Raw genomic sequence first — 57671 nt, 5'->3', positions numbered from 1 at the left:
GTCGCTGTCTTCATCACTGAGCCAGACCGCGCCGGATTCGGCGACGGCATTGAGCAGTTCGCGTGCCGGGTGCTGGTCACGCAGGAAGAACTCCTGATCGCTGATGGCGGCGCGGGCCAGCGGTACCTGCAGGCGTCGCAGCAGATCGGCGGCTGGGCCTTCGCTGCGTACCTCGCGCTGCAGCTCGGTGTAGAGCATGCCCAGCAGGTCCATGGTGTCGCCGTCCTGCACCGACAGCGTCGCGGCAGGGCCGTGCTCGGCTTTGACCTGCGCCATCATCGCGTTGCGGATGTCGGCCATGCTGTGGCGGCTACCGGAAGACGAAGCGGCTGTCTGCAGCTTGCCCAGTACGTCCATCGCAGTCTGGGTGGAGACGGGCTGGGCAGGAACGCCTGCACTGTTGGCGTTGGCGGCAGTGAATGCAGTTGTGCCGGCAGCTGCTGTTGAACCTGTGGCGCCGTGCTGTGCCTGTGCTTGCAGTGCGGCAAAGTCGGGCATGCCACCAGTACCGGCGGATGCGCCTACGGCACGGCCGGCAGCTGTATCGCCAGTATTGCCTCCGCCTGCACCTGCACCTGCACTCAACGTAAGTGCGTGGCGGGCGGCATCAAGCAGGCTGTGCAGGCTTTCCATCGGCGGCATTGCGCCGCTACTGGCGGGCATCTGCATCGGTGCGGCGCTGGCCTGGGGAGGCGCTACTGCTGGGCTGCTCAGCAGTTCATTGGAAATATTGGCCCACGATGCAGCCGGAGCCTGGCCTTGCCAGCTGGTCAGCGGGGTTGGGCCGCTGCTGCGAGGCCCGCTGCCGCCAGCATCGACCTGCCCGCCGGCAGCACCCGCGCCGCGTGGTGCAGAGGGGCGGGGGAGATGCGGGCGATACACCAGCCCTGGAAGCACGCCTTCGCGTTCCAGCAGGATGTTCAGGCGATCGACCAGTTCGGCATGACGCGTCATTGCCATGCGTTCGAATACCTGGAACAGCACCAGTTGGGTATCAAGGTTGAGCTGCATCTGCTCGCCGGCGTCGCGCACGGCCCGGCATTGCGCGTAGGGGCCGACCGGCAGGCGCTCGGGATCAAATGCTGGTTGTGCGGCCAGTACTGCAAAGCGCTGCCCCAGCAACAATAGTGGGCTGGGAGCGCGGAATGCCTCGCGTCGTGCCATTTCGTGCAGCACGATATCGCGGTCGATGTCGGTGTCCTCGACCAGCGTCATCGACTTGAATGTCGCCGCGTGTGCTTCCTGGTCTGGTCTGGGCGGATCCTTGAAGCTCGCCACTTGCGAGGCAAGTGCATCAAGAAACAGATCAGGGAACTGTTCCATGTGCTCGCGCAGTACCCGCAGCTGGGCATAGATGTCGGACTGAATCTGGCTGTTGTGGGCCAACTCCGCGCGTTTGAACATGGCGCGTTCCAGCTCGATGGCGGTCAGCTGCAGCGGCGTGCGCAGGACTTCATCGGTGGCCAGGAAGATACTTTCCAATAAGTGACGTACGCGGGCAGATACCGGCGCAGTGGCGATCCTTGCCATGGATTGGCTGGATGAGCGTGGTGCGGTGCCTGACATCCTGTGTTCCTTCCCCCTGAATGGGCGTTTTCTATCATTTATGTGATGTAACGGCCACTTTTTGCGGGTCTTACGTCAGGAACAACTCCACCACATCGTTGGTGAAGCGGCGACCAAGCTCAGTCGGGGTCCAGTATTCCCCGTCATGGGTGAGCCAGCCACGCTCCACCGCCATTGTCAGAGAGGGTAGAAGCACGCTTCGTGCCAAACCGGTGCGCGACTCGAAATCGCGCAGGCTGAAGCCCTCGTGCAGGCGCAGCAGGTTGAGCATGTACTCGAACGGCAGCCGTTCCGGGCTGATCACGTCATCGCCGCCGATGCTGGCCAGACTGCCGGCAGTGTCCATGAAGGTCTGCGGGTGCTTGTGCTTCCAGCGCCGCAGCACGTGCTGCTCGGCGCCGGAGCTGATCTTGCCGTGGGCGCCAGCGCCAATGCCCAGGTAATCACCAAAGCGCCAATAGTTGAGGTTGTGCTGGCATTGCCAGCCGTCGCGGGCGTAGGCACTGACCTCGTACTGGCCATAGCCGCGTTCGGCCAGCAGGGCCTGGCAGTGTTCCTGGATGTCCCAGGCGCTGTCTTCGTCAGGAATGCCTTGCGGCGGCCGGGCGAAGAACACCGTATTCGGCTCCAGCGTCAGCTGGTAGTGCGAGATATGGGTGGGATCGAGGGCGAAGGCGCGCTCGAGGTCGTACTCGGCCTGGGCCAGGGTCTGCTGCGGCAGCGCATACATCAGGTCGATGTTGAAATTCTTGTAGCCGGCGTCCTGCGCCAGTTTGACCGCGCGCTCGGCTTCGTTGCTGTCGTGGATGCGGCCCAGGCGCTTTAGCGCTTCGTCGTTGAAGGTCTGGATGCCGAAGCTGATGCGGTTCACGCCGGCGGCGCGGTAGCGATCGAAGCGGCCGTGTTCGGCTGTGCCCGGGTTGGTCTCCAGGGTGACCTCCAGATTCGGCGCAAAGCGCAGCCGCGCGCTGGCTGCCTGCAGGAAGCGGTCGATCGCCTCCGGTGGGAACAGGCTGGGCGTGCCGCCACCGAAAAACACGCTGCTGACCACGCGCCCCCACACCAGCGGCAGGTCCTGGTCCAGGTCGCGGATCAAGGCATCGATATAGGCATCGAACGGCAACTCGCCCTTGCCGGCATGCGAGTTGAAATCGCAGTACGGGCATTTGCGCACACACCACGGCAGGTGTACGTACAGCGCCAGCGGCGGTGGCACCAGCTGCACACCTGTCGGTACATCGCAGCCGCAGGCGTCATCGTGGGTGTGGAGGTGGGAGTGCGTGTTCATCAGCGAGGTATCTCAGCGTGCCAGTTGCGCGGACAACTGCTGGACCAACAACTGCAGTGCCTTGGCGCGATGACTGCGGCCGTTCTTCTGCGCCGGTTCCATCTGCGCGGCGGTCAGGCCGAGTTCCTCATCCAGGAACACCGGGTTGTAGCCGAAGCCATTGCTGCCGCGCAGTTCGTCGATGATGCGGCCTTCCCAGCTGCCTTCGCAGATCAGCGGCTGCGGATCATTGGCATGGCGCAGCAGCACGATCACTGCGTAGAAGCGCGCCGTGCGGCGTTCGGCCGGCACATCGCGCAGCGCATCAAGCAGTTTGGCGTTGTTGGCAGCATCGTCGGTAGGGCTGCCGGCATAGCGCGCGCTGTACAGGCCGGGCGCACCGTCCAGTGCATCGACGATCAGGCCGGAGTCATCGGCCAGCGCCGGCAAGCCGGTCACCGTGCAGGCGTGGCGGGCCTTGATCAGCGCGTTCTCGACGAAGGTCAGGCCGGTTTCCGGCACATCGTCCACGCCCAGTTCGCGCTGCGGCACGATCTGCAGCGGCAGGTCGGCCAGAATGGCCTGCAGTTCTTTCAGCTTGCCGGCGTTGCCGCTGGCCAGTACCAGTTTCATTGCTTGGGCTCCAACAAGTCCCAGGTGTTGCCGTACAGGTCGCGGAACACCGCGACCGTGGCATAGGGTTCATCGCGCGGGGCTTCGAGGAATTCCACGCCCTGCGCGAGCATTGCCGCGTGGTCGCGATGGAAGTCGTCGGTGTGCAGGAAGAAGCCAACGCGGCCACCGGTCTGGTTGCCGATGCGGCTGCGCTGCTCCTCGTCGCTGGCACGCGCCAACAGCAGCGCGGCGGCGCTGCCATCGGTGGGGCCGACGACCACCCAGCGCTTGCGGCCCTGGTCCAGGTCCTCGAGCAGCTGGAAGCCGAGCTTGCCGGTGTACCAGGCGATGGCTTCGTCGTAGTCGGCGACGACGAGGGTGACCAGGGCAAGGCGCCGGTTCATGCCTGCGCCAATGCCGCCTGCTGGGCGTCGAACAGCTCGCGGATGCCCTTTTCGGCGAGCACCAGCAGCGCGTCCAGTTCATCGCGGCGGAAGGCGTGGCCTTCGGCCGTGCCCTGCAGCTCGATGAAGCCGCCGCCGTCATTCATGACGATGTTCATGTCGGTATCGCAGTCGCTGTCTTCGGGGTAGTCCAGGTCCAGCACCGGCTGGCCCTTGTAGACGCCGACCGAGACGGCGGCCACGGCACCGAACAGCGGGTTGCGCTTGATCTCGCCGCGCTTCATCAGTAGGTTCACCGCGTCCACCAAGGCAACATAAGCGCCGGTGATGGCGGCGGTGCGGGTGCCACCGTCGGCCTGCAGCACGTCGCAGTCCAGGGTGATGGTGCGTTCGCCCAGCGCGTTGCGGTCGATGCATGCGCGCAGGGTGCGGCCGATCAGGCGCTGGATTTCCAGGGTGCGACCGCCTTGCTTGCCGCGCGCGGCTTCACGGTCGGAGCGAGTGTGGGTGGAGCGCGGCAACATGCCGTATTCGGCCGTGACCCAGCCTTCGCCCTTGCCACGCAGGAAGCCGGGGACCCGGTTCTCGACGCTGGCGGTGCACAGCACGCGGGTGTCGCCAAAGCTCACCAGCACCGAGCCTTCGGCATGGCGGGTGAAGGAACGCTCGATGGTGACGGTGCGCATCTGGTCGGCCTGGCGGCCGCTGGGACGGGAAAAGGTCATGGGGGATCCGGTTAGTACGAGGTGAACTGGCGGGCGTCTGGGTGGTTGAGGCACCAGCGTCCAGAGGTGGCTAGGGTACCATTCGCCCTTTGAAACACATCGGAAAGCACATGATTCGGAGCATGACCGCCTATGCCGGCGGCGAACGCATCACCGCGTGGGGCACCCTGGGCTGCGAACTGCGCTCGGTGAACCACCGGTTCCTGGAAGTTGGCGTGCGTCTGCCCGAGGACCTGCGTGCGCTGGAACCGCAGCTGCGCGAGCGTATTGCCGGCCGGGTCAGCCGCGGCAAGCTCGACCTGGTGATGCGCCTGCGCGCACCGGAAACCGCCACTTCGCTGGCAGTCAATGAAGTATTGGTCGATCAGCTGGCTGAATTGGCACAGCGCCTGCACAGCCGTTTCCCCGGGATGCAGGTGGGTTTCACCGATCTGCTGCAGCACCCCGGTGTGCTGCGTGCCGAGGCGACCGACAGTGCTGCGCTGCATGCCGAAGCATTGGCTCTGCTGGAAGAGACCGTAACCAGCTTCGTGCAGGCGCGTGAGCGTGAAGGCGACAAGCTGGCCACCGCCATCAGCGAACGTGTCGATTCGGTCGAGCGCATTGCCGGCGAAGTGCGCGAGCTGATCCCGACCATCCGCGAAGGGCAGCGGGTCAAGCTGGCCGCGCGTCTGGCTGACCTGCCGCACCCGGTTGACCCGGGCCGCGCAGAGCAGGAGCTGGTGATGTGGCTGCAGAAGCTCGACGTGGATGAAGAGCTGGACCGCCTGGACAGCCATATTTCGGAAATCCGCCGCGTGCTGCGCCAGCGCGAGCCGGTGGGCCGCCGCCTGGACTTCTTGCTGCAGGAGTTCAACCGCGAAGCCAACACCCTGGGCTCCAAGTCGGTGGATGCACGCACCTCCAACGCCGCTGTCGAGCTGAAAGTGCTGATCGACCAGATCCGCGAGCAGGTCCAGAACATCGAGTAAAGGGTAGTGCCGAGCCATGCTCGGCAAGGATCAAACGTAGTGCCGAGCCATGCTCGGCAAAGCCATCCCAGGTACCAGGCATGCTCGGCAGAGGCCTTATCGGTAATGCCCTGCCGAGCATGGCTCGGCTCTACAGGTGGTGCTCCAGCCGAGCATGGCTCGGCACTACAGGTGGAGCTCCAGCCGAGCATGGCTCGGCTCTACAGGTGTAGCCGCTCCCCGTGGCAAACGGGGGCCATCAACCCCCGATCCTGCACAGACCGGCCCACGCCGGTACAATGCCGGGCCATTCCGACGTTGGCCCACCGCATGCGTGGCACCCTCTATATCGTCGCTGCCCCATCCGGGGCCGGCAAAAGCAGCATCGTCAACGCCACTTTGGCGCGTGACCCGCACATTTCGCTGTCGATCTCCTTCACCTCGCGGGCGATGCGCCCGGGCGAAGAGAACGGCAAGCACTACCACTTCGTCTCCGCCGCCGAGTTCGAGCAGATGATCGCCGCCGGTGATTTCTTCGAACACGCGCTGGTGCATGGCGACTGGAAGGGTACAGCCCGGCAGTCGGTGGAGCCGCAGCTGGCTTCCGGCAAGGACGTGTTGCTGGAAATCGACTGGCAGGGCGCACGTCAGGTACGTGAGAAGGTGCCGGGTGCGGTCAGTGTGTTCATTCTGCCGCCGTCGCGACAGGCGCTGGACGAGCGCATGCGCAAGCGTGGCCAGGACAGCGAGGCGGTAATGGCCCAGCGCCTGGCTGCCGCGCGCGAGGAAATGCTGCACTACGACGAGTTCGACTACGTCATCATCAACGAGGATTTCGACACCGCCGTCGGCGAAATGTGCTCGATCTTCGCCGCCAGCCGGCTGCGCTGCGAACCCCAGCAGCGACGCCACGGCGAGCTGATCGCCTCGCTGCTGGCCCCTGAAAACTGAGCAAGTGGTTGATCCGCAAGGGGCTGTTCAGGCCTTGACTTGATTCCAGGGCCGGTCTGCCCCTACAATCCGTCCCCTTTCCCTCATTCGATCGAGCGGCCGTTGCAGGTCGCCGGGAGCCCGCATGGCCCGCATTACCGTAGAAGATTGCCTGGAAGTCGTTAACAACCGTTTTGAGCTGGTCATGATGGCGTCCAAGCGCGCCCGTCAGCTGGCCAATGGTGTCCAGGCGACGATCGACAACAGCGAGAGCGAGGACAAGCCGACCGTGTTGGCGCTGCGCGAAATCGCTGCCCGTCGCATCGACAACGAGCTGATCGAGGAAGTCGAGAAGTCCGAGCGCGAGCGCATCGAGCGTGAAGCACTGGAATGGGCAGCCGCTGAAGTGGTCGCCGATGAAGACATGTCCAAGAACGACGATTGATTGTTGCTTCGGCATTGATTGATGTTGTCTGCAAACAGCCCGCCAAAAGCGGGCTGTTTGCGTTGTAGGAATTGCCGTGGAACGTCCGCTGGCATAGTCTGCTGACATGAACCCAGGCCCTTCCGCCCAGGTAGCCACGCCCGCGGGCGGGGTGGTACCTGATTACGTACTGCAACTCGAACGCGCAGCCAGCTATCTCCCTGCCGAGCAGCTGCCGCTGTTGCGTCGTGCCTGGGAAGTCGGGGCGGCCGCGCATGCCGGCCAGACCCGTAAATCTGGCGAGCCCTACATCACCCATCCGGTGGCGGTGGCGCGCATCCTGGCTGAGCTCGGCCTGGATGTTGAAACGCTGATCGCGGCGATCCTGCACGACACCATCGAGGACACCCCGCTCACCGGCGAGGAACTGGCCGCCGAATTCGGCCAGGCCGTGGCCGATCTGGTCGAGGGCGTCACCAAGCTGGACAAGCTCAAGTTCCGCGACCGCCAGGAAGCGGCGGCGGAGAGCTTCCGTAAGATGCTGCTGGCGATGTCGCGCGACCTGCGCGTGATCATGATCAAGCTGGCCGACCGCCTGCACAACATGCGCACGCTGGGCGCGCAGAGTGCTGAAGCACGGCGCCGCATCGCCACCGAAACACTGGATATCTACGCGCCCATTGCCCAGCGCCTGGGCATGAACCTGATCAAGTCCGAGCTGCAGAACCTCGGCTTCCGCGCGTTGTATCCGTGGCGCCACGCTATCATCGAAAAACATATCCGCAGCCAGCCGGTGGTGCGTCGTGAGTCGATGGCGCAGGTGGAAGTACAGCTGTCGCAGCGGCTGGCGCGCGAAGGGCTGGAACACCGCCTGATCAGCCGCATCAAGACGCCCTGGAGCATCTACACCAAGATGCGCGAGGAGAACAAAAGCTTCGACCAGGTGATGGATGTGTTCGGCTTCCGCCTGGTGATGCGCAACGTGCCCAACTGTTACCACGCACTGGGCGGCGTGCATGCCGCGTTCAAACCGCTGGACGGGCGCTTCCGCGATTTCATCGCCATCCCCAAGGCCAACGGTTACCAGTCGCTGCACACGGTGCTGTTCGGGCCGTACGGCTCGCCGATCGAGGTACAGATACGCACCGAGGAAATGGACCTGATCGCCGAACGCGGTGTGGCCGCGCACTGGACCTACAAGTTCGGTGGCGACGGCCCCAACAGCGCGCAGAGCAGGGCGCATGCGTGGATCGTGGAGCTGATCGATTCGCAGCGCACCGCAGGTTCGTCGCTGGAGTTCCTGGACAACGTCAAGGTCGACCTGTTCCCGGACGAGGTCTACCTGTTCACCCCCAAAGGCAAGATCCTGGCGCTGCCGCGCAATTCCACCGCGCTGGATTTCGCCTATGCCGTGCACACCGACGTGGGCAACCGCGCGGTGGCCTCGCGCGTGGACAAGAAGCTGGTGCCGCTGCGCACGCGTCTTGTCAGTGGGCAGACGGTGGAGATCATCACCGCGCGCTCGGCCTCGCCCAAGCCGCAGTGGCTGGAATTCGTGGTCAGCAGCAAGGCGCGTACCGCGATCCGCCACCAGCTCAAGCAGCTGGAGCACGAGGACGCCGTGCAGCTCGGCCACAGCATGCTCGACCGCGCGCTGGAAGCGATGGACAGCTCGATCGAGCGCTTGCCGAAGGGGCGTTTGGACGCCTTCCTCAACGAACACCGCTACCCGCGCCTGGAGGCCTTCCTGGCTGATGTGGCGTTGGGCAACTGGATGCCGACCCAGGCTGCACAAGCACTGATGTCGTATGCCGAACTGCGTGCCAGCGGCGTCACTCATCGTGCCCAGGAAAAGATCCTGATCAACGGCAGCGAGCGCGGCGTGGTCAGCTTCGCCAACTGTTGTCAGCCGATTCCGGGCGACGACATCATGGGTTACCACACCGCCGGCAAGGGCATCGTCGTGCATCGACTGGACTGCCCGAACCTGGCCGAGCTGCGCAAGACGCCGGATCGCTGGGTGCCGATTGGCTGGGATACCAGCGTGGTCGGTGACTACGACACCGCACTGGTGGTCGAGGTGGAAAATGGCACCGGCGTACTGGCGCAGCTGGCCGCCGCCATCGCCCACAGCCATTCCAACATCGAGCGGGTGGATTACCTGGACCGCGATTTCAACGCAGCGGTGCTGTGCTTCAACATCCAGGTCCGCGACCGTAAGCATCTGGCCGAAGTAATGCGTCGCCTGCGCCGCCTGCAGGTAGTGCAGTCCGTCCGCCGCCAATAGGTAGTGCCGAGCCATGCTCGGCAAGGGGCCTTACCAACACAGCAGGGGCACCTGTGGGAGCGGCGTAAGCCGCGAAGCTTGCACCGCTTGAATTACGGCGCTGTCCGCAATCTGCTGGATCATCAGCTTCGCGGCTTATGCCGCTCCCACAAGACGATGTCGGGTTTACCGGTAACACCCCAGCCGAGCATGGCTCGGCTCTACCTGTATTCAGCTATCCACAAAGACTGTGTCCTGCTGCATACACAAGCTGTGGATAAGGCCGCGAAGCCCTTGTGCCACGGCCATCTGCAAAACATGGTGATATTTTGTCCACGAGCTGTGGGCAACCCGCTGTAGTGCCGAGCCATGCTCGGCAGGGGCATTACCGGCAATCTTCAGGTTTTGTAGGAGCGGCGTAAGCCGCGAAGCTGGCAGCACTGAAGCTACCGACATGCCCGCAATATGATTGATTTCTAGCTTCGCTGCTCACGCCGCTCCCATAAGCGGACAGGTCAGCGGTGAAGCCCCAGCCGAGCATGGCTCGGCTCTACCTATCCACACAGACTGTGTCCTGCTGCATACACAAGCTGTGGATAAGGCTTCGCAGCCCTTGCGCTGCGGGCCTCTGCAAAACATGGTGATATTTTGTCCATCACTTGTGGACAGGTAGGGGTGAGCCTGTAGCGCGTTCTGCGTACCATGGCCGGGATCTCAACAAGGCTGTACCCCCATGACGACGTTCCCGGAAGACATCTATACCGAACCCACCGCCGATACCAATACGCTGGCCAACCTCGGGCCGCTGGCGCCAATGGCCGGCATCTGGATCGGCGAGCGCGGCATGGACGTCAATCCCAAGGCCGATGGCCCCGAGCGGCAGGCCTATATCGAACACGTTGAACTGCAGCCGATCGACGCGCAGCCGAACGGGCCGCAGTTGTTCTATGGGCTGCGTTACCACACGCGCATCCACAAGCCCGGTGAAGTGGAGACCTTCCACGATCAGGTCGGCTACTGGCTGTGGGAGCCGGCGACCGGCACGGTGATCCAGACGCTGACCATTCCGCGCGGGCAGACCGCGATGGCGGTGGGGAAGGCGGCGCCCGATGCTAAGCGCTTCCGCCTGCGTGCCGAGCGCGGCTCGACGACCAATGGAATCAGCTCCAACCCATTCCTGGAGCACGCGTTCCGCACCGACAGCTACGAGATCGAGGTCACCATCAATGACGACGGCAGCTGGTCGTACGAGCAGGAAACGGTGCTGATCATTCCGGATCGGACCGAGCCCTTCGCGCATACGGATCGCAACACGCTGCGCCGGATCGGCGAGCCAACCCCCAATCCGACCGCACAGGCCGAAGCGGCCGCGTAGTGCCGAGCCATGCTCGGCAGGGGCTTTACCGACAAAGCAGGCCACTTGTGGGAGCGGCGTCAGCCGCGAAGCTGACATCGCCCGAATCATGGAGCCGCCTGCAATCTGCCGGATCATCTGCTTCGCGGCTGACGCCGCTCCTACAAGTGCAGCATGGAGCGCTATCCACACAGACTGTGTCCTGCTGCATACACAAGTTGTGGATAAGGCCGCGCAGCCCTTGCGCTGCGGACCTCTGCAAAACATGGTGATATTTTGTCCACGGGCTGTGGATGACGCGAATGTAGTGCCGAGCCATGCTCGGCAGGGGCTTTGCCGACAGAGCGCCGTAGGAGCGGCGTCAGCCGCGAAGCTGGCGTCGCTGGAATCACCGGCTTGCCCGCAGTCTGCGGGACCATCAGCTTCGCGGCTGACGCCGCTCCTACACAGCTGCGTTTTGTTTGCCGGCCACGCTATCCACACAGGCTGTGCCCTGTGGTGCCTACAAGCTGTGGATAAACCTCGGCAGGCCTTGTGCCGCAGTGCTTTCAATCTGGTGGTGATATTTTGACCAAGGCCCGGCCAGCCCGGTCAGCTGCCCGCCAAGCTGGCGACGCTACAATGGTCCACCTTTTCCAGACTGGAGCTGTCCATGTCCCGCCAGATCATCAACACCGCCAACGCCCCGGCCGCCATCGGCCCGTACTCGCAGGCCGTGCGCGCCGGCAACACCGTGTATTTCTCCGGCCAGATTCCGCTGGACCCGGCGACCGGTGAAATCGTCTCTGGCGACGTCACCGCGCAGGCCCGTCGCGCCTTCGACAACCTCAAGGCCGTGGCCGAGGAAGCCGGTGGTTCGCTGGACAAGATGGTGCGCCTTGGCCTGTACCTGACCGACCTGGGCGAGTTCGCCAAGGTCAATGCGGTCATGCAGGAGTACTTCCAGGCCCCGTTCCCGGCCCGTTCGACCATCGAAGTGTCGGGCCTGCCGAAGGGCGCCGCGTTCGAAGTCGACGCGATCATGATCATCGACTGATCTATCGCAGCGTATATGTGTGATTGCAGATGCCCGGCCAACGCCGGGCATCTGCGTTTCAGCCAGGATGCTGGCGGGTTTCGCTGGGGGTGTGGCCGGTCCAGCGCTTAAACGCGCGGCGGAACTCGCGCGCGTCGTTGAAACCCAGTTGGTTGCCGACCGCGGCAATGCTCAGCTCCGGGTTCTGCAGCAGCTCCAGTGCCAGTTCTGCGCGCAGCCGGTCATGCACCTCACTGAAACTGGTTTCCTCATCGGCCAGCTGCCGACGCAGGGTGCGCTCGCTGGAGTGCAGCGCTTGCGCCACATCGCTCATCTGCGGGTTGTCGCGCAGGCGGGTGCGCAGCAGGCGTTCCAGCACAGCGGTGGTCTCACCGCGCATCGCCTGCGTGGCCAGTTGCGCGCGGCATAGCGACAAGGCCTGTTGCGAGGTCACCGGGTTGTAGCTGGCAAAAGGCAGTTGCATCCAGCGCCGCTCGACCACGATGGCGTTGCGCGGCTGATTGAAGTTGGGTTCGCAGCGGAACACCGCGCGGTACGCATCCAGTTTGGCCGGGGCTGGGTAGCTCAGTTCCAGCCGCACCGGGCTGAAAGCATCGCCGGCCAGTTCACGCCCCAGCATCAGGATGCTGGAAAACATTTCCTCGCACAGGAAGGGCAGCAGGTCATGCGCCTGCTCCGGTGCGGTGGCGATGATGGACAGGGTCTCCGGCTTGCTGTCGTCCAGCACCAGGTCCATCAAGGGGCCGAGGTTGCGCTGGTAGTCCAGACCGATCTTCACTGCGTCGCCAAAGGTACGCGCGGTCTTCATCGCCAGCCCGAGCAGGCCGAAGTTGCCACCGTTCTGGGCGCCGCCCATGGCTAGCCCGGCGGCATCGATGGGGAGCGTAGGAAGGGCACGGCGGATCACCTCGTATGCCTGCCGATAGGAAATGCGGGTGCGCGGATCGTTGAGCTGCTCGCTGCTCAGGTGCAAGCCGGCCAGCCAGTTTTCAGTGTCCACGCCCAGTTCGCTACCCAGCAGCAGCAAGCCACTGAGCATGTTGGTTGGCACGTTGGCGATGGCCAAACGGTCGCTGCCCGGATTCCTGCGATGCATTCAAGCCCCTCCAGCTTGTCCGCTTTGCCCCCCCAAGTATGCCGTTCTTGCCCTTCGCGTGAACACTGCCTGAAGGCCAGACTGCGCCCAACATCTGCCACCGTATGGGAGCACGTCATGCAGCGCAGCATCACCTGGGCGGTCTCCGCCACCTTGGCCGTCATGGTCGTCGGCTGCCAGAAGCAGGCCGAACAGGCACCAAGCGTGGCTGCGGCCGACGGGGCATTCGCGGCCACGCTGCAGGAGCGCCTGCTCGATGCCAAGCCCGGCGATGTGATCGACATCCCGGCCGGTCGCCACCAGTTCGAGCGCAGCCTGAGCCTGCGCGCCGACGGCGTGACCATCCGCGGCGCCGGCATGGACCAGACTGTGCTCAGCTTCAAGGGCCAGAAGGCCGGTGCCGAAGGGCTGCTGGTCAACGGCGACAACTTCACCATCGAGAACCTCACCATCGAGGACTCCAAGGGCGACGGGCTGAAGATCAGCGAGTCGGAGAACATCACCATCCGTGGCGTAAAGGTGCAGTGGACCGGCGGTCCCAGCACCAAGAACGGCGCCTATGGCATCTACCCGGTACTGACCAAAAACGTACTGATCGAGAACACCATTTCCATCGGCGCGTCCGATGCTGGCATCTATGTTGGCCAGTCCGATGGGGTGATCGTGCGCAACAGCCGTGCCGAGCAGAACGTGGCCGGTATCGAAGTCGAGAACACCCGCAACGCCGACGTGTACGACAACGTCGCCACCGGCAACACCGGCGGCATCCTGGTGTTCAACATGCCGGGCCTGTCGCAGCAGGGCGGCAATATCCGTGTGTTCAACAACAAGGTCATCGCCAACAACCATGAGAATTTCGGTGCCAAGGGCACGCCGGTGGCCAGCGTGCCTGCCGGTTCGGGCATCGTCATCAACTCCAACGATGACATCGAGGTGTTCGACAACGAGGTGCGTGACAACGCCACCACCAACATCATCGTCTCCAGCGTGTACTCCACCGGCTACAAGGACAGCAGTGCCTCGCCCAATTTCGATCCGTATCCGGAACGCATCTACATCCACAACAACACCTTGTCCGGTGGTGGTGACTCGCCCGACGGTCTGGACCTGAAGGCGCTGAAATTAGCGATGTATGGTTTGACCGGCAACTTCCCCGACGTGCTGTGGGATGGCTATTACAACAAGGAGCGGATGGTGGACGGGGTCAAGGTCGGCCCGCAGATCTGCCTGCGCAACGTCAGTGGCGTGGTCAACGCCGATGGTCCTGGCGGTTACAAGAATCCGAGCAAGGATGCCAAGCCGTTCGAGTGCGATCTGCCGCGCTTGCCGGCCATCGATTTGAAGCGTGGTTGAGGCCTGGGCATGCGCAATCTGATGGTGAGGGTGATTGTGTTGGTCAGCACCTTGCTGATGCTGGTTGCCTGCGGCAAACCAGCGGCAGTGCATTTCTTCGAGCAAGGCCAGCCGGCGACGCTGGATGAGTGGCATGTGCTGCGCATCCGCGATGGCAAGCTGTCGCTCAATGATGGCGTGGTGCCGTATGACCTGAACACGCCGCTGTTCAGCGACTATGCGCACAAGCTGCGCACGGTGTGGATGCCGAAGGGGCAGGCGGCCGGCTACCAGCCCGAGCATGCCTTCGACTTCCCGGTCGGCACCATTCTCAGCAAGACCTTCTACTATCCGCTGCCGCCGACTGGTGCAGCCGATGGCAAGTCGGTGGCGCGTACGCCACCGTCGCAATCCTCATTGCACGAGGAGAGCCTGGACCTGTCCAAGGTGCGGCTGATCGAGACCCGGCTGCTGGTCCACCGCAAGGAGGGTTGGGTAGCCTTGCCCTATGTCTGGAACCCGCAGCAGACCGAGGCGACCTTGCAACGCACCGGCGCCAGCGTGGATCTGGAGCTGGTTGCGGCGGACGGCTCGCGTGAAGCACTTGCCTACCAGGTGCCGGACCAGAACCAGTGCGGTGGTTGCCATATCACCGACAACCGCTCGCGCAAGCTGCTGCCGATCGGCCCCAAGGCACGCAACCTCAATCGCGATTTCGACTACCTCAGCGGCCACGACAACCAGCTCGCGCATCTGGCCAAACTCGGCTATCTGAAAGACCTGCCTGCACCGACGCAGCTGCCGCGTGCAGCCGATGCCACTGATCCTGCCGCGCCGCTGGAGGCGCGGGCGCGCGCCTATCTGGACGTGAACTGTGGCCATTGCCATAGCCGCACCGGCCCGGCCATCACCTCCGGCCTGTGGCTGGACGCACCGACCCGGGATCACCTGAAACTGGGCATGTGCAAGCAGCCGATCGCAGCGGGCAAGGGCACTGGCAATCGCCGCTACGACATCCAACCGGGCGATGCGGATGCCTCGATCATCGCCTACCGCATGGACAGTGATGACCCGGCGGTGATGATGCCGGAGGTCGGGCGGGCGGTGGTGCACAGCGAAGGCGTGACCTTGATCCGGGAATGGATCAACGCGCTGGAAACAAACTGCGACACGGCTGGCGAAGGCCAGCCCGGCAACACGGGCCCGCCGGCGGTCTGACGCCGGCATACACCTCACTGCGTGGGAGAGAACGCGATGCGAGTGAAGCAACGGAATCTGGTAGTCGGACTGCAGCGGGCCTTGGCCGGGCTGATGGTAGTGGGGGCAGTTGCCCCGGCAATGGCACAGTCGGCGACGGAGGATGCTGCCACCACGCTTGATCGCATCACAGTCACCGCGCAGAGCCGGCAGCAGGAAATACAGGATGTGCCGATCGCATTGCAGGTAGTCGATCAGAACCTGCTCAACGACGTAGTCGCTGAGAATCTTGGCGACATCGATTCGCTGGTGCCGGGACTGGTGATCAGCGCGGTGCAGCCGACCCAGCCATCGTTCCGGCTGCGCGGCGTGGAGACCGACGACTTCGGTATCGGTACCGACCCTGCGGTGGGCATCTTTGTTGATGGCGTTTACGGCGGACGTGGCGGCGGCGTGTTGCTGCCCTTCGTGGATGTGGAACGTATCGAAGTGCTGAAGGGCCCGCAGGGCACCTTGTTCGGCCGCAATACCGCTGCCGGTGCGATCTCGCTGGTGACCCGGCGCCCGCAGGCGCAGACCGAGGCGCGCGCCACTGTGCGCGTCGGCAACTACGGCAAGAAGTACGCCGATGCGATGTGGAACATCCCGACCGGTGACAACTCGGCGCTGCGCTTCAATGCACTAATCAACACCAGTGATGGTTGGTTCCAGGACGGCGCCACCGGCAAGGACCTGGGCGGCGAGAACGTCTGGGCCACCCGCGCAGCCTGGCAGAGCCGCTTCGGCGACAACACCACCGCCTACATCACCTGGGACCACGAAAGCCTGGACCAGAACGGCCGTGTCACCACCGGCATCGTGGCCTTGCCGGCCTATCCGGCGCGGCCGCCAGTACCGGTGGACCCGGACGACTATCTGGACCCGCGCAAGATCAAGACCTACAGCGATGCCGATAATGCCGAATGGCGCACCTTCGACGGCGTCAGCCTGATCGTCGACCACGCGCTGTCCTGGGGCAATTTCACCTCCACAAGCTCCTGGCGCAAATACGACTCCACCAACCACACCGAGGAAGACGGCACCAACCGCTTCGACCTGTACGTGGATTCGAAGAACACCGAGAACAACGAAACCTTCTACCAGGAGTTCAAGTTCTCCGGCAGCAATGAACGCTTCGATTGGGTGGCCGGTGCCAGCTACTTCAATGAAGACGCGCGCCAGACCAGTGAGGTCAATACCAATACCGAGGCGGTGGACAACATCATCCGCAACATGGGCGTGGCCTATCAGCTGGGCATTCCCGATGGCAGCCTGTTCAACTTCACCTCGATGCTGGCGCAGATGAACGGGATTCCGATTTCGCTGGTGGGCGAGAAATGGAACGAGCGCTTCAGCAACACGCTGGGCACCACCTCGTACGCCGCTTTCGGTGATGTGATCTGGAAGGCCACCGATCGCCTCAACCTTACCTTCGGCCTGCGTTACACCCGCGACGAGAAGGACTTCACCTGGCTCAATACGCCGCGCAATGCGCCCGGTCTCGAAGCCAAGCTCGGCACGCTGGAGGCGCTGGGCTTCTTCCAGGCACTGGCGGGCATGGGCATTCCGATCACCCGTGAGCTGCTGACCTTCGACATGGCCTTCATCGACCCGCCGGCTATGGTCAACAAGGGCAAGCTGGTGCGCGACAAGAAGAGCTGGAGCGACTGGAGCCCGCGCTTCGTCGTCGACTACCACCTCAATGACGACACCATGGTGTTCGGCTCGCTGGCCAAGGGCTACAAGGCCGGTGGCTTCAACGCGCTGCAGATCGGTCCGGCGTTCGAGAACGAGGATGTGTGGAATCTGGAAGTCGGCCTGAAGCAGAGCTTCGACCGCTTCTCCTACAACGTCTCCGTCTTCCACTACCAGTACGACAACCGCCAGGCGATCCGTTTGATCGATCCGGACCCGAACAACCCGGTCGACATCCCGGTGTACGTGTTCGACACCAGCGACCTGCAGGCCACCGGTGTGGACTTCGACATGCGCTGGAAGGTCACCGACGGCCTGACCCTGGACGCGGCGGCCGAATGGATAGATTCCAAGTACAAGAACTACGTGACCCCGGAAGGCGTTGATCTGGATGGTGCCCCTACCGGTGAGCCGCGCTTCACCGCCTCGGCCGGCGCGGTTTACGTCGCCGACCTGGGCGGCAACGGTCAGCTGCGCTTCTCACTGCGGCATGCCTACCGCGGTGCGACCCGCTGCAATGAAGGCTCCAACCTGCAGGGCGACTGCGGCATCAGCAAGGTGCTCAACATCGGCGAATCACAGCAGCGCACCGATGTGCGTGTTGGCTGGACCTCACCGTTGAAGCATTGGAACTGGGCGGTGTACGCCAACAACGTATTCGACAAACAGTACGTCCGTGGCCTGAACACCTATGGACGCGACCCGCTGGGCGTAGTCGGCGCAACCATCACCGATCCACGCACATACGGCCTGGAAATGACCGTGAAGTTCTAACGCTTCAAGCCCCTCTCCCTGCGGGAGAGGGGTTGGGGGAGGGCAGTTCCGTAGAGCCGAGCCATGCTCGGCTGAGGCTCTAGCGGGAAAGCCCCTGCCGCGCATGGCTCGGGACTACGGGGTACATGAAGGCGCCAATAGACAAGCAGTAGCAAATCAGCACTTGGGGAGTAGGAAACCCCGGCGTCCAACCACGCCGGGGTTTCTGTTTGCGACGCATGGCGGCATCCTTATGCAATGTCTGCACGCCGTGACCTCGCCACCCTCGATCTTTCCACCGAACCACTGAGCCGTCTGGCCGGGGTCGGGCCACGGGTGGCAGCCAAGCTGGAAGCGCGCGGCCTGACCACCTTGCAGGACCTGTGGCTGCACCTGCCGCTGCGCTATGAGGACCGCACCACGCTATTGCCGATCCGCGCGTTGAAGGCCGGCATGGCTGCGCAGGTGGAGGGCAGGGTGGAAGCGGTGGAGCGTGGTTTCCGCTACCGGCCGGTGTTGCGGGTGGCGATCAGTGACGATTCCGGCGCCACCCTGGTGCTGCGCTTCTTCCATTTCCGCGCCGCGCAGGTGTCGCAGTTCGCGCTCGGTCGGCGTCTGCGCGCCTACGGCACGCCACGCGCGGGCCAGAACGGGCTGGAGATCGTGCATCCCAGTTATCACGTGCTTGGCGACGGCGAGGAGGCCGCGCTGGGCGCGGTATTGGACCCGGTGTACCCAGCGGTTGAGGGCATCGGCCCGGCCAGCCTGCGCAAGTTGATCGGGCAGGCACTGGATCGCCTGCCTGATGCGGCCGCATTGGAGTTGTTGCCGCCAGCCCTGCTTGCCGGCATGGGTCTGCCGTCATTGCGCGAAGCGATGCTGACCATGCACCGGCCGCCGGCCGATGCCGACATCGGCGCGCTGGGCGCGGGCACGCATCCGGCGCAGCGGCGCTTGGCGATGGAAGAGCTGCTTGCCCATCATCTCAGCCTGCGTCGCCAGCGCATCGCCCTGCAGCAGCACCGCGCGCCGTCATTGCGCGGCCAAGACGGCCTGGTCAAAGCCCTGCGCAACTCCTTGCCGTTCAAACTTACCGGCGCGCAGCAGCGCGTGTTCGACGAGATCCGCAAGGATCTGGCGCGCGCGCATCCGATGCTGCGGCTGGTGCAGGGTGACGTCGGTTCGGGCAAAACCGTGGTTGCCGCCTTGGCCGCGATGCTGGCGGTGGAGCGTGGCAAGCAAGTTGCGTTGGCCGCACCCACCGAGCTGCTGGCCGAGCAGCATCTGACCAATCTGCGCAGCTGGTTGGAACCGCTGGATGTGCGCGTGGCGTGGTTGGCCGGCAAGGTCACCGGCAAGGCCCGTGCCAAGGTGCTTGAGGACGTGGCCAGCGGCGATGCACAAGTGGTGGTCGGCACCCATGCGCTGATGCAGGACAGCGTGGTGTTCAACGACCTGGCCCTGGCCATCGTCGATGAACAGCATCGTTTTGGTGTGCACCAGCGGCTGGCCCTGCGCGACAAGGGCGCAACCGCCGGGGTGGTGCCGCATCAGCTGGTGATGACCGCCACGCCGATCCCGCGCACCTTGGCTATGGCGGCGTATTCCGACCTGGATGTCTCGGCCATCGACGAACTGCCCCCCGGGCGCACGCCGGTGCAGACCATCGCCATCAGCGCTGAGCGTCGACCGGAACTGGTCGAGCGCATCCGCATCGCCTGCCAGCAGGGCCGGCAGGTGTACTGGGTCTGCACGCTGATCGAGGAAAGTGAAGAGGATGCCGGCCCCGGCAACGCTCGCATGGACGCGCAGGCGGCACAGACCACCTTCGAGACGCTGTCGGCGCAGTTGCCTGAATTGCGCATCGGGCTGGTGCACGGGCGAATGAAAGCAGCGGAAAAGCAGGCGGCGATGCGCGCCTTCAAGCAGGCCGAAACCGATCTGCTGGTCGCCACCACCGTGATCGAAGTCGGCGTCGATGTGCCCAATGCCTCGTTGATGATCATCGAGAACGCCGAACGTCTAGGTCTGGCCCAGCTGCATCAGCTGCGCGGCCGCGTTGGTCGCGGTGCTACCGCGTCCAGCTGCGTGCTGATGTACCAGGCGCCGCTGTCGGCGATGGCGCGTGAGCGACTGGAAACCATGCGGCATACTGCCGATGGCTTCCTGATCGCCGAGAAGGATCTGGAGCTGCGTGGCCCCGGCGAACTGCTGGGTACCCGCCAGACCGGCCTGGCCGCGTTCCGTGTGGCCGATTTGGCCCGTGATGCGGGCCTGCTGCCGACTGTGCACGATCTGGCCGCACGCCTGCTCAGCGACGCGCCGGAGTTGGCTGATCGCATCGTCAACCGCTGGATTGGTGGCGCAGTGCGCTACGCATCGGCCTGATTGCGTGCTTCCACTGTCATGGAGGCCGTGACAGACTTCATGGCCAACCAGAAGTGAAGCAGAAGATGAGCAAGAAGATACCGTTGCTGATTGATACTGATCCGGGCGTGGACGATGCGCTGGCACTGCTGATGGCCTTTGCCGATGAACACCATGACGTGATCGGGTTGACGGTGGCAGCGGGCAATGTCGGCCTTGAATACACCGTGCGCAACGCGCTGAAGCTGTGCGAAGTGGCCGGCCGCGAAGACGTGCCGGTGTTCGCCGGAACTGCCGATCCGCTGGTGTACCCGGCTGAAGATGCCGCGCATGTGCATGGCCGCGACGGTTTTGGCGATGTCGACCTGCCGTTGACTGCACGCAAGGTGGAAGCCGAGCACGCAGCATTGGCGATCCTGCGTCTATCGCACCAATATGCAGGCGAACTGCTGCTGGTCGCGTTGGGTCCGTTGACCAATATCGCGTTGGCGCTGAAGCTGGACCCGACGCTGCCGCAGCGCGTGAAGCGCTTCGTGGTGATGGGGGGCGCAATCACCGGGCACGGCAATATCACCCCGGCAGCCGAGTTCAACATCGCCTTTGATCCGGAAGCGGCGCACATCGTATTTACCTCGTTCCCGTTCATCGAAGTCGCCGATTGGGAAGCCACCATCGCCCACGGCCTGATGCACCGCGATGTCGAGCAATGGCTGGCAGCCGATACCGACAAGGCGCGCTTCTACGAACTGATCTCGCGCCAGACCCGGCTGTGGTCGGAAGACAGCCGCGGTGAGCGCTGGTATGCCGCCGATGCACTGGCAATGGCATGGGCGCTGCAGCCGGAAGGCGGCACCGTGGTTGAACGGCGGCCGCTGTCGATCGAACTGACCGGCACTCGCAGCCGTGGCGCTACCATCGTGGATTGGAACCGCCAGACCGGTGCAGCTGACAATACGGCGTTGCTGGTCGGCTATGACCAAGCCCGATTCGAGGCCCAGGTGCGCGGCGCGCTGCTAGGCCAGTAACCGTCCGGGTAAGTGGTTCAGTATGCACGACTTGCCTGGCACGGCAGGTCGTGTCTATAATGGCGGTCTTGACCACCAGACAATACGGTGTGAGCCCCATGAAGGCCGATATCCATCCTGATTACCACAACGTCGTTTTCCACGACGTGACCTCTGATTTCAAGTTCCTGACCCGTTCGACCATGTCTTCGAAGGACACGGTCAAGTGGGAAGACGGCGAAGAATATCCGCTCGTCAAGGTTGAAATTTCCTCGGCTTCGCACCCGTTCTACACGGGCAAGCACAAGGTTATCGATACCAGCGGCCGCATCGACAAGTTCCAGAAGCGCTACGCGCGCTAATCGAACTGTTGTTGCTGCACAGACAACGGCCGCGCTCTGCGCGGCCGTTGTTTTGTCTTGCTTGCCGTACAGCTGAACCATTGCAGAATCTGGCCGTTGTGCCAGCGCGATGCTGTGTCGCGTGGAAACTCCGGCTATAAGACTTTTGTCTTCGCAATCTGCAAATGCTGCTGTGCGATAATCGTCGGAACCGCCGTGGAAAACTGCGGAATTCCTTCACGCGCCTGCCCGCACCCCATTCGTCAGGACAGGCGCCTTCCACTTGAGGAGCGCACACTGTGTCCGATCTTGATCAGGTCACGCTCAACGCCGGCGATACGTCGGTCGTTCTGCCTGTCGTCAAACCCGTGCTGGGCAATAACTGCGTCGATATCTCGAAGCTGACCAAGGAAACCGGTCTCTTCACCTACGACTCGGGCTATACCGCCACTGCAAGCTGCAAGTCGGCCATCACCTACATTGATGGCGACAAGGGCGTGTTGTTGTATCGCGGCTATCCGATCGAACAGCTGGCTGCCAAGTCCAGCTTCGTCGAAGTGGCCTACCTGCTGATCAATGGCGATCGTCCGAGCGCCGAGCAGCTGAAGGCTTTCGAAGCCGAACTGACCGCTGAAGCCGGCGTTGATGATTCCATCAACACCCTGATCGGCAGCTTCGCCAAGGACGCGCATCCGATGGCGATCCTGGCTGCCTCGATCGCGCAGCTGTCGGCCAAGTACCACGCTTCGCTGGATCTGGACGACGCCGAACAGCGCCGCCAGGCTGCGGTACGTCTGATCGCCAAGGTTCCGACCCTGTCGGCACTGATCTACCGTCACGGCGCTGGCCTGCCGGCCAACAAGCCGGACACCTCGCTGGACTACGTCAGCCGCTTCCTGAAGCAGACCTTCGAGTCGGCCGATGGCAAGTACGACCTGAACAAGGACGTGGTCAAGGCACTGGATCTGCTGTTCATCCTGCATGCCGACCACGAGCAGAACGCCTCGACCTCGACCGTGCGTCTGGTCGGTTCCACCGGCGCCAACCCGTACGCATCGGTCGCCGCTGGCGTCACCGCGCTGTGGGGCCCGGCACACGGCGGCGCCAACGAAGCTGTGCTGAAGATGCTGGAAGAAATCGGTTCGGCCGACAACGTCGAGTCCGCTGTGGTCAAGGCCAAGGACAAGACCTCGGGCTTCCGCCTGATGGGCTTCGGCCACCGCGTGTACAAGAACTTCGACCCGCGCGCCAAGGTGATCGGCGAGATGACCAAGCAGGTGCTGGGTCAGCTCGGCGTGCAGGATCCGTTGCTGGACGTCGCCATCAAGCTGGAACAGGCTGCGCTGCAGGACGAGTACTTCGTTGCCCGCAAGCTGTACCCGAACGTCGACTTCTACAGCGGCATCATCTACAAGGCGCTGAACATTCCGACCGAGATGTTCACGGTCATGTTCGCCCTGGGCCGTACCGCTGGCTGGGTGTCGCATTGGCTGGAGCAGCAGGTTGATCCGGAAATGAAGATCGGCCGTCCGCGCCAGGTCTACACCGGCCACGACGTGCGCGACTACAAGTAATGGCGACGGCGCAGCGATGCGCCGCTTCCATCACGATGAAAACCCCGCTTCGGCGGGGTTTTTGTTTGTGCGCCGCTCCCACAAGGGCAGTGATGCTCGGCAGGGGCTTTGCCGGGAATGCTCCTGCCGAGCATGGCTCGGCACTACCTCTGCTCTTGTGCGAGCAATTGCTTCAGTTGCGCCAATGTTGCGCGCGGCAGCGGTTTGCCATCGTCGGCTGAAACTGGTGGCTGCCGCAATGCATCCTCTGGCAACACCACCAGTTCGAAGGCGATGCCATCGGCAGCGAACTCGCAGCCTGGATAGTGCTGTTTGGACGAATGTCCCGCCAGGCGCAGCGACCAGGTGCGCGCCTCGGCAGGAATCCGCTGATCGTGAAGAAACCGCTGCACCGCATCGGGATCATCGCAATGCAGGTGCAGGATGACCGGGCTGTCGCCGGTGGCAAGCCCACTCAGTACTGCGCCGGTCAGGCGTGGTTGGAAGGGCTGCAGGAACTGCATGGCCTGCAATGCTGATTCACGATGCTCACGCAATGCGCCGGGTTGGCTGCTGGAGGCGAACAGCAACTGATGCTCGCGCAATGCCTGTTCGATCTCACTCAGGCGTGGCCAGAAGACTTCGCTGGCGATGCCAAGCTTTGCCGCGGCTTTGCGGCGTGCGTGCTCAAGATCATGGATGCCGCTTTCGGCGATCAGTCGAGCCGCCTCCTGCGCGATCAGCTGCCGCTCGCGGGTGTTGCGGAGGGGTGATTGCGGTGGCGATGACGGCATCGGGTTCCAGTCTCGTGGTTGCTGGCCCGATTGTAGGCAGGCGGCGGGGCTTGCGTCCCGCCCCCTGCTGGGTGGATCAGAAGATATCGAATGCAGCGTCGTCGGTGGTGTGACTCTGCTGGCCGAAGTCGAAGTCCTGCACGCGGTCCAGGTCTTCGGTCTTGACCCACTCAACGGCGCCATTCAGCGTCGCCTGGACCATGCCTGACGGCGGGTCGTTCTTGGCAATGGGAGCGTCTTTCAGCGCGACACGCATGTAGTCGATCCAGATAGGCAGCGCCGCCTTGCCGCCGTACTCGCGGTAGCCCAGCGAGCGGAAGTCGTCACGGCCGACCCACACGGTGGTTGCCAGCGGGCCACCGAAGCCGGAGAACCAGGCGTCGCGGTGATCATTGGTCGAGCCGGTCTTGCCGCCCACATCTTCGCGGCCCAGAACCTTGGCGGCAGTACCGGTGCCGCGTTGGACCACATCACGCATCATCGATACCAGCTGGTAAGCGGTACGTTCGTCGATGGCGCGCGGTGCGGTGCGGGCGTTCGGATTTACCGGCTTGGCTGGCTCGATGGTCTCGGGCTTGGCCTCGGTCGGCTTGGCGGCAACCGGAGCGGGGGTTGCCTCTGCGCCGAAGTTGAAGCCGTCCACGACCTGGCTGACGGGTGCTGCGCCCGCGGTGGAGGTGCCACCACAGCCACGGCAGGCCATGGCCGGGTTTTCCTTGAAGATCACGTTGCCGTCGCGGTCCTTGATCTCATCGACGATCCAGGTGTACACGCGCGAGCCGCCATTGGCGAACACTGCGTAACCGCGCGCCACCGACAGCGGGGTCAGCGAAGCGGTGCCCAGTGACATCGACAGGTTCGGCGGCAGCTCTGCTTCCTGGAAGCCGAATTCGCTGATGTACTTGCGCGCATAGTCCACGCCCATGCTGTCGAGCAGGCGCACCGAGACCAGGTTGCGCGATTGCACCAAGGCTTCGCGCAGGCGCATCGGGCCGCGGAAACCGCCGCCATCGTTCTGCGGCTGCCAGGTCTTGCCGCGACGGTCGCGGAACACCACCGGCGCATCCAGCACGATCGAGGCGGGGTTGAAGCCCTTGTCGAAAGCAGCGGCATAGACAAACGGCTTGAAGCTGGAGCCGGGCTGGCGGCGCGCCTGGGTGGCGCGATTGAACTTATTGCCGGCAAAGCTGAAACCGCCGACCAGGGCGCGCAATGCGCCGCTTTCGGCATCCACCGAGACCAGTGCGGCTTGTCCGCGTGGAATCTGGTCGATCAACCACTCGCCTTCCTTCGCACCGGCGCGTACGCGGATCATGTCGCCGCGGGTTACCAGCTTGGCCGGGCTGCGGTTGGTCCAGCGGCTGGATGCCACCGGCAGCACCAGTTCGCTGCGGTCGGCCAGGACCACGGTGATGCTGCCGTCAGCATGGGTGGCCGAAACTACTGCGGCTTGCAGGCCCGACTGCGTCGGGATGTTGCTGATATGCCGGGCCAGTGCGGTGTTGTCGGCATCGGCAGCGACGTCGAAATGCTGCTCGACGCCATGCCAGCCGTGGCGATGGTCGTAGGTGATCAGGCCATCGCGCACCGCCGTATTGGCGGCTTCCTGCAGCTGGCCATTGATGGTGGTGGTGACGTGGTAACCCTTGTTGAGCACGTCGCTGCCGTACTTGGCGATCATTTCCTGGCGCACCAGTTCGGCCACGTACGGCGCATAGACCTGTACCGGCGGCTCGTGCGGGCTGGCATGCATGGGCACGGCCTTGGCCGCATCGGCCTCGGCCTGGCTGACATAGCCCAGGTCGGCCATGCGCTGCAGCACATAGTTGTCGCGGCGCTGGCGCGCGCGCTCGGGGTTGCTCAGCGGGTTGCCGCTGGAGGGAAACTTGGGGATACCGGCCAGCGAGGCCATTTCATCCAGGTCGAGCTCGCCAAGCTTCTTGCCGTAGTAGTACTCGGCGGCGGCACCGATGCCATAGGCACGGTTGCCGAAAAAGCTCTTGTTGAGGTACAGCTCGAAGATCTCGTCCTTGCTCAGCTCGCTCTCGATTTTGCGGGCGAGCAGGATCTCGGCGAACTTGCGGGTGTAGCTGACCTCGCTGCTGAGGAAGAATTGCCGCGCAACCTGCTGGGTAATCGTCGATCCGCCGGGTACACCGTCCTTGGATCCGGTGCGCGCGATCAGCCATACGGCGCGGGCAATACCCTTGTAGTCAATGCCGTCGTGTTGGTAGAAACGGGCATCCTCGGTAGCCAGGAAAGCCTGCTTCAGGCGCTCCGGGACGTCCTTCATCTGTACCGGGTAACGGCGGGTCTCGCCGAATACCGCCATCAATTTCCCTTCGTTATCATAGACATACATCGGCTCCTGCAATTCAACATTGCGCAGCGCCTGCACGTCCGGAAGCTTGGACGAGACAACGTAATAGAGCGAGCCGATGGCGATTGCGCCTACCAGGGAGAAGGCGACAAAGAGGGCCAGCAGCCAACGCAGCCAGCGACGAAAACGTGGCATCCAGAAGTCCCGATTGCGGTTTTTGTAGCCGCAGAGTATAGATTACGCAGGGGAGCGGCTGGGGCCGCGTCCTGGGGAGAGCAAATGGGGATACAGCTGGGCGACGTGATGCAGATCGCGTCTCGCATTCCGGATGGTTGCCATTTGCTGAAAAAACGTTATTAATGCGCCGACGCAAGACTTGCGTCCAAGTGCCCGTCGGCAGGGGAGAATCCGTGGGGCTTATCCCAAAGAGTCAGGCACCAATCATTGGTGTCGACATCAGTTCGACTGCGGTAAAGCTGCTTCAGCTTTCCCGCAGCGGTAACCGTTTCCGCGTGGAACATTACGCCGTGGAACCTCTTCCGCCGAACGCGGTGGTTGAGAAAAACATTGTCGAAGTCGAAGCAGTCGGCGAAGCGATTCGTCGGGCTGTTGCGCGTTCAGGCAGCAAGGCCAAGGGGGCCGCCGCTGCTGTCGCTGGTTCTGCGGTGATCACCAAGGTGATTCCGATGCCGGCGGACCTGGATGAGAACGAGATGGAGGCACAGGTCGAACTGGAGGCGGTGAATTACATCCCGTACCCCATCGACGAAGTGAACCTCGACTTCGAAGTACTGGGTCCAGTGCCGAACAATCCAGAAATGGTGCAGGTGCTGCTGGCCGCGTCGCGCTCGGAGAACGTGGAGCTGCGTCAGTCTGCGCTGGAGCTGGGTGGGCTGACCGCCAAGGTGATGGATGTGGAGGCGTTCGCGATTGAGAACGCCTTCGCATTGGTCGCCAGCGAGCTGGCTGTACCCAGTGATGGCGTGGTGGCGCTGGTCGACATCGGCGCAACCATGACCACGCTCAACGTGTTGCGTGGTGGCCGCAGTCTGTACAGCCGCGAACAGGTGTTCGGCGGCAAGCAGCTCACCGACGAGGTGATGCGCCGCTACGGGCTCAGCTACGAGGAAGCAGGCTTGGCCAAACGCCAGGGCGGCTTGCCGGAGAGCTACGAGGTTGAAGTGCTGGAGCCGTTCAAAGAAGCGACGGTGCAGCAGATCAGCCGCCTGTTGCAGTTCTTCTACGCTGGCAGCGAGTTCAACCGCGTTGACCACATCGTCCTGGCCGGCGGCTGTGCTGCCCTGATCGGCTTGCCGACCATGGTCGAAGAGCAGCTTGGCGTGGCGACCTCGGTGGCCAACCCCTTGGCGCAGATGACGTTGGGACCGAAGGTCCAGGCGCATGCACTGAACCAGGATGCGCCGGCGCTGATGATCGCGACAGGTCTGGCCATGAGGGGGTTTGACTGATGGCACGGATCAACCTATTGCCGTGGCGCGAGGAGCGCCGCAAACAGCGTCAACGTGAGTTCTACGGGATGCTGGGCTTTGCCGCGCTCAGTGGCGTAGTGCTGTCGGGCTTGCTGTGGTTTTACTTCAGCCAGCAGATCAGCGGGCAGAACGAGCGTAATGCCTACCTTGAGACGGAGATCGCCAAGGTCAAGGAGCAGAACAAGGAAATCGATCGCCTGGACGAGCAGAAAAAGCGCCTGCTCGACCGCAAGGCGGTGATCGAGGAGCTGCAGGGCAAGCGTTCGCAGATGGTGCACCTGTTTGATTCGTTGGTGCGCACCATTCCCGATGGCGTGGTACTGACCGCACTCAAGCAGGAAGGCGAGACACTGACGCTGGAAGGCCGTACGCAGTCCAACGCCCGCGTCAGTGCCTATATGCGCAATCTCGAGACTTCGGGCTGGATGAGAAATCCGGAACTGACCATCATCGAGGCGCGTGCCCAGGATACGCAGCAGAAGGGCGGTGCGGTTGTCGACATCAAGTCCCTGCCGTACGTGTTCACGCTCAGGGTGCAGCTGCCTGCACCGAGCGATGGCCAGGCCGAGGCAGGCGCCGCGCCGATCGCAGCTGATGCCGCAGCAGTGGCTCCGGCTGCTGCTGCACCTGGTGCTCCCGCTGCTGCGTCGCCGGCAGCGCCGGCTGTACCTGCCAGCGGGGCGGAGAAGCCAAAGGGCGAGACAGCGCCAGCAGCGCCGGCGCAGAAGGAGGCCCGTTCGTGAGCAAGAAATTCAACGCCAAAGAGCTGGATTTCAACAATATCGGTGCCTGGCCGCGCAACGCGAAGGCCGTGTTCTGCGTGTTGCTGTCCTTGCTGATCCTCGGCCTGTCTTACCTGTTGATCATCAGTGGGCAGAGAGGGGAGCTGGAAGAGCTGGTCAACAAGGAAGCATCCTTGCGCCAGAGCTTCGAGACCGAACAGAAGCGTGCGGTCAATCTGGAGCCTTTGAAGCAGCAGCTGGCACAGATGGAGCAGGTCTTGCAGCAGATGCTGCGCCAGTTGCCCAGCAAGACGGAGATGCCGGATCTGATCATCGACGTCTCGCAGACCGCGTTGTCCAGCGGTTTGAACAACGAGCTTTTCAAGCCCGGTGACGAGACCTTGAAAGAGTTCTATGCCGAGAAGCCGATCGCGCTGCGCCTGGTGGGCAGTTATCACCAGTTCGGAGCGTTCGTCAGTGGCGTTGCCTCATTGCCTCGCGTGGTCATCCTGACCATGCATGACATCAATCTGCAGCCCAAGGGCGGACAGGGCGTGATCACGCCCGGTGGCGCGCTGGAGCTGTCCGGTACGGTCAAGACCTATCGGTACCTGGATGACACCGAGTTGGCTGATCAGCAAAAGGCCGCTGCCGATGCCAAGAAAAAGGGAGGGAAGTGATCATGCGTAATGTTTCCTCCCTGGCGTTGGGTGTGGCCTGCGTAGTGCTGCTGGGCGGTTGCGCCCGCGGCATCACCAGCACGCCTGGTGGCGCGCCCAATCTTGAAAAATGGACTGCCGACGAGCGTGCACGTCCTGCCGAGCCGTTGGAGGCTCTGCCGGTGATGCAGCAGTTCGAGACATTTGAATATTCGGCTCAAGGCCTGCGCGATCCGTTCAGTGACGCCTGGGTATCCGATGATGGCAACAGCCAGCTGCGACCGGATCCAAACCGTCGCAAGGAACCGCTCGAAGGGTTTCCGCTGGATAGCTTGGACATGGTCGGCACGATCGGTAGCGGCGCGGGTGCTGTGGCACTGGTGATGGGGCCGGACAAGGTCACTTACCGTGTACGTCCTGGGGTGTACATGGGTCAGAGCGATGGCCGTGTGACCGGCGTACGCGAAGACGGGATCGAGTTGATTGAACTAGTGCCGGACGGTGCAGGTGGCTGGCTGGAACGCCCAGCTTCGCTTGCACTGGACGATCGTTGATTGATTAGGGGATAGCACGATGACTTTTACCAAAGCCCTGAGCCCGCGTCCCATCCGGCGCCATGCACTGGTCCGCGTCTGCGCCTTGGGAGTGGCGTTGGCAGCGGTGTGCGGCTCTTCTTACGCAGCACAGCCGGTTACGGGTGTTGGCGGCGCAGCCGCAGCCCCGCAGCAGGCGGTGAAGGCGGTTTCCGTAACCAAGATCGACTTCAAGCGCGGCGACGATGGTGCCGGGCGGTTGATCATGCAGTTCGATGGCCAGGGCGCAAGCCCGGATCTGCGCAACCAGGGCAACAACGTCGTGATCGATGTTGGCAACGCCGTGTTGCCGGCCGAGCTGCAACGCCCGCTCAACGTCGTTGATTTCGCCACGCCGGTACAGCGCATTGACGCCAAGCCGTCCGGGCAGGGTTCGCAGCTGGTGCTCAGCACCAGCGGCGCGTTCGACTCGCTGGCCTATCAGACCGGCAACGAGTATGTGGTTGAGATCACTCCGCGCCAGGCTGACGTGGCTACCGGCGCAGTTACCTCCAAGACGGTTGCGCAGGCGGCCGCCACGGTGGCTGCACGTGGCTACAGCGGCCGTCCGGTGACCTTCAACTTCCAGGACGTGCCGGTGCGCACGGTGCTGCAGTTGATCGCCGAGGAGTCCAATCTCAATGTGGTCGCATCCGACACGGTGCAGGGCAATGTGACCCTGCGCCTGGTAAACGTGCCGTGGGACCAGGCGCTGGACATCGTGCTGCGCGCCAAGGGCCTGGACAAGCGCCGTGACGGTGGCGTGGTATGGGTTGCGCCGCAGCCGGAGCTGGCCAAGTTCGAGCAGGACAAGGAAGACGCGCGTATCGCCATCGATAATCGCGTTGACCTGATCACCGACTACGTTCAGATCAATTACCACAGCGCCGAGGCGATCTTCAAAGCGCTGACCGAGGCCAAGGGCATTGGCAACAACAACAATGGCGGTGGTGGTGGTAGCAACAACAGCTCGCAGGAAAACGGCTTCCTGTCGCCGCGCGGTCGCCTGGTGGCTGATGAGCGTACCAATACGCTGATGATCAGTGACATTCCGAAGAAGGTCGCGCAGATGCGTGAGCTGATCGGAGTGATCGATCGACCGGTGGATCAGGTGCTGATTGAAGGTCGTATCGTGATCGCCACTGACACTTTTGCCCGTGATTTGGGTGCGAAGTTCGGCATCGGTGGCACCCGCAGCTACAATAATGGCAGCAACGTCGGGACGATAGGCAGCGGCACCAGTGGTACTGGCAATGCCAATCGCGGGCTGAATGTCAGTCTTCCTGCCGGCACCTTCACCAGCATCAAGGCGGGTGACGCTCCGAGCATCGCCTATACCTTGCTGGGCGCCAATTTCAACCTGGATCTGGAGCTTTCCGCGTTGCAGGAAGAAGGTCGCGGTGAAGTCATTTCCAACCCGCGTATCGTCACCGCCAACCAGCGCGAAGGCGTCATCAAGCAGGGTAAGGAAATCGGCTATGTCACGATCACCGGTGGTACCGGTGGTACTGCGGCAACGCCGAACGTCCAGTTCAAGGAAGTGCTGCTGGAGCTGAAGGTCACGCCAACCATCACCCAGGATAATCGTGTATTCCTCAACATGAATGTGAAGAAGGACGAAGTCGATCGCTACCTGGAAGTGGACAACTTTGGTGTTGTCCCGATCATCAACCGTCGCGAAATCAACACTGCGGTCTTGGTGGACGACGGCCAAACCGTTGTGATCGGCGGCGTGTACGAGTTCAATGACCGTACAAGCATCAGCAAGGTGCCGTTCCTGGGCGATATCCCGTTCCTTGGCAATCTGTTCAAGAAGCGTGGTCGTGCCAAGGACAAGGCTGAGCTGCTGGTCTTTGTGACCCCGAAGATCCTGCGCGTAGCCAAGGCTGCCCAGTAAGCACTTGTTACATCTAAGGAAAAGGGCCGCTATTGCGGCCCTTTTCTGTTTGCAGGCTGGCGTTTGGAACCATTTCACCGCAGATCGGTCAAACTGCGCCTATGAACCTGCCTCCCCAGTTGCCCAACCAAGACGATGCCGTGGTCCGTGACAACGGCCTGCATCAGGAATTCACCGCATTGCGCGACGCCCTGGCCAGCGAAATCGTTGGTCAGTCCTTGCTGGTCGACCGGCTGCTGACCGCGCTGCTGGCGGACGGTCACTTGCTGGTGGAGGGCGCGCCCGGCTTGGCCAAGACCACCGCCATCCGCGCCTTGGCCTCGCGTATCGATGCCAGCTTCGCGCGTATCCAGTTCACCCCGGATCTACTGCCCGCCGACCTCACCGGTACCGATATCTGGCGCTCGCAGGAAGGCCGCTTCGAGTTCCAGGCTGGGCCGATCTTCCACCCGATCCTGCTCGCCGACGAAATCAACCGTGCCCCGGCCAAGGTGCAGTCGGCCCTGCTCGAAGCGATGGGCGAGCGCCAGGTGACAGTCGGGCGCAACACCTATCCGCTGCCTGACGTGTTCCTGGTGATGGCTACACAGAATCCGATCGAGCAGGAGGGTACGTTCCCGCTGCCCGAGGCGCAGCTGGACCGTTTCCTGATGCATGTGCGCATCGGCTACCCGGATGCCAGCGCCGAAACCGAAATACTGCGGCTGGCGCGCGAGCGCGCATTGCGCGCGATGCGACCGCAGCAGGTGACGATAGAAAAGATCTCGTTGCAGAAGATCGAGCAGGCGCGTCGCGAGGTGCTGGAGCTGCATATGGCGCCGCAGCTGGAGCGCTATCTGATCGCGCTGGTGTTGGCCTCGCGTGACGCCAGCGCGTATGACGCTCAGCTGGCCAAACGCATTGCCTGGGGCGCAAGCCCGCGCGGTTCGATCGCGCTTGAGCGCTGCGCGCGCGCCCGCGCTTGGTTGGCCGGCCGTGACTATGTCACCCCTGATGACATCCGCGCCGTGGCAGCCGACGTGCTACGCCATCGCGTGCTGCCCAGCTACGAGGCCGCGGCCGAGGGTTGGGATGGCGAGCGTCTGGTGGCGGCGCTGCTTGATTGCGTGCCTCTGCCTTGAGGCAGGGTGTGATGACTTGCGGTGTTGATGGAATGATCATGAGGCCACGTTTGCAGGTGGGTCAGCGATGAGTGCGCCCCTTGCCAGACAAGCGCAGACGGTTGCGGCTATCGAAGACGGCATCCGTCCGCAGCTGGCCGAACTGATCGCGCTGCGTGGCGCTGCCAATGGCGGCCGCAAGGCGCGGCGCGGGCACTACGCGGTCAGTGGCCGAGCCGCATCGATGCTGCGTGGTCGCGGCATGGAATATGCCGAGTCACGCGAGTACGTCCCCGGCGACGATGCGCGGCACATCGACTGGAAGCTGACCGCGCGTACGGATGCCACCCATACCAAGACCTTCCAGACCGAGCGTGAGCGGGTCACCTTGTTGATTGCGGATACCGCACCTGCCTTGTATTTCGGCACGCGGGTGCGCTTCAAGTCGGTGCAGGCCGCGCGTGCTGGTGCGGTGGCGGCATGGTCGGCGTTGCGCGATGGTGATCGCATCGCGGCACTACGTGGCTCCGCGCAGCAGGCTCTGGTGCCACCGGCGGGTGGTACGCGCGGTGTCTTGCGGGCGCTGGATGCCTTGGTGCGCTGGTATGGCGAACGGCCTGCCGATGATGGCGGATTGCAGCTGGCCTTGGAGCAGGCTGCGCGGGTATTGCATCCCGGCGCGCGCGCGGTGGTGCTGGCTGATCCAGCCAGCGCACAGACAGTGCCTGCAGCAACCTGGTCGGCACTGTCGATGCATGTTGAAGTGGAGTTGGTGTTGTTGCTTGATCCCCTGGAAATCTCACCGCCGAGCTGTGTACTGCCGCTGGCAACGCGATCAGGCCGCCTGCAGTTGGACCTGACCTCTTCTGCTGTACGCGATGCCTGGCATGACGCACTGATCGGCCCGGTCGAAGACTTGTGCAGGCAACTGCCGGGTCGTCGTATCCGTGTCAGCACCCTGGTGAGCGACGATGCCAGCGATGCCTGGCTGGGCGCAGCGCCAAACCGGAGCGTGGGCTGATGGCCGCACAACTGCAGCTGCGTGATGTGCACTTGCCGGCAGCACCGGGTTGGTGGCCGCTGGCGCCGGGCTGGTGGCTGCTGATTGGCGCGATCGTGGTGATTGCTCTGGTCGTGCTTTCCATCCATTTCTTTCGCCGGCGCCGATTGCAGCGCTGGATGGTCCTGTTTGACCGGCAGCTACAGGCGGCGCAACCGGGGCCTGCCAAGCTGGCCGCAGCCTCGGAGCTGCTGCGGCGCGCAGCGCGGCGGCTTGATCCGCTGGCCGTGCAGCTGCAGGGCGAGGCGTGGCTGCGTTTTCTCGATGGCGCCAAAGGCGAGGACTTCAGCAGTGGCGATGGACGTCTGCTGTTGGACGGCGGCTTCCGCCCAACACTTGAAGCTGCGCAGGTCGATCGTGTCTGCCAGCTGGCCCGCAGCCGTTTTCTGCAGTTGATGGCTGGGCGCCGCTGATGCAGGACACGATTGCAAACTGGTTGAGCCTGTTGCCCGCGTTTGCGTGGCCTTGGGCGTGGCTGGCGCTGCCTTTGCCGCTGCTGATGTTGTTGTGGCCGTTGCGTGAACAGAACGGGGCGGCGTTACGCGTGCCTTATGAGCCTGCGCGTCTGCAGGGCCAGGCGCCCGCGCGCGCCGGTGCGGTTTTGCAGACGTTGTTGCTGTGGTTGGCCTGGTTGTGCCTGTGTGCCGCATTGGCGCGCCCGCAGCAGCTGGGCGAGCCGATCGAGCCGCCGCGGCAGGCCCGGCAGATGATGTTGGCGGTGGACCTGTCCGGCAGCATGAGCGAGCCGGATATGCAGCTTGGCGGCCAGGTAGTGGACCGTCTGACTGCGGCCAAGGCGGTGCTGGCCGACTTTCTCGAGCGTCGTGAAGGCGACCGCATTGGCCTGTTGGTGTTCGGGCAGCGTGCCTATGCATTGACGCCGCTGACCACCGATCGCGCTACCGTGCGCGATCAACTGCGCGACAGTGTGGTTGGCCTGGCCGGGCGTGAGACCGCATTGGGTGATGCGATTGCGCTGTCGGTGAAGCGCCTGCGCGAACAGCCGCAGGGGCAGCGCGTACTGATCGTGTTGACCGACGGCGTGAATACCGCCGGCGTGCTGGAGCCGTTGAAGGCGGCCGAGCTGGCCAAGGCCGAAGGCGTGCGCGTCTACACCATCGCCTTCGGCGGTAGCGGCGGCATGTCCTTGTTCGGCGTGCAGTTGCCCGGCGCTGATGACCAGGTGGACGAAGCCACCTTGACCAAGGTGGCTGACGAAACCGGCGGTCGCTTCTTCCGCGCCCGCGACACTGATGAGCTGGTCAACATCTATGCGGAGCTGGATCGGCTGGAGCCGGTGAAGGACGCTGGCCCGGCAGTGCGGCCACGCATCGAGCGCTACCCATGGCCATTGGCGTTGTCCTTGTTGCTGGGTGTGGTGGCGTTGGCTTGGCGGGGACTGCGGTCATGATCAATTGGCAGGATCTGCATTTTCTGCGCCCGGAGTGGTTGTGGGCTTTGTTGCTGGTGCCGGCAGCCTTGCTGGGAAGCTGGTGGCGGCGTCACCGCAGCGCGCGTTGGCATGAGGCTGTGGACCCACATCTGCTGGCTCGCCTGCTCACTGACGGTGGCAAACGCGGATGGTGGGGTAGCGCGGCTTTGGCGCTTGGCTTGACGCTGGCGGCGCTTGCGCTCGCCGGTCCGAGCTGGCGTCAGCTGGAGCAGCCGTTGTGGGAGTCGAAGACACCGCTGGTGATCGTGCTGGATCTGTCGAGCAGCATCCGCGCGACCGATCTGCCACCGTCGCGCTTGCTGCAGGCGCGCGCAAAACTGGCTAGCTTGCTGCGTGAGCGCAAGGGTGGCGAAGTTGCCTTGATCGCCTTCGCCTGGGAGCCGTTCACCGTCGCACCACTGACCGATGACGCGGCCAATGTCGCTTTGTTTCTGGATGCCTTGGCGCCGGAAGTGATGCCCGCCGATGGCCAACGCGCGGAAAAGGCGCTGCTCTGGGCCGGCGATCTGTTGAAGCGATCCGGTGCCCGCAATGGCGAGATACTACTGCTGAGTGATCATGCCGATGCAGCAGCATTGGCCGAGGCGGCCAAACTGCGTGCTGCCGGCTACCGGGTCTCGGCATTGGGCCTGGGCAGCCTGCAGGGCGCCTCCTATCGCGATCAGCGTGGTGCGATTGAACAGGCGCACCTGGATGAAACCTCGCTGCGTGCTTTGGCAGCAGCTGGCGGTGGTGCTTATCAGCGCATCGCCAACACCTCGGCGGACCTGCAGGCGCTGGGTGTGCTGGAGCCGCAGGCCGGTGCGCAGGATCGTGAGCAGCAGGCCAGTGCTGGCAAGCAGTGGCAGGACGAAGGCTATTGGTTGTTGCCGCCGCTGCTGTTGCTGGCAGTGTTTGCGTTCCGTCGCCCGCGTCGGGTGATGCCGGTGCTCGCGCTATGTCTGATGCTGCCGATGCTGCAGCCCGCGCATGCGGCCGAGCAGGGCGGTTGGTGGCAGCGCGCCGACCAGCGCCAGCACCAGCGTCTGGGTGAAGGTGTGGAAGCGTATCGGCTCGGCGATTTTGCCACGGCGCAGAAGAAGTTCGAAGGCATCGACAACGATCAGGGTTGGTACAACCTTGGCAATGCGCTTGCCCGCCAAGGCAAGTACGACGAAGCCATCGCCGCTTACGACCGTGCGTTGAAGGCACATCCGGGCATGCAGGATGCGCTGGCCAATCGCGCCGCGGTGGATGCCGCGCGCAAGCGCAAGTCGCAGCAGGATCAGCAAGGCAAGCAGCAGAATCCATCCAAGCCCCAGCAGGGCAAGGACCAGTCCGGACAGCAGAACCCACAGCAGAATCCTTCGCAGCAGAACCAGCAAGGTCAGCCGCAACAGGGGCAGCAGGGGCAGCAATCCGGTCAGTCGCAGCAGGGCCAGCCGCCGGCCGAGCAGAATCCAGCCAAGGACGGAAGCTCGTCGTCCGACAAGGGTGAGCAGCCGCCGCAGAGCGAAGATGCCGGCAAGCAGCAGCAGGCTGATCAAGCGCAGAGTCAGCGTATGGCCGAGGCCATGCGTCAGCAGCAGGCACGCGAAGGCGAGCAGCAGAGCGCCGCTGCGCAGGCAGCGATGACACCTGCGCAGCGTGAGCAGCAGCAGGCCGTGGAGGCCTGGATGCAGCGCGTGCCGGATGAGCCGGGTAATTTGTTGAAAGCGAAATTCCAGCTCGAATACGAGCGACGGATGCGGGAAAAAAGATGAGAAAGATGCTCACAGGCAACGTCATCCAGCTATGGCTGTTGCTGGGCCTGCTGGCCTTCACTGGCCTGCTGCAGGCACAGACCCGGGCCTGGCTGGATCGCGACAGCATCAAGCAAGGTGAGTCGGTCACCCTAACCATCGAGACCGATCAGTCCGGCAGCCCGGACTATGCGCCGTTGGAAGCAGACTTCGTGATCGGTGCACAGAGCAGCAGCCGCCAGTTGCAGATGGGCGGTGGCGCCTCGCGCAACTACGCCCAGTACGCGGTTGCACTGACGCCGCGCCGCACCGGCATGCTCGACATCCCTGCGTTGCGTGTTGGCGGTGGCAGTACCACGCCCTTGCTGGTGAAGGTTGACGAGGCGCCGGTTGCCAGCCGTGACGGCAATGCGGTGGCCTTCATCGAAACGGAGGTCGATGACAAGCAACCCTACGTACAGCAGAGCGTGGGGGTGGTGGTGCGGCTGTATTTCGCTACCCAGCTGGCCTCCGGCGAGCTGGTGCTGGATACACCGGCGGCGGCCTCATTGCAGCGCATTGGTGATGACCGCACCTCCGTGCGTGAAGTAGGCGGGCGTCGCTACAACGTGGTCGAGCGTCGCTTTCTGCTGATTCCCGAGCGCAGCGGCCCGTTGCAACTGTCCGGTGCACGTTTCAGCGGGCAGGGCGCGGGCGGTTTCTTTGATGATTTCTTCGGTCGTGACAACGGCCAACTCAGCGCCCGTGGCCCCGACCAGACCTTGCAGGTGCGCGCGACACCCGCTGATGCACCGCAACCCTGGCTGCCGCTGAAGAACCTGCAGCTGCGCTATACCGCGGCGCCCAACAGCGGGCGTACCGGTGAAGCCATCACCATCGAAGTGGAGGCAATCGCTAGTGGCGCCACCAAGGCACAGTTCCCGGAATTGCCGGTGCCATCGTTGGGCGACAGCGCCCAGGTGTTCGCCGAGCCGCCGCAATACGATGAGACCTTCAGCGGTTCCAGTCCGCAATTGAAATTGACCCGCCGCTATTCGATCGTGCCGCAGCAGACCGGCGCGCTGACCGTGCCTGGTATCCAGATGCAATGGTGGGATGTGGCGGCCGGACAGGCACGCACCACCTCGCTGCCCGCGCTGTCATTGCAGATTGCCCAGGGCAGCAATACCGGCATGGTCGCGCCGCCGCTGGTGCAACCGGCAGCGACCGGATCTGCCGCGCTGGCCGCAGGCAATGCCTTGGCGGCGTCGCAGGACGTGGCGAGCAACTGGCTATGGCCTGCGCTGGCGGCCGGTTTCGCCTTGTTGTGGCTGGCCACGCTGATCTGGGGGCTGTCGCGCCGGCGCAATGTGGCGGTTGTCGGTGCTGAACATGCGAGCCCGCCTGCAGGCTCGGCCTCGCGCTATGGCACCGCGGATCTACGCCGCGCCTTGGACGCAGGCAGCTTGGACGAGGTTACGCACATCCTTGCGGCGATGGGTGGAGTGGATGGTTTGGACGCGGTGGTAGCGAAGCTGGACGACCCCGCACAACGCGATGCGCTGCAGCGAATGCAGCGTGCGCGCTGGGGTGGCGAAGGCGATGTGAGCGCTGCGCGTGCCCAATTGCGCGAGGTATTCAAGGCCGGTCCGCGCTGGCGGCACGCTGCAGTGGCGGAGAAGCCGTTGTTGGACCCTCTCTATCCAGGACAAAGCTGAAAAGGGCGGTTGTACATCGTCTGTTAAGCTGATCCATTCTCTGGAGGGAAACCCACTTATGGCCAATGCAGCCAAGACCACCGCCAAAATGCCGTTCCACTGGAAGATAGGGATCGGCTTCGGCTTCGGTCTGCTGCTCGGCCTGTTCGTTCACCTCGTCAGCCCTGACGCGGCCTGGGTGCACGCGGTCACCACCTATCTGACCACGCCGGTTTCCGGGCTGTTCCTCAGCCTGATCTTCATGCTGATCGTGCCGCTGATCTTCTCGGCGCTGGTGATGGGCGTGTCGGAAATGGGCGACATCCGCTCGTTGGGGCGGATCGGCTGGAAGTCGCTTGCTTATACCGTTGTGCTGTCTGGTGTGGCGGTATTGATCGGGCTGGTGCTGGTCAATCTGTTCCAGCCCGGTGCCGGTGTCGACCCCGCGGTAGCCGCCAAGCTGCTGGCCGAGAACGCCGAGCGCAGCCAGGCCATCGTGGCCGGCGCAGGCAGCGCGCCCAAGGGCCTGGACATGCTGCTGTCGATCGTGCCCAACAACGTGCTCGACGCGGCATCGGACAACGGCAAGATCCTGTCGCTGATGTTCTTCGCGCTGATGATGGGCATCGGCATGGTGCTGTCGCCGCCCGAAAAGGTCGCCACGCTGCGCAAGGCCATCGAGGGCCTGTTCGAAATCTCGATGACCCTGATCAATCTGGTCATCCGCCTGGCGCCATACGCGGTGGCCTGCTTCATGTTCAATCTGGCGGCCATCTTCGGCTTCGACCTGCTGGTCAAGCTCGGTGCCTATGTGGGCGTGGTGGTGCTGGCGCTGGCGGTGCACATGTTCGTCAGCTACGGCATCGCGGTGAAGCTGGCCGGGCGTTCGCCGATCCAGTTCTTCCGGCAGACGCAGGAAGCCACGGTGATGGCGTTCTCCACCGCGTCGTCCAATGCGACCCTGCCGACCGCGCTGCGCGTGGCCGACCAGATGGGCTTCCCGCACAAGGTCTCGCGCTTCGTGTTGACCGTCGGCGCCACCGCCAACCAGAACGGCACCGCGCTGTTCGAGGGCGTGACGGTGATCTTCCTGGCGCAGTTCTTCGGCGTGGACCTGAGCATCGGCCAGCAGTTCATGGTGATGGTGGTCTGCATCCTCGGTGGCATTGGTACGGCCGGTGTACCGTCCGGCTCGTTGCCGGTGGTAGCGCTGATCTGTGCCATGGTCGGCGTCAATCCGGCCGGTATCGGCCTGATTCTGGGCGTGAACCACTTCCTGGACATGTGCCGGACCGCGCTGAACGTGACCGGCGACCTGGCTCTGACCACGCTGGTGGCCCGCGGCGAGAGCGACGACAGCGTCGGCCGGCATCACCCGCAGGATTGAGTTCCGGTGGGTTTACGGTAACCACGGCCACCCTGTTCAGAGTGGTCGTTTTGTTTGGGGCGCATTTCTATCAGCCGAAACGAATGCAAACTATCGTCAGCTTTTCCGGACTGATCCCGGCGGTAGCTTGTGGGACAATAGGCCGCCCGCAGTTCCGCGGGAGCCTCCTGATTCTGACGACCCATGACGCAGCCCACCCGCCGCCAGTTGGCGAACGCCATCCGTTTCCTTGCCGCTGATGCGGTAGAAGCCGCCAAGTCCGGTCATCCCGGCATGCCGATGGGCATGGCCGATATCGCCGAAGTGCTCTGGAACGACTATCTCCGTCACAACCCGAACAACCCGAAGTGGTTCAACCGCGACCGTTTCGTGCTGTCCAACGGTCACGGCTCGATGCTGCACTACGCGCTGCTGCACCTGAGCGGCTACGACCTGCCGATCGAAGAACTGAAGGCCTTCCGCCAGCTGGGCAGCAAGACCGCCGGTCACCCGGAGCGTCATGAAACCCCGGGCGTGGAAACCACCACCGGCCCGCTGGGTCAGGGCCTGGCCAACGCCGTGGGCTTTGCGCTGGCGGAAAAGCTGCTGTCGCAGCGCTACAACCGTCCCGAGTTCGAAGTCGTCGACCACCGTACCTGGGTGTTCATGGGCGACGGCTGCCTGATGGAAGGCATCTCGCATGAAGCCGCATCGCTGGCCGGTACCTGGGGCCTGAACAAGCTGGTCTGCTTCTGGGATGACAACAACATCTCCATCGACGGTGAAGTGGAAGGCTGGTTCACCGACAACACCCCGGCACGTTTTGAAGCCTATGGCTGGAACGTGGTGCGCGGCGTCGACGGCCACGATCCGGAAAGCATCAAGGCCGGCATCGAGCAGGCGCTGTCGCAGTTCGACAAGCCGACCCTGATCTGCTGCAAGACCACCATTGGTTTTGGCTCGCCGAACAAGGCCGGCCAGGAATCCAGCCACGGCGCACCGCTGGGCAAGGACGAACTGGAAGCCACCCGCAAGGCGCTGAACTGGCCGTACGGCCCGTTCGAGATCCCGGAAGAGATCTATGGCGGCTGGCGCGCTGGCGGCACCGGCACCCTGCGTCAGGCCGAGTGGGAGCAGCTGTTCGACAAGTACGCTGCACAGTTCCCGTCCGATGCCGACGAACTGACCCGTCGTTCGCACGGCGAGCTGCCGGCTGACTTCATTGCCCAGGCCGATGCCTATATCGCCCAGGTGCAGGCCGAAGCGCCGAACATCGCCTCGCGCAAGGCGTCGCAGAACGCGATCCAGGCCTTTGCGCCGCTGCTGCCGGAAATCATCGGCGGCTCGGCTGACCTGGCCGGTTCCAACCTGACCCTGTGGAAGGGTGCGCAGACCGTGGTCGGCGAAGACCCGCATGCCAACTACGTGCACTACGGCGTGCGTGAGTTCGGCATGAGCGCGATTGCCAATGGCTTGGCCCTGCACGGCGGTTTCCTGCCGTTCGACGCCACCTTCCTGGTGTTCAGCGACTACGCCCGCAACGCGCTGCGCATGAGCGCGCTGATCCCGGCGCACGTCATCCACGTGTTCACCCACGATTCGATCGGCCTGGGCGAAGACGGCCCGACCCACCAGCCGGTGGAGCACGTGTCCTCGCTGCGCTACATCCCCAACAACGATGTGTGGCGTCCCTGCGATGCGGCCGAATCGGCGGTCAGCTGGAAGGCTGCCATCGTCCGCAAGGATGGCCCGAGCTGCCTGATCTTCAGCCGCCAGAACCTGGCCCCGCAGCCGCGTACGGCCGAGCAGGTGCAGCAGATCGAGCGCGGTGGTTACGTGTTGGCTGACGCCGCCGGTACCCCGGACGTGATCCTGATCGGCACCGGTTCGGAAATTGGCCTGGCCGTAGCTGCCAAGGCCGAGCTGGACGCTGCCGGCATCAAGACCCGCGTGGTGTCGATGCCGTGCACCGACGTGTTCGATCGCCAGGACGCGGCTTACCGCGAGTCCGTGTTGCCGAACGCTGTGCGCAAGCGCGTTGCGGTCGAAGCCGGCGTCACCGGTTTCTGGCGCCAGTACGTGGGCCTGGACGGTGCGGTCATCGGTCTGGACACCTTCGGCGCATCGGCCCCGGCCGACAAGCTGTACAAGCACTTCGGCATCACCACCGAAGCGGTTGTGGCAGCAGCCAAGGCACAGATCGCGGGCTGATCGATCGCCTTGCATCGCAAGTCTTGAACAGAGGCCGGGGAAACCCGGCCTTTGTTTTGGTTACGCTCCAACTGTAGCGCCGAGCCATGCTCGGCAGGGGGCTCGCCCGGTATCCCTGCCGCTCCTACAAAATCAGCCTTCTCTTTGTGCGATCAGATTGCGATGCACACCATCAAACTTTCCCCGCACTCCGCGCCAGACCCACCCGCAGCAACCCGGCATTGAGCCGCTCATCAAAACTGCCCGGCCGCTCCAGCCCCATCCGCTGCATGTACATCGCATCGTTTTCGGCAGCCGGCTGGCGCAGTGCTGCGACTACGGTACGCAGCTTTCCCATCGGCGTCGCAGTCGCAGACTTCAGCCAGCCCAAGGCCCGCACCAGATCCTGCTCGACGGCATCAAAGTCACTGCCCAGCGGGTAATCCGGCAGGCTGCCATCGGCGCGGAACGGGGCCAGTTTGGCGCGCAACACGTCGGCGCGGTTCTGTAGCCAATGTGCTGGCGCGCTGAAGCCGGCTGCGAGTTTCTTCGAAGCCTTGGCTTGATCAAACAGCGCCGGCTGGAATGCCGCATCGGTAATGCTGGTCATGGCGATGACGCAGTCTTCGTCGGTCATGTTGCGCAGGTCGGCGATGCCGTATTCGTTGACGAAGACATCGCGCAGGTGACGCGGAATGGTGGTGTGGCCGTAGTTCCAGCGCACATTTGATTGTGGCTTGCCAGCGTCTTCGCGGGTCGCGCGGAACATCAGGATGCTGCGTGCATCGGGCAGGGCATGCGCCATTGCCACGAAGTTGTACTGTCCGCCGACGCCGGAGACCACGCGGCCGTCCTCCAGCGCATCCGATGCTGCCGCGCCCAGTGCGCTGGCAATCATGCAGGAGTTGAAGAAGCGCGCATCGCGCCGTTGCAGGCGTTCCAGCGCCTCGTTGCCGCCGTAGAGCTGATTGATCTCGCTGATGCGCCGCATGCCGATGGCGCTGCGTTCGGCCTCGGGCAGGTTGCGCAGCCACTCGTAGAATTCGGGTGAACCGAGATAGAAAGCGCCATGCAGGTACTCGCCTTCGCGTGCCAGACGGCCGCGGTCGCCGTTGCTGGCGGTGCCGTCGGCCAAGCGTTGCATCAGGCCAAGATCATCATGCACCTTGCGCCAGATCACGCCGGTCTGCACCAGCTTGCGGAAGCCTTCGTTGAGCATCTCGCTGCAGCCGTACAGGCCGATCTCGAACGGGCCCAGTCCGCCAGCTTCGTGCACCAGCGGGTGTTCGGTGAGTTGCGGGTCCAGTGCATGCAGGATCTGGCGGTAGCGCGCGTTGTCGGTGTGTCGCAGCACCAGTGCGTGGCTGAGTGCGTCGGCCAGGGTGCCGATGCCGATCTGCAAGGTGCCGCCGTCGCGCACCAGGGTGCTGGCGTACAGGCCGATGGCGTAGTCGGCATCGCTGACCGGTTGCCGTGGCAGGCCGAACAGCTGCGGATAGGGGCCGGGCGGGGTGATCACCAGATCGAAGAAATCGGGATCGACGGCGGCGGTGCCGCCCAGCCACGGTAATCGCGGATCGATCTCGGCGATCAACAGGGGCTTGGGCAGGCCGCGCGCGGCGATGGCATCCAGCGTGTCCTGGGTGATGTCGTTGTTGCACGACAGCGATAGCTGGTTGCTGCCTTCGCGGTAGGCCACTTTCTGCACGATCGCATTCGGCGCGCGCTGCGCCACGGCATCGGCGGCATGCGTGTAGTTTAGGCTGGTGTAGTAGCGCTGCGCCTGGGTCGACCGCAGCAGCGCGCCGGATTGCATGTAGAACTCTTCCACCTGCACATGTGCAGGCAACCCATCGCGGGCGATGGCGTCGGAGTAGGCAAGGCGCGGGAAGTCGGCGCCGAAGTGGCGCTCGACGAACGGGCGCATGAAGCGCGCTTCCAGTCCGTCGCCCTTCGCCTTCGGCGGGTTCAGCGACAAGGCGGTATACAACTGCAGCGGCCGCGCCGGGTCGTGTTCGATACGCGCGTACAAGGCATTGAGCAAACGGTGCGGTTTGCCCAGCGCCAGTGGTGCGCCGATGCGCAGTGGGCCTTGGATGTTGCTCAGCAGCCAGTCCACGGCGGCGTCGAGGTCGGTCACGTGATGGGGCATGGTGTCCGGTATCTGCGGGGGTGTCGGCATTACAGCATGTCCCCCCTGAATCACTTGGTGAGGGCTTGACAGGGCTTTCGTTTACTCGTGTAATCGTAAAAAATTACAGGCGTAAACGATGATCCGTATCAGCGAGGCCGAGGCCGTTGTCATGGAAGTCCTTTGGGGGCAGCACCCGCTGTCTGCAGACGAGGTCATCGCGCGACTGCCCGGCGGCAATGACTGGGCCGAGGCCACGGTCAAGACCCTGCTCAACCGCCTGCTCAACAAAGCTGCCATCACTGCAACCAAGGAGGGGCGGCGTTTTCTGTATACGCCGCTGGTGCAGCGCGACGCCTGGTTGCTGGAGGAGAGCAGCAGCCTGATCGAGCGCCTGTTTGATGGCCGGGTTGCGCCGCTGGTCGCCCATTTCAGCCAGCACCAGCGGCTCAGCCGCGAGGACGTGGCCGAGCTGCGCAAACTGCTGGAGGGGCTCGACGATGAGCAGCACTGAGATCCTTGCGCTGTTGCTGAAGACCACCCTCGCCAGCAGTGCGGCGGTTGCGCTGGCGTTGATCCTGCGGAGGCCGCTGCGCTGTTGGCTTGGGGCAAGTGCTGCCTATCTGTTGTGGTTGTTGTTGCCGGTGACGCTGCTGGCGGTGATGTTGCCCGCACCACAGGCGGCGCCCGTGCCGATGCGGGTCAGTGAAGTGGCCGTACAGGTTGGGCAGGCGGTGGTTGCCGGTCCCGCGGTGATAGCGCATTGGCCGTTGTGGCTGTGCTGCGCGTGGCTCGCCGGAGTGTTGCTGATGGCGTTGCGCCTGTATCGCCAGCAGCGGAAATTCCAGCAGGGGCTGGGGCGGCTCAGTCAACGCGATGACGGCCTGTGGCAGGCGCAGGCCGTGGCGGGGTTGCCTGCGGCGATGGGCTTGTTGTGGCCGCGGATCGTGTTGCCGGCCGGCTTTGAACAACGCTATCTGCCGATCGAACAGCAACTGGTGCTGTTGCATGAGCGCGTGCATCTGCAACGCGGCGACATCGCGATCAACGCACTGCTGGCGTTGATGCAGTGCCTGTACTGGTTCAACCCGCTGTTGTTGTTCGGCTTGCGTTGTTGCCGGGAAGACCAGGAGTTGTCCTGCGATGAACGTGTGATTGCGCAGGTATCAGGTGCACGCCGCAGTTACGGCGAGGCCATGCTCAAGACCGGGCTTGCCGCATCCCCGTTGCCGGTGGGGTGTCACTGGCAGAACCATCATCCATTGAAGGAGCGTATTGCCATGTTGAAGCGTCCCGTACCGGGCAGGAAGCAGTGGTGTGCCATGTTGGTGCTGTCGTTGGGCTTGTCGTCCGCTTTAGGCTATACCGCCTGGGCCGCGCAGCCGGGCAAGGCTGTACCCACCTCCACCTCCACGTCGACATCGTCTTCTTCTTCGTCGACATCCACAACGGCCGGCAAGGGCACGGTATATGCAACCTTCGTGGAGGCCACGCTGGAAGGCACCAAGCAACGCTTCGAGCTGCAGCAGTCGGCGGGCACGCCGTTCTCCTTCAGCGCCAGCTCGGACAAGGGCGTGCAGTGGGCGGCGGAGTTCATCCTGCAGCCTGCAGCTGACGGCATGCTCGCGCTGAAAGGTACGTTGAAGGCGAACGGGGATCTGATCTCGTCGCCGACCTTGTTGATCAAGCCCGATGTGGCTGCAGGCATCGAAGTGTCCACGGCCGACGGGCGCTCGACCTGGGTGCTGGAGCTGCGATCGATTGCCTTGGCCGCTGGAGATCCAGCCATCGTATCGAAAGCGTCCGACAAGGCCGAACAGGTTGGCTTGCCGAATGCCGGGCGGATGCCGCCGCCCAGCTATCCGCGCGCTGCGATGGACAATCGCACCACGGGCAAGGTGGTGCTGCGTATCGCGGTGGACGCCGAAGGCCGGGCGACCGACGTGGTCGTCATCGAGGCGCACCCCAAGGGTGTGTTCGAGGCGACGTCGATTGCCGCTGCGAGGCAGTGGCAGTTCACGCCGGCGATGAAGGACGGCAAGCCGGTAGCCGGTGTCATCCGGGTACCGATCTCGTTTGATATGGATGATGAGGAAATGGAATACACCGAAACCCAGAGCAGGGGCTGAGGTGCGCGGGCATGCTGTGATGCTGGCAGCGCTAATGCTTGCCGGCTGTGCGACGCAGCCGGCGAAAGAGCAGGCGAGCACCAGTTTCAACCTCAACCAGCACCGGCAGATGCTGACGCCCGAGTCGTCCGGCGGTGCAGGCGAGATACAGCCCTATCAGCTGGCGGCGACGGAAAGCTTCCGTATGCCGGTTGCGGTCAGCGCCGCTGATCCGGTATTGCCGTCGGAGTACGCCAAGCGTTCGCTGGATGCCACCACGGTATGCGTGAATGTCATCCTTGATGCGCAGGGCCGGGTGGAACGCAGCGCACCTCTGTTGGCGCATTCGGCCTGCGGCGCGGGAAGTGGTGCGGGCAATGCAGGTCTGCTGCAGGCCGCGCTGACAGCCACCGCAGAATGGTCGTTCGAGCCAGCTGCCGTCTGTCATTACGCTGCGGGTGTGCAGGCGCGGTCGAGCGGAGACTGCAGCAACGCGTCACGTATCGAGGTAGTGCCGGTAACCCTGGCCTATGCCTTCACCTTCGAAGTGATTGAGGGCAGGGCAATGGTGCGGCGCGAGGACGCCTTGCACTGAACATGCGCCTGCACTTGGTGCAGGCGCGTTGATTGCTCAGGGAGTATCGAGCAGCTGGTTCAACAAGGCAGCCAGCTGTTCACCGCCCAGACGAAGCTGAGCCTCGGCAACCGGTTCCCACACAGCGGTGTAGCGCTCGTCGATCTTGTGGCCGCTCGGGTACAGGCCTTTGCGGGTGGCGATACGGCAGGTCTGCTCGGCCCACATGGCCGGATCGCGCTGCAGGTCTGGTGCGCGTGTTCGTACCGGAGCTGGCAGCGCCTGCAGACGTTGCAGGAACTGGTCATCGTTAAGCTGCAGCGGATAGAACATGCCGCTGTCCCAGACCGAATGCAGGTTGGTACCGCGGCCGTTGAACTGCAGCTGGTAGGTGTTGCCGCCGCGATCGTGGCCGTAACCGGCGTGCAGCGGCTGGTGCAGGTCACCGACCAGATGCACCACGAACTTCAGCGCTTGCAGGCGTTCGCCGTCGCTGCGGCTGCGGTCGGCGAGGATTGCCGACTGCGCCTTCAGCGCCTCCACCACACAATTGCCATCGGCACAGTGCTTTGGCTGCTGGTAGATGCAGCCGTCCTCGGCCATGTTGATGTAATGCCAGCCGGCGGACTTCCGGCCCAGGTCGGGATCATTGGCGCGCAGCTGGTCGGCCCAGGGCGCGATGCTGCTGAGGGTTGCCCCGGGCTCGCTTGCCAGCAGCCGGTCGACTTCGGCTTTGGCCTGCGGGTCCAGATGGGTTTCAGCAATACGCGCGACCAGGCGGTGGCCTTGCGCGCCCCAAGCCAGTGCCTGGCCAGGGAGGGTTGCGGAGACAGCGATTGCGATGCCCAGTGCGGGCATCAGGAGACGGTGGAGCTTGTTCATGCCGCCATTCTAACGGCTGCGCTGGCATCGGCTACGTGCGCCAGATGGCGAAACACGCCCCCGCTTGTAGCCGGGGACGTGTTCGCTGGGGGAGGGCAATACTTACTTACCCATCAACTGCGGCCAGCCTCAGAACTTGAAGACGTAAGCCACGCCGTACACCAGCGGATCGATCTTGGCGGTGCCCAGCTTGTTGCCGTTGACCTTCACCTTGGTGTCGATGTCGGCCCAGCGCATGTCAACGCGCAGTGCGCCCTTGTCGCTGACCGCGAAGTCCAGGCCAGCGTGTGCGGCCAAGCCCCAGGAGTCTTCCAGCTTGAGCTTGGTGCCAGCCAGCGCGCCCTTGCTGTCGGTGCTGAAGAACTTGGTGTAGTTCACGCCCAGGCCGACGAATGGGGTGACCTTGCTGCTGTTGGTGAAGTGGTACTGCAGCGAGACCACCGGCGGCAGCTGCTTGGTTTCGCCGACCTTGCCGACGCCGTCAATGCTGACGTCGTGCTTGAACGGCAGCGCTGCCAGCACTTCGATACCGATGTTGTCGGCGACGAAGTATTCAAAGGTGACGGTCGGCTTGACGTCGCTGTCGACCTTGGTGGACAGCTTGCCCAGGCCCAGCGCGGCGCCGTTCAGATCACCGGCATCGGACTTCGGGTCAACCGCGTGGACGCCGACGCCCAGGGTCCAATCGCCTTTGGACTGGGCCATGGCGGGGCCGGCGGCAGCCAGGGACACGGCGGCGGCCATGGCGGAGAGCAGCAGGGCGGAGGTCTTGCGCATGTGTAATTCCGTTACTTGGTGGAGGTGGCGCCAGTGTCCGGTCAGCGCCCGGGTACCGCTTTGATCCTGATCAAACAGGGGTTTGCGCTCAGCTGGCGCTCAGCTGCGGCCGCCCACGGGGTCGGCAGCTGTCCTGCTAGAATGGCGTCCCCTTTCCACCCCGCCGCAACGGTTTTGCGGCTGCAGGAGCTTGTGAACATGGCAATCAAGGTCGGCATCAACGGTTTCGGTCGCATCGGGCGCAATGTGCTGCGTTCGGCAGTGTTGAACTTCGGCAACGACATCGAGATCGTGGCCATCAACGATCTGCTGGAGCCGGATTACCTGGCTTACATGCTCAAGTACGACTCCGTGCATGGCCGTTTCAAGGCCGACGTGGAAGTGTCGGGCAGCGACCTGCTGGTCAACGGCAAGAAGATCCGCCTCACCCAGGAGCGCGACCCGGCCAACCTGAAGTGGGACGAAGTGGGCGTGGACGTGGTGATCGAGTCCACCGGCCTGTTCCTGACCAAGGAAACCGCGCAGAAGCATCTGGACGCGGGCGCCAAGAAGGTGATCCTGTCGGCTCCGTCCAAGGACGACACGCCGATGTTCGTGTTCGGCGTGAACCACAAGACCTACGCCGGTCAGAGCATCGTCTCCAACGCCTCGTGCACCACCAACTGCCTGGCCCCGCTGGCCAAGGTCATCAACGACAAGTGGGGCATCAAGCGTGGCCTGATGACCACCGTGCACGCAGCCACTGCTACCCAGAAGACCGTTGACGGCCCGTCCAACAAGGATTGGCGCGGCGGCCGCGGCATCCTGGAGAACATCATTCCGTCCTCCACCGGTGCTGCCAAGGCCGTGGGCGTGGTGATCCCGGAATTGAACAAGAAGCTGACCGGCATGAGCTTCCGCGTGCCGACCTCGGACGTGTCGGTGGTCGACCTGACCGTCGAGCTGGAGAAGGAAGCCACCTACGCTGAAATCTGCGCCGAAGTGAAGGCACAGAGCGAAGGCGCGCTGAAGGGCATCCTCGGTTACACCGAAGACAAGGTGGTTGCCACCGACTTCCGTGGCGAGACCCACACCTCGGTGTTCGACGCCGAAGCTGGTATCGCCCTGGATGGCACCTTCGTCAAGCTGGTCAGCTGGTACGACAACGAGTGGGGCTACTCCAACAAGTGCCTGGAAATGGTGCGCGTCGTCGCCGCCTGATCCACGCAATAGCTGCAAACAGAACGGGCGCCGAAAGGCGCCCGTTCTGCTTTTTTAGAGCCCTCCCTTTCGCCGCAGGCGAAGGGGAGGGTTGGGAGGGGTGCTGTTGCTTGCGTTTGAGCCCTCCCTTTCACCGAAGGTGAAGGGGAGGGTTGGGAGGGGTGCTGTTGCTTGCGTTTGAGCCCTCCCTTTCACCGAAGGTGAAGGGGAGGGTTGGGAGGGGTGCTGTTGCTATTGCTTGTGCTCCAGGTCCTTGCCCGGGTTATCCGGTGTTGCAAGTGACACACTCGCCCGCCTTTTACTCCGAAGGCGGCAACTCAATCTCATCGCTTCCCGGATGCTTGGCAAACCGCCCCTGCCCAGCCGCATGCACCGGCCCATGGCTGGACCACGGCCAGCCACCAAATTGGGTGCGGCCATAATCGCGCCGGGCCTGCTCGATCTCCTCGGCAGTGTTCATCACGAATGGACCATAGGCCACCACCGGCGCGCCGATCGGCACGCCCTGCAACAACAGGATCTGCACTACGTCATCGCCACTGTTATGCAGCGGCAACGCACTGCCGGCGGCCACTTCCAGCAAGCGTGGCCCGCTGATCGCATCACCGTCCAGCTGCAGCTGCTTACCGTCGTGGAAATACAACGTGCGTCTGCTGCCTTGCACGTCGGCCGGCGGCAAAATCACCGAGGCGCCCGGCTGCAAGGTGATTTGCCAAACCGCTACATCGGCCTGCGGATTGGCCGCCCAGGAGCTGCGCCCGGGTGCCAGCGGCAGCAGCTCGGCATGGCCGGCCTCCTGCGGGACATAGCGCCCGGCAATCACCTTCACCTCGACGCCATCGATGCGGTAGTTGGGAATGTTCTCGCCCCACAGCATCACGAATTCCGGATCAGCCATCTTGTTTTGCGGCGGCAGGTTCAGCCAGATCTGATACAGATCCAGCGGGTTGCCGTGTTCGCGCGAACGCAGCGGGAACATTTCCGAATGCTGGGTGCCACCACCGGCGGTTAGCCACTGCACGTCGCCATCGCCGTAGCGTGCTGTCGCACCCAGCGAATCGGCGTGGTCTACCAGGCCCTGCGGCACGATGGTGATGGTTTCAAAGCCACGGTGCGGGTGGGCGGGGAAGCCTGGCACGTTGACCCCGTGGTACATGCTGAAGCCGTCCTTGCCGCTGAAGTCATGGCCGAGTTCGCGGCCGCCCAGCTGACGCATGTCCACCCCCTGCTCGGCGGTCGCCTGCGGGTACTGGTCCAGATGATGGGCGCAGAACAGGAACGGATCGGTGCCCGGCCACGGACGGCCCAGCAGTTCATTGCGGAGGATCAGGTTGGACATCGGTGACTCCTTGGTTGTTGGGGCCGCGTTGCTGGGCTGGCGCCCACCTGCGTCGACATGCTCTATTGATGGGTGCGCGGTTCCAGGCCACAAGGAGGCACGCCGATGACAGCAACTCACACCGGTGATACTGGCCCAGCGGCAAGTGAAGACGCCGCGTATTGCCAACAGATGCGGCTTCTGCTGGATCGCGTCGGCGAGAAATGGAGTCTGTTGGCGGTAATCGCATTGCGCGAACAACCCCGCCGTTTCAATCAGCTGCGGCGCGAGCTGAGCGGGGTGTCGCCGCGCATGCTGGCGCGTACGCTGCGTGGCCTGGAGCGTGATGGTCTGGTCAGCCGCAGCGTCTACCCGACCGTACCGCCGCAGGTGGACTACGCGTTGACTGAACTGGGGAAATCCCTGCTGCAACCAGTCGATGCCTTGCTGCAATGGGCGTGGGCACACCAGCCGCAGATGGATCAGGCGCGCTCTGACTTCGATGATCGCCAGCGCGATGCTGAGGAAGCCTCGCTGTATGGCTGATGCTGTCCGCCCACCACACGATTACCAAGCCGATGCGTGAGCATCGTTCTGTGTGGGAGCGGCGTAAGCCGCGAAGCTGGGGGGCTGAAACCCTTGGTATGTGTGCCAACTGATGATGTACCTGCTTCGCGGCTTACCCCCCACCCACAAAAGTACAGTCCGGGGCTAAACGCAGCTCAAACGCGCGGGCTGACAGCATTGCGCCGCAGGGCGCGGGCTGAAGCTGACTGGGGGCACCTTGCGTTTTCAGGTGGCGCGGATAAGGTGATGCAGCACGTTCAGGTGCACAAGGATGATCAATGGACGAGGGTTGGGTGTTGTTGATAGTGCTGCTGGTACTGGCCGCGCTGGCGATGCCGGTGTTGCTGGTGGCTGCCTTGGTATCGGTGTCCTCGCTCAAGCGCCGCGTGGCAGCGCTGGAAGAGCGGCTGGATGCTGGCGAGACGGAAGCCGCACCACGCAGGCAGCGCGCCGAGGCCATCCGGCCGTACGCTTGGGCGGAGCCCGAGGTTGAGCCCGATTCAGATCAATCCCTTGTCGAGCCGTTGGCGGTGGCATCGCCGCCGACTGCGGCTGAGCCGGTCGCTGTCTCGCCAGCACCACCGCCTTTGCCGCCCCGGCCAGACCCGCTCGATCCACTGGCGAGCGAGCCCCGTCGGCCCATTCCTGCCCGCCGCGAGCCACCGCCGGAGCGGACATGGACACCCGCCGAGCCGGCCGAACCCAATTTCATCGAACGCGCACTGGCCTACGCCAAACAATGGCTGACCAGCGGCAACGTGCCGGTCAAGGTCGGCATGCTGGTGCTGCTGGCTGGCGTCGCCGCCTTGCTGAAGTACGCAAGCGACCAGGGCTGGTTCGTGGTGCCGCCGAGCCTGCGCCTGGCCGGCATCAGCGCCGCCGCCTTGGCGGGTCTGGTATTCGCGTGGCGCAAGCGCGAGAGCCACCGCACCTTCGCGCTGGCAATGCAGGGTGGCATGATCGGCATTCTGTTGCTGGTGGTGTTTTCCGCCTGCAAGAACTACGGAATGATCGGCGTCGCGCCGGCGTTCGGGTTGAGCGTGGTGTTGATCGCCGGCTTGTCGGTGATGGCGGTGCTGCAGGAAAGCAGAACCCTTGCCATTCTTGGCGTGCTGGCCGGCTTCATGGCGCCGATCTGGCTGTCGGACGGTCACGGCAACCATGTCGCCTTGTTCTCGTATTACGCCTTGCTCAATGTCGGCATCTTCGCCATTGCCTGGGTGCGGCCGTGGCGCATCCTCAACCTGCTTGGTTTTGTTTTCACCTGGGGCATTGGTACCGGCTGGGGCGTGCTGAAGTACGAGCCGGTCAATTTCAGCAGCACCCAGCCATTCCTGGTGTTGTTCTTCGTGTTCTATCTGTTGTTGCCGCTGTTGTACGCCCGCAAAGCCAGCACTGCCGGCAGTGCGCGCATCGATGGCTGCCTGTTGTTTGGTACGCCGCTGATCGCATTCTCGTTGCAGGCCGCGTTGCTGCAGGGTGACCGCATGCCGTTGGCGTTCTGCGCATTGGGTGTGGCTGCACTGTATGCAGTGTTGGCGCGCGCGCTGATCAACAACGAACGCTTGAATGTGTTGGCACGCGGTTACGCCATTCTCGCCGTGGGCTTTGCCACCTTGGCGGTTCCGCTGGCCTTGTCGGCCAAGGCAACCGCATCGGTGTTCGCTCTGGAGGGCGCAGGACTGGTCTGGCTGGGCTTGACCCAGGACCGCCGACTGGCGCGCTGGACCGGCATCGGCCTGCAGTTGGCCGCTGCGGCCGCTTTGGCGATCGGTGTGTCGGGCAGCCATCTCAGTGCGACTACCGCCATTGCCAACGCCGCCTTCATGGGCGCCTTGCTGATCGCCGTGGCCGGCTTCGCTACCGCATGGTGGTATCGGAGCGCGGGCAATCTGCAGGTGGCTACGATTGCTTACCTGTGGGCGCTGGCGTGGTGGCTGGGCAATGTGATCCTGGAAATCGGTGATTTCGTCGAGATCGACAGTCGCCTGCACGCAGTGTTGCTGCTGCTCGGTGTGACCGGTTGGCTGGCGGCGGAAGTGCAACGGCGTACACCCGCGTTGGCGCTGTCTTTGACCACGCTGGGCTGTCTGGTGATGGCCTTCCCGGTGGCGTTCCTGCAGGTGTCTGAGTACGGACAACCGTTCGCTGGCTATGGGGCGATTGCGTGGGCGGCATTTGCCGCCTTGGGCGTGCGCAGCCTGTTGTGCCTGCGCGCGGGCAGCGGGACGGTCGCCGGTTTGGCGCAGCTGGCGTGGTGGCTGCTGTGGCCGACCGTGCTGTCGCTGCTGGCGTGGCATATCGGCGATCGCTTCAACTTGGCCGAAGGCTGGGTAGGCATGTTGCTGGCGCTGCCGTGGCTGCTGCTGGCGGTGCTGTCGATGTATCGCTGGGCGTGGCTGTCGCAGCCGCTCGGGGAGGCGTTTGGTCGCTATCGCCCAGCCTTGCAGATGGCAGTATTCGCGGTGTTGGGCTTGTGGTGGTTGACCTCCTTGGCCAGTTCCGGCTCGGCTGCACCGCTGCCATGGATTGTCGTGTTCAATCCGCTGGAACTTGCGGAGATCGCCGTGCTTGCGTTGCTGGCAATGCGCCTGCGCCAGAACGCTGGCGCAGCGGTGTTGCCGATGCAGTTGGTGGGCACGGCAGTAGCTGCATTGGTACTGGTCACGATAATGACGTTGCGCGCCGTGCATCACTGGGGTGATGTGCCGTGGAATGACAGCCTGCTGGGCACCAAATTGGCGCAGACCAGCCTGACCGTGGTGTGGAGTCTGCTGGGTGTGATCGGCTGGATCAGCGGTTCGCGTCGTGGCCAATGGGGACTGTGGTTGGCCGGTGCCATCCTGATGAGCGTGGTGCTGGCAAAGCTGCTGCTGGTAGACCGCGGCAATCTTGGCGATCTGCTCGGTATCGGTGCCTTCATCGCCTACGGATTGCTGTGCACCTTGGTGGGCTGGCTGGCGCCAGCACCGCCACGACGGCTGGGTGCTGCTACAAACAACGAGGAAACAACCGCATGATCAAGCGCCTGCTGGTACTGGCCTTGCTGCCTTTCAGTGCAATGGCCGCTGACGACTTCGCCCGGCAATGGCCGCTGCGGTTGTCGCAGCCTGATGCTGGCGCCTACCGGGTGCCGCTGGATGCAACGGTGTATTCGGCGGTGCATTGGCGTGACCTGCGCGATGTGCGGGTGATCGATGCTGACGGCAAGCCGGTGGCCAGCGCGGTGTATGCCGCTGCAACGCCGCTGGGCGGCGCGCTGCGTATCGCGCCGCTGCAATGGTTTGCACTACCTGCAGCCAGCGCGGGCGGCGATGAGGACCTGAGCATCGTGGTGGAACGCGATACCGCTGGCAAAGTGGTATCCATCCGCAATTCGGTGGGCGCGGCAACCGCGGCCGGCAGCGCTGATCCGGTATGGCTGATCGATCTCGGTGACGAGGCAGGCAAGCTGCACAAACTGCTGGTTGATTGGAGTGATACGGCGGCAACCCTGGATCTGGGCTATCGCCTCGAAGGCAGCGACGACCTGCGCGGTTGGCAGGTGCTGGATCCGCAGGTGCGGTTGGTGCAGCTGCGCAACCAGGGCAACGAGCTGCGCAGCAACAGCATCAAGGTCGAATCAGGTCTGCGCTATCTGCGTCTGGTACCTCTGCAGCGTAGCGGCGCGCCGCAGTTGCAGGGTCTGCGCGGCGAGTTCGCCGATGCGGTCGAGGCTGGCGATTGGCAGTGGCAGGAACTGCAGGCGGCTGCTGGTGGCAACGGCAAGGACGGCTATCTGTACCGCTTGCAGGGGCGATTCCCGGTGCAGCGATTGGATGTGCTGATGCCGCCGAACAGCGCGGTGAGCTGGACAGTCTCCAGTCGCGATGAAGACCGCACACGGGCCGCCGACGGTGAACCGGTCTGGCAGACGCTGACCAGTGGGTGGAATGCGTGGAATCTCAGCCAAGCCGGCAAGCAGCAGCGTTCACCGCCGCTGGAAACGTCGGGCATCGTTGATGACAGGCAGTGGCGTCTGCAGGCAGAGCCCGGCGCGGTACCTGCTGCTGCGCCAACCTTGCGTTTGGGCTATCGCCCCGGCAGCGTGGTGTTTCTTGCGCAGGGCCGCGCGCCTTACCTGTTGGTTGCAGGCAGTGCGGATGAGGGCAAGGCGCAGGCAGCGCTGGATCCGATGTTGGCGGCATTGCGTGCTCATAACGGCGCGCAATGGCAGCCGGTCGCAGCGACGTTGGGCGCGGGCGCGCAGCGTGCCGGCGATGCGGCCTATCAGCAGGTCGACGCGCCGCGCGATTGGAAGAACATCGTGTTGTGGGTGGTATTGGTGCTGGGCGCGCTGGCGGTAGCGGGTTTTGCGTTCAGCCTGATTCGCAGCAGCCGCGCAGAAGAAAAACAGACCTGATGTAGTGCCGAGCCATGCTCGGCAGGAGCTTTCCCAATGCACCGGCCGGCTTGTCTCCCTCCCTTTCGCAAAGCGAAGGGGAGGGACGGGGAGGGGTTGGCTTCTTCTCTATTGGATTGTCTGCTTCGCGGCTGACGTCGCTCCTACGACCGAATTTGGTCGGTAGTGCCCCTGCCGAGCATGGCTCGGCACTACAGCTGCTGCTGGCAATGAAAGGATCGGTTGGCTTATGCGTTTGAAGTCATTTGCTGTTGCAGCTCTGCTTGGCTTTTCAACTTTGGCCGCTGCCAAGCAGCCCTTGCCTGATGCCCATGCCGAGCAGGTATTCAATTTGTGGCTTGCTGCATACAACAGCGGTGAGCGCGAAGCGCTGCAGACGTTTTTGACCGACTACAAGGTGGGGCAGGAGGCGCAGCGCTTTCTGGATATCCGCCAATCACTGGGTACGTTCAAATTGCTGGGAGTCAAATCCAGCACGGCGGGCAATGCGCAGCTGATCTTGCTGTCCGAAATGACCGATCGCGGGGTGCTGGCGACACTGGATCTGGATCCTGCGGATCGGTTTGATGTTACCAAGCTGCAGCTGGAAGGGATGGATCTGCCAGATGAATTCAAGCCACAGCGGATGTCGCGGACAGCGGTGCTGGCGGCAGGCAAGGCACGGTTGGATTCCGCGCGTGCTGCCGATACCTTGTCCGGTGCATTGGTGGTGGCGAAGAGCGGCAAAGTTTTGTTGTCCTGGCGCGGCGGCGCAGCTGATCGCGAGCGCGCTGTTGGCGTTGATGAAACCACCCGGTTCCGGCTGGCCTCATTGAACAAGATGTTTACTGCGGTGGCCATCCTTCAGTTGCAGGAGGCGGGCAAACTGGCGCTGGATGACGCGATCGTCACACATCTGAGGAACTACCCGAACCAGGAAGTGGCCAGGGCAATCAGCATCCGCCAGCTGCTCAATCACACCAGCGGGCTGGGTGACGTGTTCGGCGAGGAATTCGAGAAGCGTTCGCAATCCTTGCGGACGTTGAATGATTACTGGAACCTTGCCAGTGCCGCGCCGCCGAGCTCAACTCCGGGTGGTGAGGATGGTTATTCGAACTACGGCTACATCCTGCTCGGCTCTATCATCGAGTCGGTGAGCGGGCAGTCGTATTACGACTACGTGGAGCAACATATTTATCGACCCGCTGGTATGGCCGCAACCGGCTCGGAGCCTGAGTCAACCTTTGTTCCCAGACGCGCAACTGCCTATGCCAAGGTTGACGGCGAGTGGGTGCAGGAAACCAAAACGCTGCCATGGCGCGGCACATCAGCTGGTGGTGGCTACAGCACGATTGGCGACATGCTGAAGTTTTCCGAAGCACTGCGCGCTGGTCGGCTGATATCACCCGAATCATTGGCGTTGGCCACATCACCGCAGAACAACAAAGCCTGGTATGGCTATGGCTTCATGGTCAGCGGGCAGGGCGCCGAGCGGCAGTACGGGCACGAGGGTGGCGCGCCAGGCGCCAATGCATCACTGGTGGTGCTGCCTGAGCTGGGCTATGTGGTGATCGGTTTGAGCAATGTTGATCCGGGTGCGATGGAGAACGTGGTCAACTTCATCGTGCATCGCCTGCCGTTGTGATCGGTAATGCCGAGCCATGCTAGGCAGGGGTTTTTTTCGGTGCACCTGTGGGAGCGGGGGGTGGCGCGGCGGGGGGGGGGGGGCTAAAGGGAGGGGGGGGGGTTCTGGGGGTTGGGCAGGGCGCGGGGTGGTTTGGCGCGTAGGGGGGGGGGGG

At 63.6% G+C, this 57671-nt stretch carries 46 protein-coding genes (1 of these 46 running past the window's edge); 34 read left to right on the top strand and 12 right to left on the bottom strand.

Features of this window, described 5'->3' with window-relative positions:
- The 5 genes from ACVOLZ_RS13375 to rph all read right to left on the bottom strand — a co-directional run.
- Window positions 1–1566, bottom strand: the 5' portion of a protein-coding gene (locus ACVOLZ_RS13375; protein WP_481516583.1) for a DUF1631 family protein. The gene continues 942 nt to the left of window position 1, outside the view; 1566 of the gene's 2508 nt are visible here — the first part of the coding sequence; it begins with the start codon at window positions 1564–1566; the stop codon falls past the left edge of the window.
- A 70-nt stretch (window positions 1567–1636) separates the two neighbouring features.
- Window positions 1637–2854 carry a radical SAM family heme chaperone HemW gene (gene hemW / locus ACVOLZ_RS13370; protein ID WP_481516582.1) on the bottom strand — a complete coding sequence of 406 codons (1218 nt, stop codon included), beginning with the start codon at window positions 2852–2854 and terminating at the stop codon, window positions 1637–1639.
- Between the two features lie 12 nt (window positions 2855–2866).
- A complete protein-coding gene (gene rdgB, locus ACVOLZ_RS13365; RefSeq protein ID WP_481516581.1) occupies window positions 2867–3466 on the bottom strand; it encodes an RdgB/HAM1 family non-canonical purine NTP pyrophosphatase in 600 nt (199 codons plus the stop codon).
- Window positions 3463–3852 (bottom strand): VOC family protein, encoded by a 390-nt coding sequence (locus tag ACVOLZ_RS13360; RefSeq protein ID WP_313173487.1) that lies wholly within the window; start codon window positions 3850–3852, stop codon window positions 3463–3465. Before ACVOLZ_RS13360 ends, rdgB begins: the two co-directional genes overlap by 4 nt.
- On the bottom strand, window positions 3849–4577 hold the full coding sequence (rph, locus tag ACVOLZ_RS13355; protein ID WP_481514458.1) for a ribonuclease PH: 729 nt from the start codon (window positions 4575–4577) through the stop codon (window positions 3849–3851). The genes ACVOLZ_RS13360 and rph overlap by 4 nt, the downstream gene beginning before the upstream one ends.
- A 110-nt stretch (window positions 4578–4687) precedes the next feature.
- On the opposite strand from rph, the gene ACVOLZ_RS13350 reads away from it, so the two are divergent.
- From ACVOLZ_RS13350 to ACVOLZ_RS13325, 6 genes are all read left to right on the top strand, one after another.
- Entirely contained in the window at window positions 4688–5548 is an 861-nt protein-coding gene (locus ACVOLZ_RS13350; protein ID WP_481516580.1) for a YicC/YloC family endoribonuclease, read from the top strand.
- A 309-nt stretch (window positions 5549–5857) separates the two neighbouring features.
- Window positions 5858–6478, top strand: coding sequence for a guanylate kinase (gene gmk, locus ACVOLZ_RS13345; RefSeq protein ID WP_481516579.1), 621 nt, complete (start codon window positions 5858–5860; stop codon window positions 6476–6478).
- Window positions 6479–6602: 124 nt separating this feature from the next.
- Entirely contained in the window at window positions 6603–6902 is a 300-nt protein-coding gene (rpoZ, locus tag ACVOLZ_RS13340; protein WP_282271463.1) for a DNA-directed RNA polymerase subunit omega, read from the top strand.
- A 106-nt stretch (window positions 6903–7008) separates the two neighbouring features.
- Window positions 7009–9168 (top strand): RelA/SpoT family protein, encoded by a 2160-nt coding sequence (locus ACVOLZ_RS13335; RefSeq protein WP_481516578.1) that lies wholly within the window; start codon window positions 7009–7011, stop codon window positions 9166–9168.
- Window positions 9169–9880: 712 nt separating this feature from the next.
- Entirely contained in the window at window positions 9881–10522 is a 642-nt protein-coding gene (locus tag ACVOLZ_RS13330; RefSeq protein WP_481516577.1) for an FABP family protein, read from the top strand.
- A gap of 631 nt (window positions 10523–11153) precedes the next feature.
- On the top strand, window positions 11154–11537 hold the full coding sequence (locus tag ACVOLZ_RS13325) for a RidA family protein (RefSeq protein WP_481516576.1): 384 nt from the start codon (window positions 11154–11156) through the stop codon (window positions 11535–11537).
- A gap of 58 nt (window positions 11538–11595) precedes the next feature.
- Here ACVOLZ_RS13325 and ACVOLZ_RS13320 read toward each other — a convergent pair whose 3' ends face one another.
- The gene (locus ACVOLZ_RS13320) at window positions 11596–12633 is read right to left on the bottom strand and encodes an AraC family transcriptional regulator (RefSeq protein ID WP_481516575.1); all 1038 of its coding nucleotides are present in this window, start codon (window positions 12631–12633) and stop codon (window positions 11596–11598) included.
- A 117-nt stretch (window positions 12634–12750) separates the two neighbouring features.
- On the opposite strand from ACVOLZ_RS13320, the gene ACVOLZ_RS13315 reads away from it, so the two are divergent.
- From ACVOLZ_RS13315 to ACVOLZ_RS13285, 7 genes are all read left to right on the top strand, one after another.
- Window positions 12751–13986 carry a parallel beta-helix domain-containing protein gene (locus ACVOLZ_RS13315; protein ID WP_481516574.1) on the top strand — a complete coding sequence of 412 codons (1236 nt, stop codon included), beginning with the start codon at window positions 12751–12753 and terminating at the stop codon, window positions 13984–13986.
- Between the two features lie 9 nt (window positions 13987–13995).
- Window positions 13996–15183, top strand: a complete 1188-nt coding sequence (locus tag ACVOLZ_RS13310) for an SO2930 family diheme c-type cytochrome (protein WP_481516573.1) — start codon at window positions 13996–13998, stop codon at window positions 15181–15183.
- A 36-nt stretch (window positions 15184–15219) separates the two neighbouring features.
- On the top strand, window positions 15220–17670 hold the full coding sequence (locus tag ACVOLZ_RS13305; protein ID WP_481516572.1) for a TonB-dependent receptor: 2451 nt from the start codon (window positions 15220–15222) through the stop codon (window positions 17668–17670).
- A gap of 237 nt (window positions 17671–17907) precedes the next feature.
- Window positions 17908–20037, top strand: a complete 2130-nt coding sequence (gene recG / locus ACVOLZ_RS13300) for an ATP-dependent DNA helicase RecG (RefSeq protein WP_481516571.1) — start codon at window positions 17908–17910, stop codon at window positions 20035–20037.
- A gap of 65 nt (window positions 20038–20102) precedes the next feature.
- A complete protein-coding gene (locus ACVOLZ_RS13295; protein ID WP_481516570.1) occupies window positions 20103–21041 on the top strand; it encodes a nucleoside hydrolase in 939 nt (312 codons plus the stop codon).
- Window positions 21042–21139: 98 nt separating this feature from the next.
- Window positions 21140–21382 (top strand): type B 50S ribosomal protein L31, encoded by a 243-nt coding sequence (locus ACVOLZ_RS13290; protein ID WP_057629116.1) that lies wholly within the window; start codon window positions 21140–21142, stop codon window positions 21380–21382.
- A 278-nt stretch (window positions 21383–21660) separates the two neighbouring features.
- Window positions 21661–22935 carry a citrate synthase gene (locus ACVOLZ_RS13285; RefSeq protein WP_481516569.1) on the top strand — a complete coding sequence of 425 codons (1275 nt, stop codon included), beginning with the start codon at window positions 21661–21663 and terminating at the stop codon, window positions 22933–22935.
- 143 nt (window positions 22936–23078) lie between these two features.
- Here the strand turns inward: ACVOLZ_RS13285 and ACVOLZ_RS13280 are convergent, their stop codons facing one another.
- Together ACVOLZ_RS13280 and ACVOLZ_RS13275 are read right to left on the bottom strand one after the other, a co-directional pair.
- On the bottom strand, window positions 23079–23708 hold the full coding sequence (locus ACVOLZ_RS13280; RefSeq protein WP_481516568.1) for a hypothetical protein: 630 nt from the start codon (window positions 23706–23708) through the stop codon (window positions 23079–23081).
- A 76-nt stretch (window positions 23709–23784) separates the two neighbouring features.
- A complete protein-coding gene (locus tag ACVOLZ_RS13275) occupies window positions 23785–26223 on the bottom strand; it encodes a penicillin-binding protein 1A (RefSeq protein ID WP_481516567.1) in 2439 nt (812 codons plus the stop codon).
- Between the two features lie 215 nt (window positions 26224–26438).
- Here ACVOLZ_RS13275 and ACVOLZ_RS13270 point away from each other — a divergent pair, with 215 nt between their 5' ends.
- From ACVOLZ_RS13270 to tkt, 13 genes are all read left to right on the top strand, one after another.
- Window positions 26439–27497 (top strand): pilus assembly protein PilM, encoded by a 1059-nt coding sequence (locus ACVOLZ_RS13270; RefSeq protein ID WP_481516566.1) that lies wholly within the window; start codon window positions 26439–26441, stop codon window positions 27495–27497.
- Entirely contained in the window at window positions 27497–28261 is a 765-nt protein-coding gene (locus ACVOLZ_RS13265) for a PilN domain-containing protein (protein ID WP_481516565.1), read from the top strand. Before ACVOLZ_RS13270 ends, ACVOLZ_RS13265 begins: the two co-directional genes overlap by 1 nt.
- Entirely contained in the window at window positions 28258–28920 is a 663-nt protein-coding gene (locus ACVOLZ_RS13260) for a type IV pilus inner membrane component PilO (RefSeq protein WP_481516564.1), read from the top strand. Before ACVOLZ_RS13265 ends, ACVOLZ_RS13260 begins: the two co-directional genes overlap by 4 nt.
- Before the next feature lie 2 nt (window positions 28921–28922).
- Window positions 28923–29453, top strand: a complete 531-nt coding sequence (locus tag ACVOLZ_RS13255) for a pilus assembly protein PilP (protein ID WP_481516563.1) — start codon at window positions 28923–28925, stop codon at window positions 29451–29453.
- Between the two features lie 19 nt (window positions 29454–29472).
- Complete coding sequence (locus ACVOLZ_RS13250; RefSeq protein ID WP_481516562.1) at window positions 29473–31368, top strand: type IV pilus secretin PilQ; 1896 nt, start codon at window positions 29473–29475, stop codon at window positions 31366–31368.
- Between the two features lie 101 nt (window positions 31369–31469).
- Window positions 31470–32489, top strand: a complete 1020-nt coding sequence (locus ACVOLZ_RS13245; RefSeq protein WP_481516561.1) for an AAA family ATPase — start codon at window positions 31470–31472, stop codon at window positions 32487–32489.
- Between the two features lie 67 nt (window positions 32490–32556).
- Window positions 32557–33489 carry a DUF58 domain-containing protein gene (locus ACVOLZ_RS13240; protein WP_481516560.1) on the top strand — a complete coding sequence of 311 codons (933 nt, stop codon included), beginning with the start codon at window positions 32557–32559 and terminating at the stop codon, window positions 33487–33489.
- Entirely contained in the window at window positions 33489–33941 is a 453-nt protein-coding gene (locus ACVOLZ_RS13235) for a DUF4381 domain-containing protein (RefSeq protein WP_481516559.1), read from the top strand. Before ACVOLZ_RS13240 ends, ACVOLZ_RS13235 begins: the two co-directional genes overlap by 1 nt.
- A complete protein-coding gene (locus ACVOLZ_RS13230) occupies window positions 33941–34939 on the top strand; it encodes a vWA domain-containing protein (RefSeq protein ID WP_481516558.1) in 999 nt (332 codons plus the stop codon). The genes ACVOLZ_RS13235 and ACVOLZ_RS13230 overlap by 1 nt, the downstream gene beginning before the upstream one ends.
- Window positions 34918–36723, top strand: a complete 1806-nt coding sequence (locus ACVOLZ_RS13225) for a vWA domain-containing protein (RefSeq protein ID WP_481516586.1) — start codon at window positions 34918–34920, stop codon at window positions 36721–36723. Before ACVOLZ_RS13230 ends, ACVOLZ_RS13225 begins: the two co-directional genes overlap by 22 nt.
- Complete coding sequence (locus ACVOLZ_RS13220; RefSeq protein ID WP_481516557.1) at window positions 36720–38399, top strand: BatD family protein; 1680 nt, start codon at window positions 36720–36722, stop codon at window positions 38397–38399. The genes ACVOLZ_RS13225 and ACVOLZ_RS13220 overlap by 4 nt, the downstream gene beginning before the upstream one ends.
- A gap of 58 nt (window positions 38400–38457) precedes the next feature.
- Window positions 38458–39765 carry a dicarboxylate/amino acid:cation symporter gene (locus ACVOLZ_RS13215; RefSeq protein WP_481516556.1) on the top strand — a complete coding sequence of 436 codons (1308 nt, stop codon included), beginning with the start codon at window positions 38458–38460 and terminating at the stop codon, window positions 39763–39765.
- 183 nt (window positions 39766–39948) lie between these two features.
- Entirely contained in the window at window positions 39949–41955 is a 2007-nt protein-coding gene (tkt, locus tag ACVOLZ_RS13210; protein WP_481516555.1) for a transketolase, read from the top strand.
- 172 nt (window positions 41956–42127) lie between these two features.
- Here the strand turns inward: tkt and ACVOLZ_RS13205 are convergent, their stop codons facing one another.
- Window positions 42128–44086, bottom strand: coding sequence for an acetyl-CoA hydrolase/transferase C-terminal domain-containing protein (locus ACVOLZ_RS13205; RefSeq protein WP_481516585.1), 1959 nt, complete (start codon window positions 44084–44086; stop codon window positions 42128–42130).
- 118 nt (window positions 44087–44204) lie between these two features.
- Between ACVOLZ_RS13205 and ACVOLZ_RS13200 the strand changes: the two genes are divergently transcribed.
- From ACVOLZ_RS13200 to ACVOLZ_RS13190, 3 genes are read left to right on the top strand one after another with little or no spacing between them, the layout of a single operon-like run.
- Window positions 44205–44579 (top strand): BlaI/MecI/CopY family transcriptional regulator, encoded by a 375-nt coding sequence (locus ACVOLZ_RS13200; protein ID WP_481516554.1) that lies wholly within the window; start codon window positions 44205–44207, stop codon window positions 44577–44579.
- Complete coding sequence (locus tag ACVOLZ_RS13195) at window positions 44566–46194, top strand: TonB family protein (protein ID WP_481516553.1); 1629 nt, start codon at window positions 44566–44568, stop codon at window positions 46192–46194. Before ACVOLZ_RS13200 ends, ACVOLZ_RS13195 begins: the two co-directional genes overlap by 14 nt.
- A gap of 19 nt (window positions 46195–46213) precedes the next feature.
- A complete protein-coding gene (locus tag ACVOLZ_RS13190) occupies window positions 46214–46768 on the top strand; it encodes a hypothetical protein (protein ID WP_481516552.1) in 555 nt (184 codons plus the stop codon).
- Window positions 46769–46804: 36 nt separating this feature from the next.
- On the opposite strand, the gene ACVOLZ_RS13185 is transcribed toward ACVOLZ_RS13190, so the two are convergent.
- Window positions 46805–47629, bottom strand: coding sequence for a S1/P1 nuclease (locus ACVOLZ_RS13185; RefSeq protein WP_481516551.1), 825 nt, complete (start codon window positions 47627–47629; stop codon window positions 46805–46807).
- A 129-nt stretch (window positions 47630–47758) separates the two neighbouring features.
- Window positions 47759–48406 (bottom strand): OmpW/AlkL family protein, encoded by a 648-nt coding sequence (locus ACVOLZ_RS13180; RefSeq protein WP_481516550.1) that lies wholly within the window; start codon window positions 48404–48406, stop codon window positions 47759–47761.
- A gap of 198 nt (window positions 48407–48604) precedes the next feature.
- Here ACVOLZ_RS13180 and gap point away from each other — a divergent pair, with 198 nt between their 5' ends.
- On the top strand, window positions 48605–49606 hold the full coding sequence (gap, locus tag ACVOLZ_RS13175; RefSeq protein WP_282268943.1) for a type I glyceraldehyde-3-phosphate dehydrogenase: 1002 nt from the start codon (window positions 48605–48607) through the stop codon (window positions 49604–49606).
- A gap of 298 nt (window positions 49607–49904) precedes the next feature.
- Here the strand turns inward: gap and ACVOLZ_RS13170 are convergent, their stop codons facing one another.
- Window positions 49905–50945: a pirin family protein gene (locus ACVOLZ_RS13170; RefSeq protein WP_481516549.1), complete on the bottom strand. Its 1041-nt coding sequence runs from the start codon at window positions 50943–50945 to the stop codon at window positions 49905–49907.
- A 105-nt stretch (window positions 50946–51050) separates the two neighbouring features.
- On the opposite strand from ACVOLZ_RS13170, the gene ACVOLZ_RS13165 reads away from it, so the two are divergent.
- From ACVOLZ_RS13165 to ACVOLZ_RS13150, 4 genes are all read left to right on the top strand, one after another.
- Window positions 51051–51470 (top strand): winged helix-turn-helix transcriptional regulator, encoded by a 420-nt coding sequence (locus tag ACVOLZ_RS13165; protein WP_481516548.1) that lies wholly within the window; start codon window positions 51051–51053, stop codon window positions 51468–51470.
- Between the two features lie 299 nt (window positions 51471–51769).
- Window positions 51770–54511, top strand: a complete 2742-nt coding sequence (locus ACVOLZ_RS13160) for a DUF2339 domain-containing protein (protein ID WP_481516547.1) — start codon at window positions 51770–51772, stop codon at window positions 54509–54511.
- Window positions 54508–55893, top strand: a complete 1386-nt coding sequence (locus ACVOLZ_RS13155) for a DUF3999 domain-containing protein (RefSeq protein ID WP_481516546.1) — start codon at window positions 54508–54510, stop codon at window positions 55891–55893. Before ACVOLZ_RS13160 ends, ACVOLZ_RS13155 begins: the two co-directional genes overlap by 4 nt.
- A gap of 229 nt (window positions 55894–56122) precedes the next feature.
- Window positions 56123–57517 carry a serine hydrolase domain-containing protein gene (locus tag ACVOLZ_RS13150; RefSeq protein WP_481516545.1) on the top strand — a complete coding sequence of 465 codons (1395 nt, stop codon included), beginning with the start codon at window positions 56123–56125 and terminating at the stop codon, window positions 57515–57517.
- Window positions 57518–57671: the final 154 nt, after the last annotated feature.

Source organism: Stenotrophomonas sp. STEN020 (genome assembly GCF_056760195.1).
Note: the sequence above shows the minus strand (reverse complement) of the source record. Positions and strands in the feature narration are given on the sequence as shown.

Bases quoted from the DNA above. Each gene is read 5' to 3' on its own strand.
- ACVOLZ_RS13280 (WP_481516568.1), bottom strand. From the start codon at position 23,708: ATGCCGTCATCGCCACCGCAATCACCCCTCCGCAACACCCGCGAGCGG.
- ACVOLZ_RS13250 (WP_481516562.1), top strand. From the start codon at position 29,473: ATGACTTTTACCAAAGCCCTGAGCCCGCGTCCCATCCGGCGCCATGCA.
- ACVOLZ_RS13305 (WP_481516572.1), top strand. From the start codon at position 15,220: ATGCGAGTGAAGCAACGGAATCTGGTAGTCGGACTGCAGCGGGCCTTG.
- ACVOLZ_RS13215 (WP_481516556.1), top strand. From the start codon at position 38,458: ATGGCCAATGCAGCCAAGACCACCGCCAAAATGCCGTTCCACTGGAAG.
- ACVOLZ_RS13195 (WP_481516553.1), top strand. From the start codon at position 44,566: ATGAGCAGCACTGAGATCCTTGCGCTGTTGCTGAAGACCACCCTCGCC.
- ACVOLZ_RS13190 (WP_481516552.1), top strand. From the start codon at position 46,214: ATGCTGGCAGCGCTAATGCTTGCCGGCTGTGCGACGCAGCCGGCGAAA.
- ACVOLZ_RS13150 (WP_481516545.1), top strand. From the start codon at position 56,123: ATGCGTTTGAAGTCATTTGCTGTTGCAGCTCTGCTTGGCTTTTCAACT.
- tkt (WP_481516555.1), top strand. From the start codon at position 39,949: ATGACGCAGCCCACCCGCCGCCAGTTGGCGAACGCCATCCGTTTCCTT.
- ACVOLZ_RS13290 (WP_057629116.1), top strand. From the start codon at position 21,140: ATGAAGGCCGATATCCATCCTGATTACCACAACGTCGTTTTCCACGAC.
- ACVOLZ_RS13315 (WP_481516574.1), top strand. From the start codon at position 12,751: ATGCAGCGCAGCATCACCTGGGCGGTCTCCGCCACCTTGGCCGTCATG.
- recG (WP_481516571.1), top strand. From the start codon at position 17,908: ATGTCTGCACGCCGTGACCTCGCCACCCTCGATCTTTCCACCGAACCA.
- ACVOLZ_RS13205 (WP_481516585.1), bottom strand. From the start codon at position 44,086: ATGCCCCATCACGTGACCGACCTCGACGCCGCCGTGGACTGGCTGCTG.
- ACVOLZ_RS13160 (WP_481516547.1), top strand. From the start codon at position 51,770: ATGGACGAGGGTTGGGTGTTGTTGATAGTGCTGCTGGTACTGGCCGCG.
- ACVOLZ_RS13360 (WP_313173487.1), bottom strand. From the start codon at position 3,852: ATGAACCGGCGCCTTGCCCTGGTCACCCTCGTCGTCGCCGACTACGAC.
- ACVOLZ_RS13255 (WP_481516563.1), top strand. From the start codon at position 28,923: ATGCGTAATGTTTCCTCCCTGGCGTTGGGTGTGGCCTGCGTAGTGCTG.
- ACVOLZ_RS13330 (WP_481516577.1), top strand. From the start codon at position 9,881: ATGACGACGTTCCCGGAAGACATCTATACCGAACCCACCGCCGATACC.
- ACVOLZ_RS13170 (WP_481516549.1), bottom strand. From the start codon at position 50,945: ATGTCCAACCTGATCCTCCGCAATGAACTGCTGGGCCGTCCGTGGCCG.
- ACVOLZ_RS13240 (WP_481516560.1), top strand. From the start codon at position 32,557: ATGAGTGCGCCCCTTGCCAGACAAGCGCAGACGGTTGCGGCTATCGAA.
- ACVOLZ_RS13245 (WP_481516561.1), top strand. From the start codon at position 31,470: ATGAACCTGCCTCCCCAGTTGCCCAACCAAGACGATGCCGTGGTCCGT.
- ACVOLZ_RS13295 (WP_481516570.1), top strand. From the start codon at position 20,103: ATGAGCAAGAAGATACCGTTGCTGATTGATACTGATCCGGGCGTGGAC.
- ACVOLZ_RS13200 (WP_481516554.1), top strand. From the start codon at position 44,205: ATGATCCGTATCAGCGAGGCCGAGGCCGTTGTCATGGAAGTCCTTTGG.
- ACVOLZ_RS13180 (WP_481516550.1), bottom strand. From the start codon at position 48,406: ATGCGCAAGACCTCCGCCCTGCTGCTCTCCGCCATGGCCGCCGCCGTG.
- ACVOLZ_RS13165 (WP_481516548.1), top strand. From the start codon at position 51,051: ATGACAGCAACTCACACCGGTGATACTGGCCCAGCGGCAAGTGAAGAC.
- gap (WP_282268943.1), top strand. From the start codon at position 48,605: ATGGCAATCAAGGTCGGCATCAACGGTTTCGGTCGCATCGGGCGCAAT.
- ACVOLZ_RS13185 (WP_481516551.1), bottom strand. From the start codon at position 47,629: ATGAACAAGCTCCACCGTCTCCTGATGCCCGCACTGGGCATCGCAATC.
- ACVOLZ_RS13310 (WP_481516573.1), top strand. From the start codon at position 13,996: ATGCGCAATCTGATGGTGAGGGTGATTGTGTTGGTCAGCACCTTGCTG.
- rph (WP_481514458.1), bottom strand. From the start codon at position 4,577: ATGACCTTTTCCCGTCCCAGCGGCCGCCAGGCCGACCAGATGCGCACC.
- ACVOLZ_RS13350 (WP_481516580.1), top strand. From the start codon at position 4,688: ATGATTCGGAGCATGACCGCCTATGCCGGCGGCGAACGCATCACCGCG.
- ACVOLZ_RS13155 (WP_481516546.1), top strand. From the start codon at position 54,508: ATGATCAAGCGCCTGCTGGTACTGGCCTTGCTGCCTTTCAGTGCAATG.
- gmk (WP_481516579.1), top strand. From the start codon at position 5,858: ATGCGTGGCACCCTCTATATCGTCGCTGCCCCATCCGGGGCCGGCAAA.
- ACVOLZ_RS13235 (WP_481516559.1), top strand. From the start codon at position 33,489: ATGGCCGCACAACTGCAGCTGCGTGATGTGCACTTGCCGGCAGCACCG.
- ACVOLZ_RS13335 (WP_481516578.1), top strand. From the start codon at position 7,009: ATGAACCCAGGCCCTTCCGCCCAGGTAGCCACGCCCGCGGGCGGGGTG.
- ACVOLZ_RS13275 (WP_481516567.1), bottom strand. From the start codon at position 26,223: ATGCCACGTTTTCGTCGCTGGCTGCGTTGGCTGCTGGCCCTCTTTGTC.
- ACVOLZ_RS13220 (WP_481516557.1), top strand. From the start codon at position 36,720: ATGAGAAAGATGCTCACAGGCAACGTCATCCAGCTATGGCTGTTGCTG.
- rdgB (WP_481516581.1), bottom strand. From the start codon at position 3,466: ATGAAACTGGTACTGGCCAGCGGCAACGCCGGCAAGCTGAAAGAACTG.
- ACVOLZ_RS13325 (WP_481516576.1), top strand. From the start codon at position 11,154: ATGTCCCGCCAGATCATCAACACCGCCAACGCCCCGGCCGCCATCGGC.
- ACVOLZ_RS13320 (WP_481516575.1), bottom strand. From the start codon at position 12,633: ATGCATCGCAGGAATCCGGGCAGCGACCGTTTGGCCATCGCCAACGTG.
- ACVOLZ_RS13230 (WP_481516558.1), top strand. From the start codon at position 33,941: ATGCAGGACACGATTGCAAACTGGTTGAGCCTGTTGCCCGCGTTTGCG.
- ACVOLZ_RS13265 (WP_481516565.1), top strand. From the start codon at position 27,497: ATGGCACGGATCAACCTATTGCCGTGGCGCGAGGAGCGCCGCAAACAG.
- hemW (WP_481516582.1), bottom strand. From the start codon at position 2,854: ATGAACACGCACTCCCACCTCCACACCCACGATGACGCCTGCGGCTGC.
- rpoZ (WP_282271463.1), top strand. From the start codon at position 6,603: ATGGCCCGCATTACCGTAGAAGATTGCCTGGAAGTCGTTAACAACCGT.